The 57,007-nt window shown below is 73.0% G+C and carries 51 protein-coding genes (2 of these 51 only partly in view); 15 read left to right on the top strand and 36 right to left on the bottom strand.

From position 1 onward, the window contains the following. Positions 1-894, bottom strand: partial view of a methyltransferase gene (locus ACWCV9_RS31055; RefSeq protein ID WP_450791541.1) — the 5' portion only. Its footprint begins 246 nt before the window's first position; the window shows 894 of its 1,140 coding nt (coding positions 1-894); the start codon lies at positions 892-894; the stop codon falls past the left edge of the window. 126 nt (positions 895-1,020) lie between these two features. Continuing rightward, a complete protein-coding gene (locus tag ACWCV9_RS31050; protein WP_450791539.1) occupies positions 1,021-2,328 on the bottom strand; it encodes an MFS transporter in 1,308 nt (435 codons plus the stop codon). Between the two features lie 179 nt (positions 2,329-2,507). Between ACWCV9_RS31050 and ACWCV9_RS31045 the strand changes: the two genes are divergently transcribed. After that, positions 2,508-3,503, top strand: coding sequence for a GlxA family transcriptional regulator (locus tag ACWCV9_RS31045; protein ID WP_450791602.1), 996 nt, complete (start codon positions 2,508-2,510; stop codon positions 3,501-3,503). Here ACWCV9_RS31045 and ACWCV9_RS31040 read toward each other — a convergent pair. The 3 genes from ACWCV9_RS31040 to ACWCV9_RS31030 form a co-directional block, all read right to left on the bottom strand. Next, on the bottom strand, positions 3,493-4,545 hold the full coding sequence (locus ACWCV9_RS31040) for an alcohol dehydrogenase catalytic domain-containing protein (protein WP_450791538.1): 1,053 nt from the start codon (positions 4,543-4,545) through the stop codon (positions 3,493-3,495). The two genes, ACWCV9_RS31045 and ACWCV9_RS31040, sit on opposite strands and share 11 nt — an antisense overlap. After that, positions 4,545-5,693, bottom strand: coding sequence for an acyl-CoA dehydrogenase family protein (locus tag ACWCV9_RS31035; RefSeq protein WP_450791536.1), 1,149 nt, complete (start codon positions 5,691-5,693; stop codon positions 4,545-4,547). Before ACWCV9_RS31035 ends, ACWCV9_RS31040 begins: the two co-directional genes overlap by 1 nt. 123 nt (positions 5,694-5,816) lie before the next feature. After that, on the bottom strand, positions 5,817-6,731 hold the full coding sequence (locus ACWCV9_RS31030) for an SDR family NAD(P)-dependent oxidoreductase (protein ID WP_450791535.1): 915 nt from the start codon (positions 6,729-6,731) through the stop codon (positions 5,817-5,819). 85 nt (positions 6,732-6,816) lie between these two features. Here ACWCV9_RS31030 and ACWCV9_RS31025 point away from each other — a divergent pair, with 85 nt between their 5' ends. Then, on the top strand, positions 6,817-7,743 hold the full coding sequence (locus tag ACWCV9_RS31025; protein ID WP_450791534.1) for a cyclase family protein: 927 nt from the start codon (positions 6,817-6,819) through the stop codon (positions 7,741-7,743). 33 nt (positions 7,744-7,776) lie between these two features. On the opposite strand, the gene ACWCV9_RS31020 is transcribed toward ACWCV9_RS31025, so the two are convergent. The 4 genes from ACWCV9_RS31020 to ACWCV9_RS31005 form a co-directional block, all read right to left on the bottom strand. Next, entirely contained in the window at positions 7,777-8,250 is a 474-nt protein-coding gene (locus ACWCV9_RS31020; RefSeq protein WP_450791601.1) for an ATP-binding protein, read from the bottom strand. 553 nt (positions 8,251-8,803) lie between these two features. Next, positions 8,804-9,673, bottom strand: a complete 870-nt coding sequence (locus tag ACWCV9_RS31015; protein ID WP_450791533.1) for an acyl-CoA dehydrogenase family protein — start codon at positions 9,671-9,673, stop codon at positions 8,804-8,806. Positions 9,674-9,725: 52 nt separating this feature from the next. Then, on the bottom strand, positions 9,726-10,862 hold the full coding sequence (locus ACWCV9_RS31010; RefSeq protein ID WP_450791531.1) for an acyl-CoA dehydrogenase: 1,137 nt from the start codon (positions 10,860-10,862) through the stop codon (positions 9,726-9,728). Next, positions 10,859-12,055, bottom strand: coding sequence for an amidohydrolase family protein (locus ACWCV9_RS31005; protein ID WP_385842006.1), 1,197 nt, complete (start codon positions 12,053-12,055; stop codon positions 10,859-10,861). Before ACWCV9_RS31005 ends, ACWCV9_RS31010 begins: the two co-directional genes overlap by 4 nt. A gap of 104 nt (positions 12,056-12,159) precedes the next feature. Between ACWCV9_RS31005 and ACWCV9_RS31000 the strand changes: the two genes are divergently transcribed. Next, positions 12,160-13,674, top strand: a complete 1,515-nt coding sequence (locus ACWCV9_RS31000; RefSeq protein WP_450791529.1) for a class I adenylate-forming enzyme family protein — start codon at positions 12,160-12,162, stop codon at positions 13,672-13,674. Here ACWCV9_RS31000 and ACWCV9_RS30995 read toward each other — a convergent pair. Both ACWCV9_RS30995 and ACWCV9_RS30990 read right to left on the bottom strand, forming a co-directional pair. Next, positions 13,658-14,170, bottom strand: coding sequence for an EF-hand domain-containing protein (locus ACWCV9_RS30995; RefSeq protein WP_385842009.1), 513 nt, complete (start codon positions 14,168-14,170; stop codon positions 13,658-13,660). The genes ACWCV9_RS31000 and ACWCV9_RS30995 overlap by 17 nt on opposite strands. Before the next feature lie 175 nt (positions 14,171-14,345). After that, positions 14,346-14,720 carry an STAS domain-containing protein gene (locus ACWCV9_RS30990; protein WP_385842011.1) on the bottom strand — a complete coding sequence of 125 codons (375 nt, stop codon included), beginning with the start codon at positions 14,718-14,720 and terminating at the stop codon, positions 14,346-14,348. Between the two features lie 352 nt (positions 14,721-15,072). On the opposite strand from ACWCV9_RS30990, the gene ACWCV9_RS30985 reads away from it, so the two are divergent. From ACWCV9_RS30985 to ACWCV9_RS30975, 3 genes are all read left to right on the top strand, one after another. Continuing rightward, positions 15,073-15,645, top strand: coding sequence for an RNA polymerase sigma factor (locus ACWCV9_RS30985; protein WP_450791526.1), 573 nt, complete (start codon positions 15,073-15,075; stop codon positions 15,643-15,645). Then, the gene (locus ACWCV9_RS30980) at positions 15,642-16,973 is read left to right on the top strand and encodes a zf-HC2 domain-containing protein (protein ID WP_450791524.1); all 1,332 of its coding nucleotides are present in this window, start codon (positions 15,642-15,644) and stop codon (positions 16,971-16,973) included. The genes ACWCV9_RS30985 and ACWCV9_RS30980 overlap by 4 nt, the downstream gene beginning before the upstream one ends. A 116-nt stretch (positions 16,974-17,089) precedes the next feature. Then, positions 17,090-17,500 (top strand): VOC family protein, encoded by a 411-nt coding sequence (locus ACWCV9_RS30975; protein WP_450791522.1) that lies wholly within the window; start codon positions 17,090-17,092, stop codon positions 17,498-17,500. Here ACWCV9_RS30975 and purU read toward each other — a convergent pair. Continuing rightward, positions 17,497-18,378, bottom strand: a complete 882-nt coding sequence (purU, locus tag ACWCV9_RS30970) for a formyltetrahydrofolate deformylase (RefSeq protein ID WP_385842016.1) — start codon at positions 18,376-18,378, stop codon at positions 17,497-17,499. The genes ACWCV9_RS30975 and purU overlap by 4 nt on opposite strands. 86 nt (positions 18,379-18,464) lie before the next feature. Beyond that, positions 18,465-18,965 (bottom strand): SCO4402 family protein, encoded by a 501-nt coding sequence (locus ACWCV9_RS30965; RefSeq protein WP_385842017.1) that lies wholly within the window; start codon positions 18,963-18,965, stop codon positions 18,465-18,467. A gap of 117 nt (positions 18,966-19,082) precedes the next feature. Between ACWCV9_RS30965 and ACWCV9_RS30960 the strand changes: the two genes are divergently transcribed. Then, positions 19,083-20,444: an ABC transporter substrate-binding protein gene (locus tag ACWCV9_RS30960; protein WP_450791520.1), complete on the top strand. Its 1,362-nt coding sequence runs from the start codon at positions 19,083-19,085 to the stop codon at positions 20,442-20,444. A gap of 15 nt (positions 20,445-20,459) precedes the next feature. Here the strand turns inward: ACWCV9_RS30960 and ACWCV9_RS30955 are convergent, their stop codons facing one another. Both ACWCV9_RS30955 and ACWCV9_RS30950 read right to left on the bottom strand, forming a co-directional pair. Continuing rightward, positions 20,460-22,232: a hypothetical protein gene (locus ACWCV9_RS30955; protein ID WP_450791518.1), complete on the bottom strand. Its 1,773-nt coding sequence runs from the start codon at positions 22,230-22,232 to the stop codon at positions 20,460-20,462. Between the two features lie 200 nt (positions 22,233-22,432). After that, the gene (locus ACWCV9_RS30950) at positions 22,433-23,818 is read right to left on the bottom strand and encodes a tetratricopeptide repeat protein (protein WP_385842020.1); all 1,386 of its coding nucleotides are present in this window, start codon (positions 23,816-23,818) and stop codon (positions 22,433-22,435) included. A 278-nt stretch (positions 23,819-24,096) separates the two neighbouring features. Between ACWCV9_RS30950 and ACWCV9_RS30945 the strand changes: the two genes are divergently transcribed. Then, complete coding sequence (locus ACWCV9_RS30945; RefSeq protein WP_385842022.1) at positions 24,097-24,750, top strand: bifunctional DNA primase/polymerase; 654 nt, start codon at positions 24,097-24,099, stop codon at positions 24,748-24,750. Positions 24,751-24,799: 49 nt separating this feature from the next. On the opposite strand, the gene ACWCV9_RS30940 is transcribed toward ACWCV9_RS30945, so the two are convergent. Then, on the bottom strand, positions 24,800-25,663 hold the full coding sequence (locus ACWCV9_RS30940) for an alpha/beta fold hydrolase (RefSeq protein ID WP_450791516.1): 864 nt from the start codon (positions 25,661-25,663) through the stop codon (positions 24,800-24,802). 296 nt (positions 25,664-25,959) lie between these two features. Next, entirely contained in the window at positions 25,960-26,652 is a 693-nt protein-coding gene (locus ACWCV9_RS30935) for a metal-dependent transcriptional regulator (RefSeq protein WP_385842024.1), read from the bottom strand. Between the two features lie 196 nt (positions 26,653-26,848). Between ACWCV9_RS30935 and ACWCV9_RS30930 the strand changes: the two genes are divergently transcribed. Beyond that, complete coding sequence (locus ACWCV9_RS30930) at positions 26,849-27,604, top strand: SIS domain-containing protein (RefSeq protein WP_450791514.1); 756 nt, start codon at positions 26,849-26,851, stop codon at positions 27,602-27,604. Between the two features lie 22 nt (positions 27,605-27,626). Here the strand turns inward: ACWCV9_RS30930 and ACWCV9_RS30925 are convergent, their stop codons facing one another. Both ACWCV9_RS30925 and pdxH read right to left on the bottom strand, forming a co-directional pair. After that, a complete protein-coding gene (locus ACWCV9_RS30925) occupies positions 27,627-29,036 on the bottom strand; it encodes a PAS domain-containing protein (protein WP_450791512.1) in 1,410 nt (469 codons plus the stop codon). A 430-nt stretch (positions 29,037-29,466) separates the two neighbouring features. Next, a complete protein-coding gene (gene pdxH / locus ACWCV9_RS30920) occupies positions 29,467-30,153 on the bottom strand; it encodes a pyridoxamine 5'-phosphate oxidase (RefSeq protein WP_385842028.1) in 687 nt (228 codons plus the stop codon). A gap of 211 nt (positions 30,154-30,364) precedes the next feature. Between pdxH and ACWCV9_RS30915 the strand changes: the two genes are divergently transcribed. Next, positions 30,365-31,465 carry a citrate synthase 2 gene (locus ACWCV9_RS30915; protein ID WP_450791510.1) on the top strand — a complete coding sequence of 367 codons (1,101 nt, stop codon included), beginning with the start codon at positions 30,365-30,367 and terminating at the stop codon, positions 31,463-31,465. A gap of 44 nt (positions 31,466-31,509) precedes the next feature. On the opposite strand, the gene ACWCV9_RS30910 is transcribed toward ACWCV9_RS30915, so the two are convergent. The 11 genes from ACWCV9_RS30910 to ACWCV9_RS30860 all read right to left on the bottom strand — a co-directional run bounded on the left by ACWCV9_RS30910 (position 31,510) and on the right by ACWCV9_RS30860 (position 47,261). Beyond that, positions 31,510-32,535 carry an isopenicillin N synthase family dioxygenase gene (locus ACWCV9_RS30910; protein WP_450791508.1) on the bottom strand — a complete coding sequence of 342 codons (1,026 nt, stop codon included), beginning with the start codon at positions 32,533-32,535 and terminating at the stop codon, positions 31,510-31,512. A 299-nt stretch (positions 32,536-32,834) separates the two neighbouring features. Then, entirely contained in the window at positions 32,835-33,407 is a 573-nt protein-coding gene (locus ACWCV9_RS30905) for a TetR/AcrR family transcriptional regulator (protein WP_450791507.1), read from the bottom strand. 31 nt (positions 33,408-33,438) lie between these two features. Continuing rightward, the gene (locus ACWCV9_RS30900) at positions 33,439-34,173 is read right to left on the bottom strand and encodes an enoyl-CoA hydratase family protein (RefSeq protein ID WP_450791505.1); all 735 of its coding nucleotides are present in this window, start codon (positions 34,171-34,173) and stop codon (positions 33,439-33,441) included. Beyond that, positions 34,170-35,741 carry a 4-coumarate--CoA ligase family protein gene (locus tag ACWCV9_RS30895; protein WP_450791504.1) on the bottom strand — a complete coding sequence of 524 codons (1,572 nt, stop codon included), beginning with the start codon at positions 35,739-35,741 and terminating at the stop codon, positions 34,170-34,172. Before ACWCV9_RS30895 ends, ACWCV9_RS30900 begins: the two co-directional genes overlap by 4 nt. Positions 35,742-35,768: 27 nt before the next feature. Next, positions 35,769-36,929 carry an acyl-CoA dehydrogenase family protein gene (locus ACWCV9_RS30890; RefSeq protein ID WP_450791502.1) on the bottom strand — a complete coding sequence of 387 codons (1,161 nt, stop codon included), beginning with the start codon at positions 36,927-36,929 and terminating at the stop codon, positions 35,769-35,771. Positions 36,930-36,936: 7 nt separating this feature from the next. Beyond that, positions 36,937-38,784, bottom strand: coding sequence for an acetyl/propionyl/methylcrotonyl-CoA carboxylase subunit alpha (locus ACWCV9_RS30885; RefSeq protein WP_450791500.1), 1,848 nt, complete (start codon positions 38,782-38,784; stop codon positions 36,937-36,939). Between the two features lie 8 nt (positions 38,785-38,792). Continuing rightward, on the bottom strand, positions 38,793-40,391 hold the full coding sequence (locus ACWCV9_RS30880; RefSeq protein WP_450791498.1) for an acyl-CoA carboxylase subunit beta: 1,599 nt from the start codon (positions 40,389-40,391) through the stop codon (positions 38,793-38,795). Further along, positions 40,388-42,103: an acyclic terpene utilization AtuA family protein gene (locus ACWCV9_RS30875; protein ID WP_450791497.1), complete on the bottom strand. Its 1,716-nt coding sequence runs from the start codon at positions 42,101-42,103 to the stop codon at positions 40,388-40,390. The genes ACWCV9_RS30880 and ACWCV9_RS30875 overlap by 4 nt, the downstream gene beginning before the upstream one ends. Further along, on the bottom strand, positions 42,100-42,894 hold the full coding sequence (locus ACWCV9_RS30870) for a TIGR03084 family metal-binding protein (protein ID WP_450791495.1): 795 nt from the start codon (positions 42,892-42,894) through the stop codon (positions 42,100-42,102). Before ACWCV9_RS30870 ends, ACWCV9_RS30875 begins: the two co-directional genes overlap by 4 nt. A 282-nt stretch (positions 42,895-43,176) precedes the next feature. After that, positions 43,177-44,103 (bottom strand): EamA family transporter, encoded by a 927-nt coding sequence (locus ACWCV9_RS30865; protein WP_450791493.1) that lies wholly within the window; start codon positions 44,101-44,103, stop codon positions 43,177-43,179. A gap of 167 nt (positions 44,104-44,270) precedes the next feature. After that, complete coding sequence (locus ACWCV9_RS30860; RefSeq protein WP_450791491.1) at positions 44,271-47,261, bottom strand: FAD-binding and (Fe-S)-binding domain-containing protein; 2,991 nt, start codon at positions 47,259-47,261, stop codon at positions 44,271-44,273. Positions 47,262-47,417: 156 nt separating this feature from the next. Here ACWCV9_RS30860 and serC point away from each other — a divergent pair, with 156 nt between their 5' ends. Next, complete coding sequence (serC, locus tag ACWCV9_RS30855; protein WP_450791489.1) at positions 47,418-48,536, top strand: phosphoserine transaminase; 1,119 nt, start codon at positions 47,418-47,420, stop codon at positions 48,534-48,536. Positions 48,537-48,573: 37 nt separating this feature from the next. Here the strand turns inward: serC and ACWCV9_RS30850 are convergent, their stop codons facing one another. From ACWCV9_RS30850 to ACWCV9_RS30830, 5 genes are all read right to left on the bottom strand, one after another. Next, a complete protein-coding gene (locus ACWCV9_RS30850; RefSeq protein WP_450791487.1) occupies positions 48,574-49,488 on the bottom strand; it encodes a hypothetical protein in 915 nt (304 codons plus the stop codon). 53 nt (positions 49,489-49,541) lie between these two features. Continuing rightward, positions 49,542-49,760 (bottom strand): hypothetical protein, encoded by a 219-nt coding sequence (locus ACWCV9_RS30845; protein ID WP_450791486.1) that lies wholly within the window; start codon positions 49,758-49,760, stop codon positions 49,542-49,544. Between the two features lie 100 nt (positions 49,761-49,860). Next, positions 49,861-50,658 carry a VOC family protein gene (locus tag ACWCV9_RS30840; protein WP_450791485.1) on the bottom strand — a complete coding sequence of 266 codons (798 nt, stop codon included), beginning with the start codon at positions 50,656-50,658 and terminating at the stop codon, positions 49,861-49,863. Positions 50,659-50,836: 178 nt separating this feature from the next. Next, a complete protein-coding gene (locus tag ACWCV9_RS30835; RefSeq protein ID WP_450791483.1) occupies positions 50,837-52,363 on the bottom strand; it encodes a cellulase family glycosylhydrolase in 1,527 nt (508 codons plus the stop codon). A gap of 134 nt (positions 52,364-52,497) precedes the next feature. Next, positions 52,498-53,514, bottom strand: coding sequence for a WD40 repeat domain-containing protein (locus ACWCV9_RS30830; RefSeq protein WP_450791481.1), 1,017 nt, complete (start codon positions 53,512-53,514; stop codon positions 52,498-52,500). Positions 53,515-53,693: 179 nt separating this feature from the next. Here ACWCV9_RS30830 and ACWCV9_RS30825 point away from each other — a divergent pair, with 179 nt between their 5' ends. The 3 genes from ACWCV9_RS30825 (at position 53,694) to ACWCV9_RS30815 (ending at position 56,096) form a co-directional block, all read left to right on the top strand. Next, positions 53,694-54,377, top strand: coding sequence for an SGNH/GDSL hydrolase family protein (locus ACWCV9_RS30825; RefSeq protein WP_450791480.1), 684 nt, complete (start codon positions 53,694-53,696; stop codon positions 54,375-54,377). An 87-nt stretch (positions 54,378-54,464) separates the two neighbouring features. Further along, a complete protein-coding gene (locus tag ACWCV9_RS30820; protein WP_450791478.1) occupies positions 54,465-55,052 on the top strand; it encodes a Uma2 family endonuclease in 588 nt (195 codons plus the stop codon). Positions 55,053-55,100: 48 nt separating this feature from the next. Then, a complete protein-coding gene (locus tag ACWCV9_RS30815) occupies positions 55,101-56,096 on the top strand; it encodes an aldo/keto reductase (protein ID WP_450791476.1) in 996 nt (331 codons plus the stop codon). 157 nt (positions 56,097-56,253) lie between these two features. On the opposite strand, the gene thpR is transcribed toward ACWCV9_RS30815, so the two are convergent. Then, entirely contained in the window at positions 56,254-56,826 is a 573-nt protein-coding gene (gene thpR, locus ACWCV9_RS30810) for an RNA 2',3'-cyclic phosphodiesterase (RefSeq protein WP_450791475.1), read from the bottom strand. A 63-nt stretch (positions 56,827-56,889) separates the two neighbouring features. Here thpR and ACWCV9_RS30805 point away from each other — a divergent pair, with 63 nt between their 5' ends. Next, positions 56,890-57,007 carry the 5' portion of a GNAT family N-acetyltransferase gene (locus ACWCV9_RS30805; protein WP_450791473.1) on the top strand. The gene runs 398 nt beyond the window's last position, so 118 of the gene's 516 nt are visible here — the first part of the coding sequence; its start codon is at positions 56,890-56,892; its stop codon lies beyond the right edge, outside the window.

Raw genomic sequence — 57,007 nt, 5'->3', positions numbered from 1 at the left:
GAAGGCGTGCAGCATGGTGCCGCCGGGGTCGTACACCCCCTGTTCCAGGGTGGAGGTGGGGCGCGCCGGGAGCCAGGGCGGGTTGCAGACGATCAGGTCGGCCCGGCCCGGCGGATACAGCTCGGGGCCGGTCACTGTGACCCGCCCGGACAGCCCCAGCCGCTCCAGGTTGGCGCGGGCGCAGGCGCGGGCCCGGGGGCTGAGGTCGGTCGCGGTCAGCCGGGGCACCCCGCGCCGGGCCAGGACGGCGGCCAGCACACCGGTGCCGGTGCCCAGGTCGAAGGCGGTGCCGCCGCCCGGGGCCAGGGCGCCGGGCGGCAGCGGTGCCTCGGCGACGAGGTCGACGTACTCACCGCGGACCGGGGCGAAGACGCCGTAGTGCGGATGGATGCGGGCGCCCAGGGCGGGCACCTCGACACCCCGCTCGCGCCACTGCCGGGCGCCGAGGACGCCGAGGAGTTCGCGGAGCGGGACCAGGGTGGGCCCGGTCGGCGGACCGTAGGCGTCGGCGCAGGCGCGCCGGGTGTCGGGGGCGCGGCGCAGGGCGAGGCTGTGGTCCGCCTCCAGCAGGACCAGCAGCCGGCCCAGGGTGCGGGCCCGGTGGGCGCGGAAGCGGCGCTGGAGGTGGAAGTCCTCGGCCGGCGTGGCCGCCGGACCCGGTGCCTTGCGGTCGATACGGCGCTCCAGCGCGCGCAGCAGCTGGCGGGCGCCCTGGTAGTCGCCCCGCCACAGCAGCGCGGTGCCCTCGCAGACGAGGCGGTGGGCGGTCGCGGCGCGGATGCGGTCGTCGGCGACGACCAGGCGGCGGGGGTGCGGAAGCCGGCTCTCAGAGTGCCAGCGGGCGGAAAGGGGTGTGGCCTCCTCGGTCCAGCGGACCGTGGGCGTGGCGGACACGGAATGCTCCTCGGGGTCGCGGTCGGTCGTGGGCGGGCGCGCGCAGGGCGTCGCCCAGGACCAGGCCGGGGACCAGTGGGAGGGGCATTCCGGATGTCATCAACTCACCTTTCAGTACGGCTGCGTTCAGGATACGGCCGGCAGTGCCTGCGGTGCCGGGACGCGGCGGATCACCAGCGCCATCAGCGCCGCCGCCGCGCACAGCGTGCCGGCCGCGTACCACACCACGTCGTAGGAGCCGAAGACGTCGCGGGCGACGCCGCCGAGGTAGGCGACGAGGGCCGCGCCGACCTGGTGGGAGGCGAGGACCCAGCCGAAGACGATGGCGCTGTCCTCGCCGAACTGCTCGCGGCAGAGCGCCAGGGTCGGCGGGACGGTGGCCACCCAGTCGAGGCCGTAGAAGACGATGAAGAAGATCATCGGCGGGTGGACGGACGGGCCCAGCAGCATGGGCAGGAAGAGCAGGGAGAGGCCGCGCAGGGCGTAGTAGACGGCGAGCAGCCGGCGCGGTTCGAAGCGGTCCGTGAACCAGCCGGAGGCGACCGTGCCGACGACGTCGAACACGCCGACGACCGCGAGCAGCGAGGCCGCCGTGGTCACCGGCATGCCGTGGTCGTGCTCGGCGGGCACGAAGTGGGTCTGCACCAGGCCGTTGGTGGAGGCACCGCAGATCGCGAAGGTGCCGGCGAGCAGCCAGAAGGTGCCCGTCCGGACGGCGCCGGACAGGACCGAGAGGGTGCGCCGGGCGGCACCGGTGACCGGGGGCGGCTTGGGTATGAACTCCTGGGCGCCGTATGGCTTTTCGCCGACGTCGGCCGGGTGGTCGCGGAGCAGCAGCCAGACGAAGGGCACGACGGCGAGCGCGGCCAGGGCGACCGTCACGGCGGCGGGCCGCCAGTCGTGGTGCTCCACGATCCAGGACAGCAGCGGCAGGAAGATCAGCTGGCCGGAGGCGGAGGCGGCGGTGAGGATGCCGCTGACCAGGCCGCGCCGCTCGGCGAACCAGCGGTTGGTGACCGTCGCGGCGAACGCGAGGGCCATCGAGCCGGAGCCGAGGCCCACCAGCAGTCCCCAGCAGAGCCACAGTTGCCAGGCCGCCGTCATCCACACGGTCAGTCCGGAGCCGAGCGCGATCACGGTGAGCGCGACGGCGACCACCCGGCGGATGCCGAAGCGGTCCATGAGGGCGGCGGCGAACGGCGCGGTGAGGCCGTACAGCGCGAGGTTGAGGGAGACGGCCGCACCGATCGTGCCGCGCGACCAGCCGAACTCCTGGTGCAGGGGGTCGATGAGCAGACCGGGCAGGGAGCGGAAGGCGGCCGCGCCGATGATCGTGACGAAGGTGACGGCGGCGACGAACCACGCCCGGTGCACTCGGCGGCGCCGGGCGGGCGGGGCCTGGACGGGGGCTGCGGCTGGGCTTGTCTGGGTCACGTCACCGATCTTCCCCGGCCGGTTCCCTTCCATCGAGTGGCCCGAGGGACAGTGTTCGCTAGGATCGGGCCATGACGGAAGCAGGCGATCGGGCCATGACGGAAGCAGGCGATCGGGTCAGGGCGGAAGCAGGCGACCGGGCCGTGGCGGATGTGGCCGATGCGGACGACCGGCGGGCCATGGCCGCCCCCGGCGCCTTCCGTCCGCACCGGGTCGCCGTCCTCGCCCTGGACGGCCTGCTCCCCTTCGAACTCGGCATCCCGCACCGCATCTTCGGCCGCCCCCGGGACGCCCGGAAGCGGCACCTGTACGAGGTCGTGACCTGCTCGGTACGGCCTCCCGGCCCGGTCGAGACGGACGCCGACTTCGCCATCCACGTCGCCCACGGCCCCGAGGCCCTGGCGGCGGCCGACACGGTGATCGTCCCGGCGTCGTACGAGATGGGACCCGTCTACGAGGAGGGCCGGCTCACCGCGGAACTGGCCGCCGCGCTCGCCCGCGTCCGCCCCGGCACCCGGCTCGCCTCCATCTGCACCGGCGCCTACGTCCTCGCCGCCGCCGGCTTCCTCGACGGCCGCCCGGCGACCACCCACTGGGCCGATGCCGAGCGCTTCCAGCGGATGTTCCCGCGGGTCAGGGTGGACCCCGAGGTGCTGTTCATCGACGACGGGGACGTGCTGACCTCGGCCGGGGTGGCCGCCGGGATCGACCTGTGCCTGCACATGGTCCGCAGCGACTTCGGCACGGCCGTCGCCAACGACGTGGCGCGGCGCACGGTCGTACCGCCGCACCGCGACGGCGGGCAGGCCCAGTACATCGAACGGCCGGTCCCCGACCCTCAGTTGGCGACCACGACCGCCGCCCGCGCCTGGGCACTGGGCCGTCTGCACGAGCCGATCCAGCTGCGGGACATGGCCGAGCAGCAGGCCATGTCGGTGCGCACCTTCACCCGCCGCTTCCGCGAGGAGGTCGGCGTCAGCCCCGGCCAGTGGCTCACCCAGCAGCGCGTGGAACGGGCCCGGCACCTGCTGGAGTCCACCGGCCTGTCCATCGACCAGGTGGCCCGCGAGGCCGGTTTCGGCACCGCCCAGTCGATGCGGCAGCACCTCCAGCAGGCGCTCGGGGTGACCCCGACCGCCTACCGCAGGACGTTCCGGACCGGCGTCAGAACGTGAGCACCGCTCGCGCCACCCGCCCCGCCTCCGCGTCCGCCCGCGCCTTCTCGAAGTCCTCCACCGGATGGACGGCCGTCACCAGCTCGTCGAGCAGCAGACGGCCCTGCCGGTACAGCTCGGCATACCGGGCGATGTCCCGCTGCGGGCGCGAGGAGCCGTAGCGGCAGCCGAGGACGGACTTGTCCAGATAGAGCGAGGAGACCAGGAAGGAGGCCTCGGCGCCGGCCGGGGGCACGCCGAGCAGGACGGCCTGGCCGTGCCGGTCGAGCAGGTCGATCGCCGCCCGGATCAGCTCCACCCGCCCCACGCACTCGAAGACGTGGTCCGCTCCGGCGGGCAGCAGCTCCCGCACCTGTCCGGCCGAGGTGCAAAAGTCGGTGGCGCCGAACCGCCGGGCCGCCGCCTCCTTGTCCGGGTTGGTGTCCACGGCCACGATCCGGCCCGCCCCCGCGAGCCGGGCCCCCTGGAGCACGTTCAGCCCGATCCCGCCCGTGCCGATGACGACGACGCTCTCCCCGAGCCCCACCCGGGCCCGGTTGAGCACCGCCCCCACACCCGTCAGCACCCCGCACCCGATCAGCGCGGCGGACGGGAAGGGGATGTCGTCGGGGATCCGCACCGCCTGCACCGCCTTGACGACCGTACGCTCGGCGAAGGCCGAGTTGGCGGCGAACTGGTACACCGCCCCCGCCCCGCCCCGGGTGAACGGCCGCGCCGGACGCCCGATCGCCTGCCGGCACATCGTCGGCCGCCCCCGGTCGCACTCCGGGCAGGTCCCGCAGTTGGCGAGCGTGGACAGCGCCACATGGTCGCCGGGCGCGACATGGGTGACGCCCGCGCCGACCGCCGCCACCACCCCGGCGCCCTCATGACCCAGGACCACCGGCACGGGGAACGGGATGGTGCCGTCCACCACCGACAGATCGCTGTGGCACAGCCCGGCCGCCGCGATGTCGACCAGCACCTCCCCCGGCCCCGGTTCCCGTACGGCGAGATCGTCCACCACCCGGACCCGTTCGCCGTCGAACACCACACCCCGCATCACCCGGCCCCCTTCGGCTCCCTGGGCAGACCGAGCACCCGCTCGGCGACGATTCCGCGCTGGATCTGGTCCGTGCCGCCGTACAGGGTGTCGGCCCGGGAGAACAGGAACAGGTGCTGGGCCGCGTCGATGCGGTACGGCGCCGAGGGCGACCAGTCCGCCGGCCCCACGGTGGCCGCCGCGCCCCTGACCTGCACGGCCAGCTCGCCCAGCCGCTGGTGCCAGCCGGCCCACAGCAGCTTGGCCACGCTGGGCGCGCCCGGGTCGGCCGAACCGCCCAGGGTGCGCAGGGCGTTCCAGCGCAGCACCCGCAGCTCGGCCCACTGCCGTACCAGCCACTCGCGCAGCACGGGGTCGTGGACGGCGCCGGTCTCCCGGGCCACCCGGACCACCTCGGCCAGCTCCGCGGCGAACCCGATCTGCTGGGCGAGCGTCGACACGCCCCGCTCGAAGCCGAGCAGGCTCATCGCCACCCGCCAGCCGTCGCCCTCCGCGCCGACGCGGTGCGCCACGCGTGCGCGTGCGCCGTCGAAGAAGACCTCGTTGAACTCGCTGGTCCCGGTCATCTGCCGGATCGGCCGCACCTCGACGCGCCCGGGCTGGTCCATGGGCACGAGGAGGAAGCTCAGCCCGTGGTGGCGGCGGGAGCCCGGGTCGGTCCGGGCCAGCACGAAGCACCAGTCGGCCTCGTGGGCGAGCGATGTCCAGATCTTCTGCCCGGTCACCCGGTAGTACGACCCCGCGCGCACCGCCGCCGTGCGCACCCCGGCGAGGTCGGAGCCCGCGTCCGGCTCGCTGTAGCCCTGGCACCACAGCTCCTCGCCGGCCGCGACGGCGGGCAGGAAGCGGGCCTTCTGCTCGTCGTCGCCGTGGGCGAGGAGGGTGGGGGCGAGCAGGTTCTCCCCGATGTGCCCGGAGCGGGGCGGCGCCGCGGACCGCGCGTACTCCTCGGCCCACGCGACCTGCTGGGTGAGGGTCGCGCTGCGGTTGCCGTACCCCTCCTCACCCCACCCGAGCCCGATCCACCCGGCCTTGCCGAGGGTGCGTTCCCAGGTACGGCGATCCGCACAGGCCCCGCCGTGAGCCGCAAGCCACTCCCGCGCCTCCCTCCGGAACACCCGGTCTTCCTCACTGAACCCGAAGTCCATGAAGCCCCCTTAGGCTGAGCGCCCCTTCAGGGGCGCGGGGAACCTGCCTGATATGCGGCTCCGCCGCGTGGGCGCGACAAGCCACCACGCACCCGCAGCCGCCACACCACAACGCGCCCCGAGCTATGAGGCGTTAGGCCGGCCCCCGCCACGGGCAGCCTCTTCCATCGCCCCCAGCTGGGACAGCATCGGCATCGGATCCACCCCCACCGCCCCCGGCAGCACCTCCGCGATCCGCTCCGGCGTCCACGCCGCCTCCCCGTACACCGAGCGGATTTCCCTCGGCTGCGCCCACACCGCGATCCTGGGCCCGGCGACCGTGTACACCTGCCCGGTGACGCCCTGCGCGGCAGCCCGCTCGGACAGCAGGTACACCACCAGCGCGGCCACGTCCTCCGGCTCGCCGATCTCCGCCAGTTCCATCGGCACGTTCGCCGACATCCGGGTCCGTGCCACCGGCGCCACCGCGTTCGCCGTCACCCCGTACTTGTGCAGGCCCAGCGCGGCGCTGCGGACCAGCGAGATGATCCCGCCCTTCGCCGCGCTGTAGTTGGCCTGGGAGACCGAGCCCTGGTGGTTGCCGCTGGTGAACCCGATGAGCGTGCCCGAGCGCTGGGTGCGCATCACCGCCGAGGCCGCCCGGAAGACGGTGAAGGTGCCCTTGAGATGGGTGGCGACGACGGGGTCCCACTCCTCCTCGGTCATGTTGAACAGCATCCGCTCCCGCAGGATCCCGGCCACGCACACCGCCCCGTCGAGCCGGCCGTACGCGGCGAGCGCGGTGTCCACCACCCGCTGCCCGCCGGCCATGGTGGAGATGTCGTCGGCGACCGCCACCGCCTGTCCGCCCGCCGCCTCGATCTCCTTGACGACGGCCTCGGCGACCTCGCTGGTGGGCGAGGCGCCGGCGACGGAGACGCCGTAGTCGTTGACGACGACCTTCGCCCCCTCGGCGGCGGCCGCCCGCGCGACCGCCCGTCCGATCCCGCGCCCGGCGCCGGTCACGGCGACGACCTTTCCGGCCAAGAAGTTCTCCACGCCCGGCCCCTTCCCGCAGTTTCTGACGGTCCGTTAGATTTTATGGCCCGTCGGACGCGCGGACACAAGCCCCGGGAGGCACCGGATGGCACTGCCGAAGGAGTTCCACGAGATCGCCGAGCGGGTGAACAACTGGGGGCGCTGGGGCGCCGACGACGAGATCGGCACGCTCAACCTGGTCACGGACGAGGTCGTGCGTGCCGCCGCCGCCGAGGTCCGCACCGGCCGCCGTGTCCCGCTGGCCCTGCCGCTCCGGCAGGACGGGGTGCAGACCGGGGTGATCCCGGGCCGGGTCAATCCGCTGCACGCGATGGTGCAGATCAACCAGGAGGTGTTCGGGCCGGGCACGGTGGCATGCAGCGACGACACGGTGACCATGGGGCTCCAGTCCGGCACCCACTGGGACGCGCTCAGCCATGTCTCGCACTCGGGCCGGCTCTACAACGGGCGCCCCGCGGCCACCGTCACCGCGCACGGCGGGGCGGAGTTCGGCGGGATCGACAAGGCGCGGCACATCGTCTCGCGCGGGGTGCTGCTGGACGTGGCACGCGCGCGGGGCGTGGACCGGCTCGCGGGCGGGCACGCGGTCACGCCGGAGGATCTGGCGGCGGCGGAGGAGTTCGGCCGGGTGCGGGTGCGGTCCGGGGACATCGTGCTGGTCCGCACCGGACAGATGCAGGTGTACCTCGCCGGAGACAGACACGGTTACGGCTATCCGTCGCCGGGGCTGTCGATCCGGGCGCCGGAGTGGTTCCACGCGCGCGATGTGGCCGCCGTGGCGAACGACACGCTCACGTTCGAGATATTTCCGCCGGAGATCGAGGATCTGTGGCTGCCGGTGCACGCGCTGGACCTGGTGGAGATGGGGATGGTCCAGGGCCAGAACTGGAATCTCGAAGAGTTGTCCACAGCCTGTGGAGAGGCCGGGCGCTACGCGTTCCTGCTCGCGGCGACGCCGGAGCCGTTCGCGGGCGCGACGGGAACACCGGTGGCGCCGGTGGCCGTCCTCTGAGGAACCTCACCTGCCGCAGGCCGAGGGCCGCCCTCAGACCACCTCGAAGGCCAGCTGCTCGTACGCGGACAGTGCGTCCCCGCAGACCGCCGCCCCGCTCTTCGCGGACTCGGCACACCGGTCCAGCTCGCACCAGATGTTCTTGCCCTCCGACTCCGGGCTCCAGCCCCAGCGGTCGGCGAGACAGTCCACGAGCGCCAGGCCCCGGCCCCCGGTGGCGTCGCCGTCCGCGCAGCGGGGCACGGGCGCGCGGGAGCTGGTGTCGGCCACCTCCACGCGGACCGTGACCGACGCGTCGTCCGCGGCCGCCGGAGCCGGCAGACACAGCCGCAGCACGGCCGGACGGCCGGTGTGCACCACGGCGTTGGTCACCAGCTCGGAGACGAGCAGGATCAGCGTCTCGGCCAGCGGCTCGTCGGCCGCTATCCCGGACCCGGAGAGCCGCGAGCGGGCCCATCTCCTGGCCCGCCCCACCTCCGCGGGGTCGGGCCGGATCTCCAGCTGCACTTGAAGCACCTGCACCGCTCACACCATCCGAACCGGCGGACTCATGACCCCACGCCATCCGGACGCCACGGCACGGACCGCGACGACGATCACGACGAGGGCCACGATCGTAGCCATTTTCTGCATGGCCAGAACAACGGCCAGAGCAAGGGTCACGGAACGTGATTCCCTTACGAGACAGCATGGTTGACGTACAGTCACCCCAACAAGCGCTTCGGGCATATTCCCGCGCGAAGGAGTACGCGTGAGGCATACTGTGCGACGCTCGTGCCGGGGAGTCGAACAGGCGGGGACGAGGGTTCCGACCGCCTCGTGAGCAGCGGCGCGCACCGCGCGACCCGGCAGCATCCCTGGGACGCCGTCGGCCCGGCCCGTGCTCGCAGCCACTCGCATCCCACACAAGGTACCGGAGCGGACCGTCGACTCCGGGCCGTGACGAGCCCCGCGCAGGACACAACCCGGTATCGACGCTGAGTGATTCCGGAGCGCCACGATCCGCGACATCTTGGGCCAAAGCTTGGCCGTCGGTGCAGCCCAGCGGGGTACCGCCCGATCAGCGCACCAGCCCCTCGGCGAGCAGCTCCTCACTCTCCGTGCCGCCACCGCCACGCTGGGACCGCACCCATGCCCGCTTCAGGTACAGATGCACGTCCGCCTCCCAGGTGAACCCCATGCCGCCGTGCACCTGGAGGCAGTCCCGGGCACCGCGCACGGCGGCCTCGTCGGCGAGCAGCCGGGCGGCGGCGATGTCGGCGGGGTCGGCGGTGACGGCCGCCGCGTAGACGGCGGCGCGGACGGTCTCGGTGCGCACCAGCATCTCCGCGCACAGGTGTTTGACCGCCTGGAAGGCGCCGATGGGCTGCCCGAACTGCACCCGCGTCCGGGCGTGTTGCACGGCCAGCTCCCCCACCCGGGCCGCGGTGCCCAGCTGCTCCGCGGCGGTGAGCAGCGAGGCCTCGGGCGCCGGGCCGCCGTCCGCCGCGGGCACCCGGTGCAGCGGGGTGAGCGGGTCCACGGACCGCAGCGGCACCGCCCCGGACACCTCCCCCTCCACCACGTCCGCCGCGTCCAGCCACTCCACCAGCCGCCCGTGTACGGCGGCCACAACCGTCTCCCCGGTGGCCGCGCCCGGCACCCTCCCGGCGGCGAGCTGCGTGGCGACGAGCGGCCCGGGCAGCAGCGCCCGCCCCGCCTCCTCGCAGGCCAGCACCGCCTCCGGCAGCCCGAGCCCCGCACCGCCCGCCGCCTCGGGCACCCGCAGCGCGAAGAACCCCGCCTCCCCGAGCGCCCGCCACAGCCCCCGGTCGAGCCGCCCCGCCTCCGCCACGGCCGCCCGCAGCGCCTCCCGCCCGAACCACCGCCCCATCAACCCCCGCGCCCACTCCTGCAACGCCATTTGCTCAGAGCTCAGTTGAAACCGCACACTCCCTCTCCTCTCCGTCAACCCCCCGCCACCCCGTCCCCCAGCGACCCCCTCATCTCCCCTTCGGCAGGCCCAGGATGCGCTCGGCCACGATGTTCCGCTGGATCTGGGAGGTGCCGGCGGCGATGGTGTAGGAGAGGGAGGACAGGCGGTCGAGGACCCAGGGGTGCTCCAGGTCGAGGGAGTCGGGGCCGAGGACGTCGGCTGCGGTGTCGTACAGCTCCTGGCGGGCGTGCGAGTAGCGGAGTTTGAAGACCGAGCCCCCGGTCCCGGGCACTCCGCCGCGCGCCTCCGCCTCGCTCACGTTCCACTGGGTCAGCCGCCACAGCGCCCGGAATTCCGCCTCCAGCCGCCCGAGCCGGCGGCGCAGCGCGGGGTCGTCCCAGCGGCCGTTCTCCCGGGCCGTGGCGGCGAGCCGGCGCAGCTCCCGGCGGCAGGCGACGACCTCGCCGACGAACGCCGTGCCCCGCTCGAAGGAGAGGGTCACCATGGTCACGCGCCAGCCGTCGTGCTCGGCGCCGACCCGGTTGGCGGCCGGCACCCGCACCTCGTCCAGGAACACCTCGGCGAACTCCGCCGACCCGGCGAGGGTGCGCAGCGGCCGTACGGTGATGCCGGCGGCGTCCATCGGCAGCGCGAGCCAGGTGATGCCCCGGTGCCTCGGCGCGTCCGGGTCGGTGCGGACGAGGAGTTCGCACCAGTCGGCGACCTCGGCGTGCGAGGTCCAGATCTTGGAACCGCTCACCACATAGTCGTCTCCGTCGCGCCACGCGCGTGTGCGGAGCGCGGCCAGGTCGGAACCGGCCTCCGGTTCGCTGAACCCCTGGCACCACACCTGCTCGCCGCGCAGGATCGGCGGCAGCCAGCGCGCCCGCTGCTCCGGCGTGCCCTCGGCGGCGATCGTCGGCCCCGCGTGCAGCAGCCCCACGAAGTTGGCCCCCACATAGGGCGCGCCGGCCTTCTCCGTCTCCTCCAGGAAGATCAGCCGGGTGGTCGGGGAGGCGTCCCAGTGCACGCCGGCGTACCCGGCGTCGTACAGCATCCGCTGCCAGCCGAGGTCGTAGGCGCGGCGGCCGGGCCAGTCGTCCGGGGAGGGCGGGGCCGGGAGGGTGGGCAGCACCGCGCCGAGCCACTCCCGCAGCCGGGCCCGGAACTCCTCCTCCTCGGGGGTGTACGACAGGTCCGTCACCGGTCGAGGTCCAGGCCCAGCATGCGGATGGCGTTGCCCCGCATCAGCTTGTACACGGTCTCCTCGTCCAGGCCCTTCACATGCTCGAGGGCGACCTCCTTGGTGTGCGGGAACGTCGAGTCGACGTGCGGGTAGTCGGTCTCGAAGGTGGCGTTGTCCCGGCCGACGGCGTCCAGCGAGGCGACGCCGTGCCGGTCGCGGAAGAAGCAGCAGAAGATCTGCCGGTAGTAGTAGGTCGAGGGCGGCTCGGGGACCAGGTCCCGCACCCCGCCCCAGGCGCGGTGCTCCGCCCAGACGTCGTCCGCCCGCTCCAGGGCGTACGGGATCCAGCCCATCTGCCCCTCGGAATAGGCCAGTCTGAGTCGCGGGAAGCGCACCAGCACCCCGCTGAACAGGTAGTCCATCATCGAGGCCATCGCGTTGTTGAAGCTGAGCGAGGCCTGGACGGCGGGCGGGGCGTCCGGCGAGGCGGCGGGCATCTGCGAGCTGCTGCCGATGTGCATGTTGACGACCGTCCCGGTCTCCTGGCACACCGCGAAGAACGGGTCCCAGTAGCCGGAGTGGATGGAGGGCAGTCCGAGGTGGGTGGGGATCTCGGAGAAGGTGACGGCCCGCACCCCGCGCCCGGCGTTGCGCCGGATCTCGGCGACGGCCAGCTCCACGTCCCACAGCGGGACGAGGCACAGCGGGATCAGCCGCCCCCCGCTGTCCCCGCACCACTCCTCCACCATCCAGTCGTTGTAGGCCCGTACGCAGGCGAGGGCGACCTCCTTGTCGTGCGCCTCGGCGAAGGTCTGCCCGCAGAAGCGGGGGAAGGTGGGGAAGCAGAGCGAGGCCTCCACATGGTTGAGGTCCATGTCCGCGAGCCGGGCCACGGGGTCCCAGCAGCCGCGCCGCATCTGCTCCCGGGTGATCCCCTCCAGGGTCATCTCGTCCCGGTCGAAGCCGACGGCGGCGATGTTGCGCTTGTACGGGAACTTCAGGTCCTCGTAGATCCACCAGTCCGTCGGCGGCCCGTCCGGGTCCATGGTGATCTGGTAGCTGCCGCCGACGTAGGCGAGCCGGCCGATCCCGGCGGTGAGCGGCTGCGGACCGCGGTCCCGGTACCGGGCCGGCAGCCAGGTCTCGAAGAGGTGCGCGGGCTCGATCACATGGTCGTCGACGCTGATGATGCGGGGCAGTTCGCTGGTCATGGCCTCTCCCCTCCACCGGACCGCACGCCGGACCGGCGTCATCTGATGGTCCGTCAGATAGCATGTCAGCTGACGAGTCGTCAGCCAAGCAGGGGGCAGCCGCCGTGAACGAGACCCCGCACTCCCTGAGTTCCGCACCGACGCTGTGGCAGCTGGTGGAGCGCCGCGCCCGGCTCACCCCCGACCGCCCGGTGCTGCTCCAGCAGGACCGGGTCCTCACCTTCGAAGGGCTGCGGGCTCGCTCCGAGCGCGCCGCGGCGGGCCTGTACGGCATGGGCGTACGCCCCGGCACCGTCGTCGCCTGGCAGCTGCCCACCCGGATCGAGACAGTCGTGCTCAGCCTCGCGCTGGCCCGCCTGGGCGCCGTCCAGTCCCCGCTGATCCCCTCCTACCGCGACCGCGAGGTCGGCTTCGCGCTCCGGGAGTCGAAGGCCCGCTTCTTCGCCGTACCGGGTGTCTGGCGCGGCCACGACCACACGGAGACGGCCCGCCGGGTCGGCGCGCGGGGGATCTTCGAGGCGTACGACACCCTTCCGGACGGCGACCCCGAGGCGCTGCCCGCCCCGCCCGGCGACGGCACCCCGGTGCGCTGGATCTACTGGACCTCGGGCACCACCTCCGAGCCCAAGGGCGTCCTGCACACCGACCGCTCCCTGATCGCGGGCGGCTCCTGCCTGGCCCACGCGCTGCGCCTTTCCCCCGACGACGTCGGCTCCATGGCCTTCCCGTACGCCCACATAGGCGGCCCGGACTATCTGGTGATGCTGCTGCTGTACGGCTTCCCGGCGGTGCTGTTCGAGCACTTCGCGCTGCCCGGGGCGCTGGCGGAGTACCGGCGGCACGGGGTGACGGTGGCGGGCGGCTCCACGGCGTTCTACTCGATGTTCCTGGCCGAGCAGCGCGGACGGCCCGGCGAGCGGCTGATCCCCACGCTCCGTCTGCTGGCGGGCGGCGGCGCCCCCAAGCCGCCGGAGCTGTACCACGCGGTGGTCCGCGAGATGGGCGTCCGGCTCACCCACGGGTACGGCATGACCGAGGCCCCGATGATCACCATGGGGGACCCCGAGGACACCCCGGAGAACCTGGCCACGACCGAGGGCCGCCCGCCGGCCGGCATGGAGATCCGGATCGTCGACGGCGAGATACGACTGCGCGGAGAGGCCGTCTGCCGGGGCTATCTCGACCCCGCGCACACCGCGGCGGCCTTCGACCCCGAGGGCTTTCTGCGCACCGGCGACCTGGGCCGGATCACCGGCTCCGGGCATCTGGTGCTCACCGGCCGGGCCAAGGACCTGATCATCCGCAAGGGGGAGAACATCTCCGCGAAGGAGATCGAGGACCTGCTGGCCGCGCATCCCTCGGTGTCCGACACCGCCGTGATCGGCCTGCCGGACGCCGAGCGCGGCGAGCTGGTCTGCGCGGTCCTCGAACAGCGCCCCGGCACACCAGCCGTGACCCTCCCGGAACTCGTCTCCTACCTCCGCGGGAAGGGCCTCGCCGTGCACAAGCTCCCGGAGCGCCTGGAGGTGGTGGACGCCCTGCCCCGCAACGACACCCTGCGCAAAGTCCTCAAGTACCAGCTCAGAGAGCGGTTCGCCGCGGCTACACGGGGACGCTGAAGTACCGGGCCAGGGCCGGGACCAGCTCCGGCTCGCCCACCAGGCCGTCGCCGTCGGTGTCCAGTGCCGCGGCGGCCGTCCGGGCGGTCTCCTCCGGCACCCCGAACACCCGCAGCGCCCGCACGGTGTCGGCGACCGTCACCCGGCCGTCCCCGTCGCCGTCCGCCACGGCCAGGGCCGCGTGCAGAAAGGGGCGGGCGATCTCGGCGAAGCGCTCGGGGCTGTCGTGCAGCCGCCGGACCGCGCCGGTGACGAACTCCTCCCGGGTGATGCGCTGGTCGCCGTCGCGGTCGGCGATCCCGGCCATGCCCTGCCAGAACGCCTCCGCACCGGCGTACAGCGACTGCCCCGCGGCGGAACGGGCGGCGACAGTGAACTCGGCCAGCAGCGCCTTGGCCGCCGCACAGAAGTCCTGCCGGTCGATCCAGCCGTTGCCGTCCTGGTCGAACGTGGTGAACCGGGCGGCGATCCTGCGCTCGTACTCGATGCTGACCATGCCTGTTCGGCCGCCTTACGTGTGAAGCCTGCGGATGCGCTGGCGGCGAGCGTACGACGCGGATGGCGGAAAACAGGCGGTGAACCGACGGGAAACCAGCGATTGTGCGGGGACCGGGGGAATTCCGCCGCAGTGGTGTGACCTTGTCGCGGAGGTGACGGCTGTCGGGGGGGGGTCAGGCGGAGAGGGGGTCGGCGTCTTCCGTCGTTGCGGAGGTGAGGTCGGGGCGGACGTCGAAGAGGCGGCGGACGCCGAGTGCGCCGAGGACCCGGTTGACGTGTGAGCCGTCGTCCGCGCCCCGGTCGGGCAGGATCAGCCGTAGCCGGCCCTGGCAGGAGCGGATGAGGCGGCGGGCGGCGACCAGCACGCCGACGCCGCTGGAGTCGCAGAAGAAGACGTCGGAGAGGTCGACGACGAGACTGTGGTGGCCCTCGGCCACGACGTCGTGCACACGTTGGCGCAATACCGGCGAGGTCATCAGGTCCAGTTCCCCGGACACCCGGAGCACGGCCCACTCGCCCTCTTCGACGCCGGTCACGTTGAATGCCACGGCCTAGCCCCTCCGCTCGCCGGAACCCACCGGAACCGCCCAGAACCGGAAGCAGTTCCTACGCTTCTTTCCGCGCGGCTGCCCAGCGGCCGTTCCCTGAAACTTCCGCTGGCAAACCACGGATGATCATCAAAGGGCTTGTTCCGGTCACTATCGATCCTGTTCGATCGGACTTGGAACGGAGTTGTACCCGGCTCGTGTGAAGGTTATGTGAAGAGGGCACTATCACCTGCGGTGCTTCGGGGGCGCGCGTGGACACAAAGGGGCGTGCGCTGTCAGAGGTGCCGACTACATTCGGGATGACGGTGCAGACACGCTGGACGGGCCGGACACGGGCGAGGGGAGGGACCGCATGGCCGGGAAGGACGTACCGCCCCGCTGGGACCGCAAGATGCAGCAGCGGCTGGCCCGCGGCGAGGCGGCCGCCCTGGGCGAGCTGTACGACCGCTTCGCCTCGCTCGTGCACGGCCTCGCGCACCGTGTCCTCGCCGACGAGTCCGCGGCCGACGCGGTCACCCGCGAGGTCTTCGCGCACGCCTGGGAGCACCCCGAGACCTACGACTCCCGACAGGGCCCGATGCGCACCTGGATGGCCGCCGTGACCCACCGGCTCGCCGTGCAACGCCTGCGGGACCGGCAGGAGCGGGAGCGGCCGGAGGGCGGGGAGCCGGACCACGAGGCGCTGGAGCGCACGGTGCGCCGCGCCTCGGTCGCCGCCCGCGCCGACTACATCGTCCACTCCATGCCCGCCCCGCTGCGCGCCGCCCTCGAACGGGCCTACTTCCAGCGCCGCGACTACCGCCAGACCGCCACCGACCTCGGCGTCACCGAGGACGAGGCCCGCCGCAGGCTCCGCCTCGGCCTGCAACTCCTCTCCACCGCCCACGACACCGGGACACCCCCGGGACACGGAGGTGCGGCGTGAGCGGCGCGGAAGGCTTCGGGGCGTACGACGGTGAGGGTCCGGAGGATCCGGAGGGGCAGCAGCCTTCCGGAGACGCCGGCCAGGTGCCGCCGGGAGACGGGCCCGGTCCGGACCGGGCGCCCCGCATACCGCTGCCCCGGGCCTCCGTCGAGGACGGCGGCCGGCCGCTGCCCGACCTCGCCGGCCAGGAGCCCGCGCCCGCCCCGCTCGACCTGCCGCACGGCGTGCTGAAGTCGCTGCTCGGCGCCTGGGCGCTGGCCGCCTGCTCGGCGGCGGAGACCGAGGCCGTGGAGGAGCACCTGGGCGGCTGCGGCGCTTGCGCCGACGAGGCCCGGCGGCTGCGCGAGGCGGTCGGCCTGCTGCACCAGCCGGAGAGCCTCGACCTCGACCCCGGCCTGCGCACCCGGGTCCTGGAGGGCTGCCTGGAGCGCCGCCCGCCGCGCATCCCGGTACCCGGCTGGGCGGCGCCGTACGACGCCGAGACCGCCCGCCTGGACGCCCTGCTCCAGGACATCGGGGACGCGGAGTGGCACGCCCCGGTGCGGCTGCGCTGGTTCGAGGCCGACCGACCGACGAGCCGTCGTACCACCGTCGCCGGGGTCATCGCCCATCTCCTCGCGGTCGACGGACTGGTCGCCGCCGCCCTCGGCCTGGCCGACCCGCTGGCCGAGCCGGCCGACGCCGGGACAAAGCCCCTGGGCCCGGCCGAGCGCACCGAGGCGTACTGGCGCGCCGCGCACTTCCCGCCGGGCCGCTCGGTGCGGGCGCCCTGGCGGGAGCAGAGCCACGCCCTGGTGCGCACGGTGGCCTTCACGGGCAGCCACTCCGGCGGCCTCGCGGTCTCCTACGACGACTTCGAACTCCCGCTGCACGACGCACTGCTGGACCGCGCCTTCGAGTGCTGGGTGCACGCGGAGGACATCGCGGAGGCGGTGGACTACCCCTACGAGCCGCCCGCGCCCCGCCATCTGCGCGCCATGATCGACCTCGCCGCCCGCACCCTGCCGGCGGCCCTCGCCGAGCGGCGCCGCGCGGGCCTGTCCGCGCCCGGACCGGTCCCCCATCTCGTGCCGGCGGGCGCGCCCGGGCGCAGCCTGCGCCTCGAGATCGAGGGCGCGGCGGGCGGCGAGTGGCTGATCCCGCTGGACTCGCCGGCGGCGGTGGGCTCCGCGGAGTTCGAGGTGGCCCATGTCGCCCTGGACGGCGTGGAGTTCTGCCGCCTGGCCGCCGGCCGCATCCCTCCGGAGGAGGCCGCGGCCGGCCAGCTCGGCGACCGGGAGGCGATCAGAGACGTCCTCTTCGCGACGGCCTCACTGAGCCGGATGTGACCAGCCCGCCCGGCAGGCCGTAAACAGGACCGATCCTGTCCTCTATGCCTCCTAGCTTGCTCTTGCTTGCTCTTGCTTGCGACGGGCACGCCGTCGGCACAGCCAAGGAGATACCCATGGACTTCGTCTCGATCCGCATCATCACCAGCGACGTCGCACGCCTCGTGGAGTTCTACGAGCGAGCCACCGGGGCGCGGGCGACGTGGGCCACCGAGGACTTCGCCGAACTCCGGACCGCGGGCGCCACCCTCGCGATCGCCGACACCCGCACGGTCCCGCTGTTCGCCCCGGGCTCCGCCCGCCCGGCGGCCAACCACAGCGTGATCACCGAGTTCCTCGTCGACGACGTGGACCGCGTGCACCGGAACCTGGCCGGCTTCGTCACCGATGTCGTCACCGAGCCCACCACGATGCCCTGGGGCAACCGGTCGCTGCTGTTCCGCGACCCCGACGGCAACCTCGTCAACTTCTTCACCCCCGTCACCCCGGCGGCGATCGAAAAGTTCGCCCGCCGGCGTGACGCCTAGGCGAAGACCACCGTCCGGCGGCCGTTGAGCAGGATGCGACGCTCCGCGTGCCACTTCACCGCGCGCGCCAGCGCCTGGCACTCCACGTCACGGCCGATCGCGACCAGCTGGTCGGGGGTGACGTCATGGCCGACCCGCTCGACCTCCTGCTCGATGATCGGGCCCTCGTCCAGGTCGGCGGTGACGTAGTGAGCGGTCGCACCGATCAGCTTCACGCCCCGGGCGTGCGCCTGGTGGTACGGCTTGGCGCCCTTGAAGCTCGGCAGGAAGGAGTGGTGGATGTTGATGATCCGGCCGCTCAGCTGCTTGCACAGGTCGTCCGAGAGGACCTGCATATAGCGGGCGAGGACGACCAGCTCGACGTTCTCCTCGCGCACCAGCTCCAGCAGCCTGGCCTCGGCCTCCGGCTTGTTCTCCCGCGTCACCGGGATGTGGTGGAAGGGGATGTTGTACGAGCCCACCAGCTCGGCGAAGTCGGTGTGGTTGGAGACCACGGCCGCGATCTCCACCGGCAGGGCGCCGATCCGCGCCCGGAAGAGCAGGTCGTTCAGGCAGTGGCCGAACTTGCTGACCATCAGGACGATGCGCATCTTCTCGTCGGCCCGGTTGATCTGCCAGTCCATGTGGAAGGAGTCACCGATCGCGGCGAAGCTCGCCCGCAGCTTCTCCACCGTCACCGGCGCGTCCGCCGAGAAGTGCACCCGCATGAAGAACAGACCCGTGTCGTGGTCGCCGAACTGCTGGCTGTCCTCGATGTTGCAGCCCGTCATGAACAGATAGCTGGACACCGCGTGCACGATGCCCTGCTTGTCCGGGCAGGAGAGGGTGAGGACGTACTGGTCGGCCGGGGCGGCGGCGGGCGAGGGCTGCTCGTTCATGCACTACAGGGTCCCACACCGCCGTACCGCCGTGGGCGGTCGTCCCGCAGGGCGGGACGGCCGCCCGCCTGCCGGGACCGGCCCGGCTACGCGGTCCGGGTCATGATCCGCAGTACTTCCAGCGTCTTCGGCGGCGCGTCCGGGTCCTCCCCGTCGCTCGCCGACATCCGCACATGCGCGTCCCGCGCCGCCCGCACCGCCTCCGGCCACCCGGCGTGCTCGAGATAGGCGGCGACCGGGGCGTCCGGGCCGACCTGGTGCATGATCCGCAGCACCCGCAGCACGGCGGTGTCGACCAGCGCCGCCTCCTGCGAGTCGCGGAAGATGGTGCCGACGTATTTCTCCGCGGACCAGTTGTCCAGCCAGGTGTCCTCCACCAGCCGGTACACGGCGTCGGTGACGTCGCCGTACCCGTCCACGCCGGCCAGCCAGACCTCCCGCTGGAACACCGGGTCGGAGAGCATGTGCAGCGCCGAGCGCACATTGCTGCGCCAGCGCCACCACGGCATGTCGTTCAGGGGCATGCCGCCCATGGTGGAGGAGCGACGGCCGCGACGGGAAGAGTTCTCCGAACCTTGCACGGTCACCGATCGTACGTTCTTCGCACCACCGGCCACACCGGCCCCCGTAATTCACCTCGGCGTCACCTTTCGTTGACCGAGGGTCACTCCCGGGTTACCGGTGTGGGGGAATGGTGTGGGGACATGACCGGCAGGCGACATACGCGCAGCACCTTCTTCCCCTTCCGATCCCGGCCCGTCCGGGCCTCCGCCCGCGCGGCGGCCACCCTGGCGCTGTGTACCTCTTTCGCCGCCGGGTGCGGGGTCGTCCCCGGTGCCACGGGGGGCTCCGGGGACGACCCGGTCAAGGTGATGACCTGGGCGCCGGAGAACACGGACGCCACCAACAAGCCGGGCATGCCCGCGATGGCCCGCGCCTACGCCAAGTGGATCAATGCCCACGGCGGGATCGCGGGGCACCAGCTCGAGGTCCTGACCTGCAACGACCACAACGACTCCGTCGGTGCGGCGAAGTGCGCCCGGCGCGCGGCCGACGAGGACGTGGTCGCGGTCGTCGGCTCCTACAGCCAGTTCGGCGACTCCTACCTCGCCCCGCTGGAGGGCGCCGGCATCCCCTACATCGGCGGCTACGGCGTCACCAACGACGAGTTCACCGGCCCGATGTCGTACCCGGTCAACGGCGGCCAGCCCGCCCTGCTCGCCGGTCTCGGCAAGGCCCTCTCGGCCGTCTGCGGGCAGGTCTCCCTGGTCCGCCCCGACAGCATCGCCGGCGACGAACTGCCCACGCTGCTGAACTCCGGCCTGAAGGCGGGCGGGCACCGCGACGCCGTCGACCAGCTCGCGCCCGAGGACGCCACCGAGTACGGCGACCAGGCCGCGCAGGCACTGCGCTCCGCGACGAAGGACACGGCCACCACGATTGCCACGGGGACGACCGGCCTGGCGAAGAAGGGCTGTGTGGTGCCCGCGCTCGGGGACCGCACGGACACCTTCATGGACTCCTTCCGGCGCAGCCGCGAGAACTTCCCCGAGGTACGGACCGCGACCGTGCTCGGCAGCGTCGACCAGACGGTGATCGACGCCACGGGCGGGGCGGGCGGGCCGTACGAGGGGGCGTACATCACCGGCTGGTACCCGCCGGCGTCCGACGCCCGCTGGGCCACCATGAAGAAGGTGATCAACGAGGAGGCCTTCGGCGACAACCGCATCGACCCCGCGGACGCCGGAGTGCAGACCACCTGGATCGCCTACACCGTGCTCAAGGCCGTCCTGGAGCGGATCGGCTCCGGCGAGGTCAGCGCCGACACCGTGCGCCACACCCTCGACGGCGGCCTGCGGGTGTCCACCGGCGGCCTCACCCCGGCCCTGCACTGGCCCTACCAGGGCCAGCTCGCCTCGGTCGGCTTCCCGCGCCTGGTCAACGCCGACGTGACCCTCCAGGTGGTCCGGGACGGCCGGCTGGTCGCGGCCCGGGGCGCCCTCGGCGGCACCGGCAGCGGCACCGCCGACGTGACCCGGATCCTGGCGGACGCGGACATCCAGTGACGCCCGCGCCCGGCGTCAGAGCTGGGTGGGCTGGCGCTGGGTCAGGCCGTACTTCCGGGCGATCGCGTTCCACAGCGCCGCCGCCTTCGTCTTCTGCACGCTGGCGGTGCCGCTCTCCTTGTTGGCCGCCTGGGTCTGCCCGGTGACCCGGGCATGGCCCTTGTGGCAGCCCTTGTGGCCCTTCGCCTGGTCGGCCCAGGCCGCGTAGTGGTCGTCGGCCGCCGCCGACGCCTGCCAGGCCTTGGTCAGCGCGTCGGTGAGCTGGCCGTTCGCCGGCAGCTTGTCCACGGACAGCTTGCCGAGCCGGGTGACCAGCCCGGTGCGCTGCTTGGCCGCGTCCCGCAGGTCGGAGGCGGCCTGGTCCAGGTTGTCGCAGCGGCGGACGTCGGCCACCGCCTGGATCACCGAGGCGCGGCTGCTGCCGCTGTCGGCGAGCAGCTTGTCCAGCTCGACCGCCTGGGCCCGGGCCGGGTCGGCGGACGGCGAGGCGGATCCCTGGGTGGCCGGGGAGGCGGCGGCGACGGTCTTGTCGTCGTTGCCCTGGCTCTTGTCGCCCCCGCCGCCGCTCAGCAGCGCACCGGCGCCCACACCGACCACGACGAGGCCGACCCCGATCGCCGCGATCAGCGGCACCCGCGACCGCCCGCGCGGCCGGTCGTCCCTGTCGTGCGCCGCGTCGTACGACGGCTGCGCCGGGCTGTACGACGAAGGGCCCGGGTTGTACGACGACGGGGCCGGGCCGGGGTAGGCGTCCGGCTGCTGGACGAGCGGGAGCTGCTGGGTGGAGCCCGCCGGACCGTCACCGCCGCCCGGGCCGCTGCGGAAGAGGCTGTCGAACTCGGCCGGCGGCTGCCGGTCCCCGTCGGCCTGCGCCGCCGCGGCGAACGGCGGGATGTACTGGGTGGCCTCCGCGTCCGACGACCCGGGAGCGGGCGCCGACTGCGGGATCGTGCGCCCCAGGTACCGGGTCTCCTCGGCACCCGACTCGGCCGGCAGCGCGCCCGAGGCGGCCGGCGGGACCGGCGGTATGTACTGGGTGGCGCCCTCGTCGGCCGGCGCCGGAGCGGCCGGGATCGGCGGCAGGTACTGGGTGGCGGCCTCGCCCCCGGGCACACCGGGCACGCCCGGAATGCCAGGCAGGCCGGCGCCCGCCGGGCCGCCCGGGACGGGCGGCAGGTACTGGGTGGCCGCGTCGGCGGCGGGCGGCAGCGGGGCGCCCGCGCCCGGATGGGCGGGCGGCAGCGGCCCGGCCGACCCCTGCGTCGCCGGGTGGGGCTGCCCGCCCTGCTGGTACGGGTCCTGCTGCTGGCCCTGCTGGTACGCGTCCTGCTGCCCGCCCTGCTGGTACGAGCCCTGCTGGTACGAGCCCTGCTGCTGGCCCTGCTGGTAGGGGTCCTGCTGCGGGTACTGGCTCTGCTGGCCGTACGGACCGGTCCCAGTGCCGTATCCGGCGTCCTGGCCGCCGTACGAGTACCCCTGGCCGCCGTACGACGGTGCCGGGGCGCCCTCGGGCGGCAGCGGGCCGGGGTGGGCGGCGGCCGGCGGCTGCTCGGGGCCGGCCGGGGCCTCCCACTGCTGGTCGGCCGCCGGGGGCCAGCCCTCGCCCGGCTGCGGCGTCTGCTGCCCGGGGCCCCACTGCCCGCTCCAGGCCTGCCCGCCGGCCGGTGCCGTCGGGGCGGGTGCGCCGGCCATGCCCGGCAGCAACGGCTCGCCTCCGTCGGAGGGCAGCACGATGCCTTCGCGCGCTTGCCGCGCCGAGGGCTCCTCGCCCTGTCCACTCTGCGTCACCGGGACTCCTACCAATGGGGGACCTTGTGAATCGTCGGCTCACGCTACCGGGTCCCCCGAGCCGGGTGCTACGCAGCTCAGGGCGCAACCTTGGGGCCTGTGACGGCCGCAACACCACCGCCCCGCGATCCCGCTCCCGGGCACCGCACGCGCACCCGGGCGGTGTTCGCCGTGCGTTCACGCAATCGCGGGGCGGGTGTTCACGCTGCCTGCTGGAGGTCGAGGCGCGCCCCGAACTCCCGTACCACCGCCTCTTCCCGGAACGGGGCCAGCCGCTGCTGAAGGTCGTCCAGATACTCCGCGCCCCGGGTGGAGCGGAGGTTCTCCAGCAGTTCCACCGCCTTCAGCCCGGTCGCGCAGGCCTGTTCGACCTCGCGCTGCTGCACCTGGGCCGTGGCGAGCAGCACATAGCCGATGGCGCGCCGGCGGGCCCGGGACTCGGGGTGCCCGGCCAGCGACTGCTCGGCGTACCGGGCGGCCTGCTCGGGCTGGCCGAGGTCACGGTGGCAATGCGCCAACTCGTCGGCGAGGTAGGCCTCGTCGAAGTGCCGGATCCACACCGGGTCGTCCCCCGAGTCGGGGTCCACCCGCTCCATCGCCGCGACCGCGCGCCCGGTGCACGCCTGCGCCGCGCGCGCGTCACCCAGCAGCGCGTGCCCGCGTGCCTCGGCGGCGTGGAACATCGCCTCCGCGCGCGGGGTCACCTGCCCGCGCGCCCCTTCCTGCGCGGCCCGCGCCAACTGGGCGATCTCGCGCGGGTTCCCGAGCTGTGCGGCGAGATGGCTCATGGAGGCGGCCAGCACGTACCCGCCGTAGCCGCGGTCACCGGCGGCCTGGGCGAGCCGCAGCGACTGGATGTAGTACCGCTGGGCCAGGCCGGGTTGCCCGGTGTCGACGGCCATGTACCCGGCCAGCTCCGTCAACCGGGCCACGGCGGCGAAGAGTTCCCGCCCGACCGCCTCCCGGTAGGAGCCCGCGAGCAGCCCGGAGACGACACTGTTGAGGTAGTGCACGACCACCGGGCGCACATGCCCGCTGCCGAACTGGTGGTCCAGGTCGGTCAGCGCCTGGGTCATGGACCGTACGGCCGCCACGTCGGCCTGGCCCACGCGCGGGCCCGCCTGCCGGGCCACCTGGGCGTCCGGTGCCGAGATCAGCCAGTCCCGGCTGGGTTCGACCAGCGCCGAGGCGGCGACGGAGGAGCCGGACAGGAAGTCCCGCCGGCCCACGTCGCTGCGCCACAGCTCACAGACCTGCTCGATGGCCCCCAGCACCGTCGGCGAGAACTGGAGACCGACTCCCGAGGCGAGGTTCTTGCCGTTGGCCATGCCGATCTCGTCGATCGTGACCGTACGGCCGAGCTTGCGCCCGAGCGCCTCCGCGATGATCGCCGGCGCCCGGCCCCGCGGCTGCTGTCCGCGCAGCCAGCGGGCCACGGACGTCTTGTCGTAGCGCAGATCGAGCCCGTGCTCGGCGCCGCACATGTTCACCCGCCGGGCCAGGCCGGCGTTGGAGCACCCCGCTTCCTGGATGAGAGCTTGCAGCCGTTCGTTCGGCTGCCTCGCCACGAGAGGCCTTGCGGCCATGTGCTACCCCCTGCGTTGGGAACCCTGGAGCGTGACGATCAGGCCGGTGATCCGGTTGCAAAGATCACTGCCCAGCTGACATACCGTCAATGCGTGACATATGCGGTTTGCCGGGGTAAAGGCGGACGCCCACCCCACCCCTGGCTACCCACCGCACGCCCCGCCTCCTCCTGCGCGCCCCCGTCCATGCACCCATGCGCCCCGGCTGCGGAATCGATGCTCCTCCCCCGCGCGCGCTACGGCCGTAACTCCAGGTGAGTGCGGGAGTTGAGAGGGGCGTGGAAGAGACGATCGCCGGCCCCGAAGCCGCCCAGATTCCGCAGCAGCGCGGGGAATCGCTGCTGGAAACCGCCGTACGCTACGCCGAGGAGCGGCACTGGGACGTGTTCCCGGGCACCTGGCTGGAAGCCGTCGACGGGATGCAGCGCTGCTCGTGCGACGACGCCTCCTGCCCTGCGCCGGGTGCGCACCCCGCGCGCCCCGACTGGGCGACCCAGGCGACCGGCAGTGCGACCGTCGCCCGCCGGATGTGGCAGAAGCAGCCGACGGCGTCGATCCTGCTGCCGACGGGGCGGACCTTCGACGCGCTGTCCGTCCCGGAGAGTGCGGGGTTTCTCGCGCTGGCCCGCATGGAGCGGATGGAGCTGACGCTCGGCCCGGTGACGCTCACCCCGGACCGGCGGATGAACTTCTTCGTGCTGCCGGGGGCCTCGGGCAAGGTCGCCGAGCTGGTGCGCAAGCTGGGGTGGTCGCTCTCCTCGCTGGACCTGGTGGCGCTGGGCGAGGGGGCGTACGTCGCCGCTCCCCCCACCCGCTTCGGCTCCCGTGGCGCCGTGCAGTGGGCTCGCCGGCCGACTCCGGCGAACCGCTGGCTACCGGACGCGGAGGAGCTGATCTCTCCGCTGGCGTATGCGTGCGGCCGGGACCGCTAGGGCCTCTCTTTCGGATCTTGCCGGCGTCGCGGGCCCTCGCCGGGGGCGCTCAGTCCGCGAGCAGCCGGTCCAGGAAGGGTGTGACGGCCGAGCGCCAGGCCTCCGGCGTCTCGTAGTGCGCGAGGTGCCCGGCGTCGGCGACCTCCGCGTACTCCCCGTGCGGCAGCACCCGCACCATCTCCTGGGCCTCCGCCCGCCCCAGCTCCCCGTCCAGTCCGCGCACCACCAGCGTGGGGCAGCGGACCTGGGTCAGCTCGTCCCAGTGCGCGTCGTACACCCAGGTCTCGCGCGAGGCGAGCATGTGCTCGGGGTCGAAGACGGGCCGCCAGCCGTCCTCGCCCTCCTGCATGACCTCGGCGTAGAAGGCACCGCGCGCGGGGTTCGGCCGCTCCACCCAGGGATCGTCCTCGCCGAACCACGTGCGGACGTCGGCGAGCGTGGCGAAGGGGGCGGGCCAGGAGCGGAACCAGTCGGCCCACTCGCGCTGCGAGGCCGCGCCGAGCGCGGAGGCCCGCATGTCGCAGATGACCAGGCCGCGCACCAGGTCGGGGCGCTTGGCGGCCAGCTGCCAGGCGGTGAGCGCGCCCATGGCATGGCCGATGAGGACGACGGGGGCGAGGCCGAGCTGTTCCACGGCGGCCTCGGCGTCCTCGACGTACGCCTCGCGGGTGTAGCCGGCCCGTGCGGGCCTGTCGCTGCGGCCGTGGCCGCGCTGGTCGAGGGCGACCGCGCGGTGGCGGGCGGACAGCCAGCGGGCGGTGGACGCCCAGTGCGAAGCACGGCCCATCAGGCCGTGGAGTAACAGCACTCCGGGAGCGCTGCCGGTGTCGGGGCCGCCCTTGGGAGGATCGGCGAACTCCCATGCGGCCAGGCGCACCCCGCCCGCTCCCGTCACCTCGATACGCCGCGCCATGGACCTGGCACCCCCCAGCTCCGCCTGCTCGATCGGTGGTTTACCGCCGCACACTATCGAATGCGTATTCGAAAATGCTGTCCCTGCGGACAACACCCCTCATTCGAGTGACACCCCTCAAGGAATGATCGCCGCCGCCGAGGGGATCTCTTCTGGCGGGAGGCGGACCGCTCGGGGAAACCGGTCCGAGGGGAATGACCCTGAGAGCTCGGGGCTCCGGGTCAGCAAAGGGGAGGACAGGCCCCGGCACCCACAGGGTGCCGGGGCCCTCTCCTGTCCGTGACGCGCTCGGGAGGTCAGCGCTTGGCGACGAACACGTGCGAGGCGACGTCCGCCTCCAGCTCGGCCGCCTCGCCGCCGCTGCCCACCAGCACCCCGCCCGGCGACTCGGTCACGCTCACCACCGAACCCGGCTGCACACCGGCCCGCCGCAGTGTGTACATCAGCTGCGCGTCCGTCTGGATCGGCTCGCCGATCCGGCGGACGACGACCGTCTTGCCGTCCGTGCCCGGGTCGAGGTCGGCCAGCGACACCATGCCCGCGTCCAGGAACGGATCGGCGCCGTCCTTCTCGCCCAGCTCCTCCAGGCCCGGGATCGGGTTGCCGTACGGCGACTCGGTGGGGTGCCGCAGCAGCTCCAGCACCCGGCGCTCCACGGCCTCGCTCATCACGTGCTCCCAGCGGCACGCCTCCGCGTGGACCTGCTCCCACTCCAGGCCGATCACATCGACCAGCAGACACTCCGCGAGGCGGTGCTTGCGCATCACGCGCGTGGCGAGCCTCCTGCCCTCGTCGGTCAGCTCCAGGTGGCGGTCGCTGGCCACGGAGACCAGCCCGTCGCGCTCCATCCGCGCCACCGTCTGGCTCACCGTCGGACCGCTCTGGTCCAGCCGCTCCGCGATGCGCGCGCGCATGGGGACGACGCCTTCCTCTTCCAGCTCGAGGATGGTGCGGAGATACATCTCCGTGGTGTCGATCAGTCCGGACATACGTGCCCCTCGATTACCTCTGCCGGAAGGTCACCCGGCGCGTGCGCTGGCCCTGACCCCAATTCTGCCGGATCCCACTGACATCCGGGGGGTGCCGGGGAAACCGGGTGCCGGCGGTGACCTGCGGCCGTATTGACACCGCACTGGTCCAGACCGCACGGTGATCCGCGACACAGACGCTGCGAAGGGGCACCGCATGAGCGACGGCACGCCTGCCGACCTGTTCTTCGACGCCGCCATCGGCCTGCTGCACCGGGTGCGCGAGGAGGAGGCCGGAGCGATCGCCGCGGCCGGGACCCTGCTCGCCGACACCGTCGCCGCCGGCGGCCGCCTCTTCGCCTTCGGCGCCGGGCACTCCTCGCTGGCCGCCCAGGACGTCGTCTACCGCGCCGGCGGCCTCGCCCTGATGAACCTGCTCGCCGTCCCCGGCGTCGTCGGCGTCGACGTCACCCCGGCCACCCTCGGCTCCGCCCTCGAACGCGTCGACGGCCTGGCCGGCGCCGTCCTCGACACCTCGCCGGTCCGCGCCGGCGACGCCCTCGTGATCATCTCCCTGTCCGGCCGCAACGCCCTCCCCGTCGAGATGGCCCAGAGCGCCCGCGCGCGAGGGGTGAAGGTCATCGGCGTCACCTCGGTCGCCTACGCCGCCGAGACGACGTCCCGGCACGCCTCCGGCACCTTCCTGAAGGACCACTGCGACGTCGTCCTCGACTCCAAGATCGCCGTCGGCGACGCGGAACTCACCCTCGACACCATCCCGGCGCCCTTCGCCCCCGCCTCCACGGTCGTCACCAGCGCCCTGATGCAGGCCGTCATGGCGACCACCGCCGCCACCCTCGCCGACCGCGGCCTCGAACCCCCGCTGCTGCGCTCCGGCAACGTCGACGGCGGCCACGAGTGGAACGGCCGGGTGATGAAGGAGTACGCCGACCGCATCTTCTACCGCCACTGAACCGCGTCCCGGGACAGCACAGCTAGGGCTTCTCCCGCGTCGACTCCGCCAGGTCCAGGGAGGTCGCGATGCGGACCGCGACGTCCTCGGCGTAGGCCGTGTCGGAGCGTTCGAAGCGGCTGCGGCCGGGCCCGCGCAGGAAGGTCACCACGCCCAGGGTGCGGCCCCGGCTGCGCAGCACCGCGCACAGCGCGTGCACCGCGTCGCCGGGCCACTGCCGCTCCAGCGCCCACTCCCGCGCCCGCTCGGCCGGCACCGCCCCGGCGTCCGCCCGCACGGTCCCGGCCCGCGCCACGCACTGGAGCGCCGGATGGCCCTCCGGGTAGCGCACGGGCAGCCCGGCCGCGCCCGTCAGCAGACTCGGCCCCGGCGCACCGGCGGGCGTGGCGGCGAGCCGTACCAGCCGTACGACGCTCTCCTCGGTCCCGTCCTCCGCGCGCGCGGAGGCCGGCGCCACCCGGTCGATCAGCGCGTGGTCGGCGAAACCGGCGAGGGCGAAGTCCAGATGGACGGTGGCGGCCTCGGCCGGGTCCTCGCACTCGGCGGCGGCCCGCGCCGCGCGGTGCAGCTGGTTGGTGCGGAACCGCAGCAGGGCCGCCTCCTGCTCGGTCTGCTTGGCCTCGGTGACGTCCATGAAGAACCAGCCCACGCCGAGCGGCACCGGCTCCTCGGCCAGCGGTGAGGCCAGCCGCAGGAAGCCGTTGCGCCAGCACCGCCGCTTCTCGCCCTCGGCGGTGCGCAGCGTCACCCACATCTCGGCCGGTGCCGGGGGCGCGCCCTCGGACAGCACGTGCGTCAGGGCGGCCTCCAGCTCCTCCACGCCCTGCGCGAGCAGCTCGCCGAGCGGCCGCCCCAGCGCGGAGGTGCGGCCGGTGCCCAGCGCGCGGGCCGCGTACGCGTTCACCACGGCCGGCCGCAGATCGGCGTCGATCAGGACGACCCCCCAGGCCGCGTCCTCGAACAGCGCCTCGCTCAGCGCGATGGACCGCTCCAGGTCGATCTGCGCGTGCACCTCGCTGAACGCGCAGTACAGCCCGGCGGGCTTGCCGTCCGGCCCGCGCACGGCCGCGGCCTGGGTCCGCACCAGCACCCGCCCGCCGTCCTTGGTGACGAGCGCGAACTCGTGCACCTGGCGTCCGGGCGCGTGCATCGCGGACATCAGCCGCGACTGGACCTCCTCGGCGTCGGCGCTGCGCACCGCCCATCCGGCGAAGCCGTGCCGCCCGACCGCCTCGGCCGCCGTCCAGCCGAGGATCCGCTCGGCCTCGCGGTTCCAGTGGGTGACGACCCCGTCGGCGTCGAAGGCGCACAGGGCGGCGTCCATGCCGTCCAGCAGCGCGGCGAGCAGATCGGACCCCCCGTGCTCACCGGACTCGCCGGGGTCTTCCGGCCCCAGCTCGTCGGTGGTCCCACTCCGCCGGGAAGCACTCACCCTGGACCCCCTGAAGCCGCGTCCACACGCCCTGACGGCGCGTTCGCTCACTGCCTTCATTCAACTCGAACGTGACACACCCCACACCCTGTTCCCACAAGAAGTTCCCTCAAGAAGTTCCGCGCGAAGTTCCCTCGAGAAGTTCCCGCGAAAAAACAGTTGAGGCGGTCCCCGGGCGCTTCTTAGTGTGTCGGTACACGAGAAGGGAGGTGGTTCGGCAGATGTATGAATACCGGACGCGTGAGGTGGCTGCGGGCTAGCGGCCCGTCACCACACACTGTGCGGTGCCGGACCAGCACGTGAGAGACACGTGCAGCCGGCCCCATTCCCAAGCAGTCACCCGACCCGCGGGCTGCCGGTACGTCCGGCCGGCTCCTCCTCGGAGGAACCCAGCCCGCGGGTCGTCTGCGTTCTCCGGGGCCGAGGGTCCTCAGGGGCTGAGGCGCTCGGTCGTCCAGGTGCCGTCGGGCCGGGCGACGTACCGGAACCGGTCGTGCAGGCGGTTCTCCCGGCCCTGCCAGAACTCGACCGTCTCCGGGGTGACGCGGTAGCCGCCCCAGTGCGGGGGCACCGGGACCTGCTCGCCCTCCGGATAGCGGGCCTCCAGATCGGCGTAGGCGGCATCCAGTTCGGCGCGGGAGGCGATCACCGCGGACTGCACACTGGCCCAGGCGCCCAGCTGGGAGCCGTGCGGGCGGGTGCGGAAGTACGCGGCGGTCTCGTCCCGGCCGGTGCGGCGGGCGGTGCCGGTGACGACGACCTGGCGGGCCAGCGGGTGCCAGGGGAAGAGCAGGGAGACCTGGTCGTTCTCGGCGAGGTCGCGGCCCTTGCGGGAGTCGTAGTTGGTGTAGAAGACGAAGCCCTCGGTGTCGTACTGCTTCATCAGGACCATGCGGGTGCTGGGCCGGCCGGCGGCGTCCGCGGTGGCGACGACCATGGCGTTGGGTTCGTAGAGGGTGCCGTGGAGGGCGGCGCGGGCCGCCTCCTCGAACCAGCGGGCGAACTGGTCCATCGGGTGCGTGGCGAGGTCCCGCTCGTCGAGACCCTCGGCTCGGTACTGCTTGCGCATGGCCGCGGGGTCGAAGGCGGGGTCGAGGAGCGGGTTGCGGTCGGTCACGCGGCCATCCTGCCACCGGGCGTCCGCGCCGTACCGGGCGTCCGCGGCCTCATCGCACGCGCGCGTGTGTGGCACTCAGTGTCTTATGGGCTGCCCATGTATGGCACTGGGGGATATCGTGCTGGTCCCTTCGCGGTTTGGGTGACCACCGGCCCGTCGGGGCATCACCGGGGTGACCGCCGCCGCCACATCACGCACGAGGAGCCGCCTCATGTCCGAGTTCGTACCCGGGCTCGAAGGAGTCGTCGCGTTCGAGACGGAGATCGCCGAACCCGACAAGGAAGGCGGGGCCCTGCGCTACCGGGGCGTCGACATCGAGGATCTCGTCGGCCATGTCTCCTTCGGGAACGTCTGGGGGCTGCTGGTCGACGGCGCCTTCAACCCGGGGCTGCCGCCCGCCGAGCCGTTCCCGATCCCCGTCCACTCCGGCGACATCCGGGTGGACGTGCAGTCGGCGCTGGCGATGCTGGCCCCGGTGTGGGGGCTGAAGCCGCTGCTGGACATCGACGAGGGCCAGGCGCGGGAGGATCTGGCGCGGGCCGCCGTCATGGCGCTGTCGTACGTCGCCCAGTCCGCGCGCGGGCAGGGGCTGCCGATGGTGCCGCAGCGGGAGATCGACAAGGCGAACTCGGTGGTCGAGCGGTTCATGATCCGCTGGCGCGGGGAGCCCGACCCGAAGCATGTCGCCGCCGTGGACGCGTACTGGACCTCCGCGGCCGAGCACGGGATGAACGCCTCCACCTTCACCGCGCGCGTGATCGCGTCCACGGGCGCGGACGTCGCCGCCGCGCTGTCGGGTGCGGTGGGCGCGATGTCCGGGCCGCTGCACGGCGGTGCGCCCTCGCGGGTGCTCGGGATGATCGAGGAGATCGAGCGCACCGGGGACGCGGAAGGCTACGTCAAGCAGGCCCTGGACCGCGGTGAGCGGCTCATGGGCTTCGGGCACCGGGTGTACCGGGCGGAGGACCCGCGCGCCCGGGTGCTGCGGCGTACGGCGCGGGAGCTGGGGGCGCCGCGGTTCGAGATCGCGGAGGCGCTGGAGAAGGCCGCGCTGGAGGAGCTGCACAACCGGCGGCCGGACCGGGTGCTGGCCACCAACGTGGAGTTCTGGGCCGCGATCATGCTCGACTTCGCCGAGGTTCCGGCCCACATGTTCACGTCCATGTTCACGTGTGCCCGCACCGCGGGGTGGTCGGCGCACATTCTGGAGCAGAAGCGGACGGGGCGGCTGGTGCGGCCGTCGGCCCGGTATGTCGGTCCCGGGCCGCGCCGCCCGGAGGACGTGGCGGGGTTCGCGGACATCGCCCACTGAAGGGGTGCCCGAGGGGCGCTTCCGCGCCCCTCGGGACCGGCCGCTCAGGCCGGTGTCAGAAGGCCTGTGTGGTGCCGCTCGGCCACCAGCGGGTGGGCCCGCAGCTTGCCCTTCAGCTCGTTGTAGCCGTACTCGGCGAACAGCGGGTTGGACGGGTCGGTGGTGATGCCGGGGGCCCGGGACGCGTGCGGGAAGGGCAGCGGCTCGATCCGCGCGTCCAGGCGGGGGTTGTAGAAGAAGGGCACCGAGAAGCGTTCGGTGGCGCCGGGCGGGCTGACCACGCGGTGGTTGGTGGCCAGCAGGTAGCCGTTGGTGGCCACCTCCAGGAGTTCGCCGAGGTTGACCACGAAGGCGCCCTCGATGGGCGGTACGTCGTGGAAGCGGCCGTCCTCGCGCTGGACCTGGAGGCCGCCGACCGTGTCCTGGAGCAGGAGGGTCAGGAAGCCGTAGTCCTTGTGCGCGCCGACGCCCTGGTCGGTGCCGTCGCCCGCGCTGCCCGGGTAGCGGACCAGCTTGAGGTGCGGGTGGGCGTGGTCGCCGAAGACCGGGGCGTAGAAGTCGGCGGGGGCACCGATCGCCGTGAGCAGCTCGCGCAGCAGCCGGTCCGCGACCGCGCTCAGCTTGTCGATCCAGGCCAGGGCGGCGGTGCGCAGCTCGGGGAGGGCGGCCGGCCACTGGTTGGGGCCCTGGAGCCACCAGTACGGCGGCTCGTCGGGGCCGGGGACGCGGGCGGGGCGTTCGGCGCCTATGTCGAGCTGGTCGCGCCAGTCGCGGGCGCCGCCGGTCCGCTCGTCGCCGGTGCGGGTGTAGCCGCGGAAGTGCGGGGAGTTGACGTTGTCGAGGGCGAGCCGGTCGGCCTCGGGGAGGGCGAAGAAGGCGCGCATGGCGGTGAGCAGCGCGTCGGTCTCGGCCGCCGTCACTCCGTGGCCGACGAGCTGGAAGAAGCCCACGTCGTGGGCTGCGCTGTGCAGCTGGGCGTGGAGCAGGTCGCGGGCCTGGGGGCCGCGGTCGGCGGCCGACAGGTCGATGATGGGGAGCTGGTCGTACGACGTCGCTCTGTGCGTGGTCATGGTGCGTCCGCGGGGTGTACGGGGCACGGGTGGCCGCCGAGGGGTGAGGGCGGCCCCCGGTGCCGAGATCCGGTTCCGGAAAAGGAAAAGAAGAAGAGGGGGCTGGGTCAGGCGGAGAAGCGCCGACAGCCCATGCTCGTGACGCGCACGTAGTCCACGTGGCGGCGGCGGACGAGCATCGGAAGCATGCGGCAAGGGTACTGCCCCTGGCCGGATACCGATGTGACCCGGATCACCCGTGCGCGGACCGGCTCACCCCGCGGCCTGCAAAGACCGTGACCGGCGCCCCTGACGGCGGCTCAGTCCAGGGCGTGGGCCAGCAGATCGGTCCACTGGGCGACGACTCGTTCGCGGCGGGCGGTGTCGTCGGTGAGGAGGTTGGCGAGGCCGAGGCCGCGGGCCATGTCCAGGAAGCCCTGGACGGTCTCGCGGGCGCCGGGGCGGGACTCGTCGGCGCCGAGGAGTTCCACGGCGATGCGGTGGGTCTCGCGGCCGACGCGGGCCTCCAGCTCGGTCACGCGCGGGCGCAGCTGTTCCTCGTTGGAGGCGGCGACCCACAGGTGCAGGGCGGCGCGGAAGAGCGGGCCGGTGTAGAGGTCGACCAGGGCGGAGACGACGGCCCGGCGGTCGGCGGCGCCCTCGGGGAAGAGGTCGCGCAGGGCGGTGGAGCGCTGCTCGGCGACGTACTCGACGGCCGCGGTGAACAGGTCCTCGCGGGTCGGGAAGTGGTGCTGGGCGGCGCCGCGGGAGACGCCGGCGCGTTCGGCGACGACGGCGACCGTGGAGCCCGCCCAGCCGTGTTCGGCGAGGCAGGCCACGGCGGCTTCGAGGAGCCGCTGCCGGGTGGCCCGGCTGCGGTCCTGTTTGGGCACGCGCTCACGTTCCGCCGTCGGTCTCACGCGGTCACACCACCCATGCCGGGTCCCGTCTCTCCAGGAAGGCCGTCATCCCCTCCCTGGCCTGGTCGGAGGCGAACAGCCGGGCCGAGAGCGCGGTCAGGGCGGCCGCGTCCCGGTCGAATGCCTCCAGCACCCTAGCCGTGAGCAGCCGCTTGGTCTCGGCCAGGGCCTCGGGTGAGGAGCGGCGCAGGCCGTCGAGGACGGGGGCCAGGGCCGCGTCCACGTCGTCGGCGGCGGCGGTCAGCAGGCCCACGCGCACGGCCTCCTCGGGGGTGAGGCGTTCCCCGGTGAGGCAGTAGCGGGCGACGGCCCGCGGGTCGGTGCGCGGGAGCACCGGCAGGGAGATCACCGCGGGCGCGACGCCGATGCGGACCTCGGTGAAGGCGAAGGTGGCCGCCGTCGACGCGGCCGCGATGTCGCACGCGGCGAGCAGGCCGAGGCCGCCCGCGCGGACGTGTCCGGTGACGCGGGCGACGACCGGGCGGGGCAGTTCGACGATCTGCCGGAGCAGCGCCACCAGCGCGTCCGGGCGGGGCGGGTCGCGCAGGTCGGCGCCGGCGCAGAAGGTGGTGCCGGTGTGGGTGAGGACGACGGCCCGGACGCCCGGGTCGGCGGCGCAGTCGGCGAGGGCGGCGGCGAGGCCGGAGACCAGGGCCGTGGACAGGGCGTTGCGGGTGTCGGTGGCGTCCAGGCTGAGGGTTTCGACGCCCCGCGCGCGGGTGCGGCCGATCGGGGTCACGGCAGCTCCCTCAGTTCGCGGCGCAGGATCTTGCCGGAGGCGGCGCGCGGGACGGTGTCGAGGAAGGTGACGGCGCGGACGCGCTTGTAGGGCGCGACGCGTGCGGAGACGTAAGCCATGATCTCGTTCTCGGTGAGGTCGTCGGCGGTGCCGGTGCGGCGGACCACGAAGGCGTGCGGGATCTCGTTGCCGTCGGGGTCGTGGGTGCCGATGACGGCGGCGTCGGCGATGCCGGGGTGGGTGAGCAGCAGGGCCTCCAGTTCGGCGGGGGCCACCTGGTAGCCCTTGTACTTGATGAGTTCCTTGACCCGGTCGACGATGTACAGCCAGCCGGCTTCATCCACCCGCCCGACGTCTCCCGTGTGCAGCCAGCCGTCGCTGTCGATCAGGGCGGCGGTGGCGTCGGGGCGGCCGAGGTAGCCCTTCATCACCTGCGGGCCGCGGATGAGGATCTCCCCCGCCTCCCCAGGGCCGAGGTCCCTGCCGGGCTCGTCCAGGGAGACGATCCGCATCTCGGTGCCGGCGACGAGTCTGCCGACCGTGCCGGCGGGTGCCTCGTGCAGCCGGTCGAGCGGCACGACATGGCTGCCGGGGGAGAGTTCCGTCATGCCGTAGGCCTGGCCGAGCGGGGGCACGCCGAGGCGTTCGGCGCACGCGCGCGCGAGGTGGGCGTCGAGCGGGGCGGCGGCGCTCATGACGTACTGCACCGAGGAGAGGTCGTAGCGGCCGACCGCGGGGTGCCGGGCGAGGGCGAGGACGATCGGCGGGGCGACGTAGAGGGCGGTGATGCGGTGCTTCTCGATCGCCGCGAGGAAGGTCTCCAGGTCGAAGCGGGGCAGCACGACGACGGTGGCGCCCCTGCGCAGGGGGCCGTTCATCAGGGCGGTGAGGCCGTAGATGTGGAACAGCGGCAGTACGGCGAGGATGCGGTCGCCGGGGCCGAGCGGGACGGCCGGTTCCAGCTGGGCGAGGTTGGTGGCGATCTGCCGGTGGGTGAGCATGACGCCCTTGGGGACGCCGGTGGTGCCGGAGGAGTACGGCAGCGCGGCGAGGTCCTCGGCCGGGTCGAAGGCGAGCCGTGGCTCGGGGGCGGTGGTGGCCGCCATGTCGCCGAGCGAGCGGTGCCCCGAGGCTTTGTCGCACACGAAGATCTCCCGTACCCCGCCCGCGAGTTCGGCGGCCCGGCGGGCGATGTCGAGCAGCGGGGAGACGGTGACGATCCAGCGGGCCGCGCTGTCGCGCAGCTGCCGGGCGAACTCCTCGGCGGTGGCGAGCGGGTGCACCGTGGTGACGGCGGCACCCGCGCGTGTGGCCGCGTAGAAGGCGGTCGGGTAGGCGATCGTGTTGGGGCTGTGCAGGGCGAGGACGTCGCCCTTGCGGACGCCGGCGTCGGCGAGGGCGGCGGCGAGCCGCCGGTGGAACCGGTCCACCTGCGCGTAGCCGAGGGTGGTGCCGTCCGTGCCGTCGATCAGGGCGGGCAGGTCGCCGAAGGCGGCGGCGCCGCCGAGGACGGCCTCGTGGATGGGGAGGTCTACGGGCGGGACGTCTGCGTACTCGCTGCGGAACACGGTTCCTCCTCGCACGGCCGGGTGCGATCAGTACGACTTGGGCAGGCCCAGGGTCTGGTGGGAGACGTAGTTGAGAATCATCTCCCTGCTGACCGGTGCAATACGAGCCACGCGCGCGGCCGTTATCAGCGAGGCGAGACCGAACTCGCGGGTGAGCCCGTTGCCGCCGAGGGTGTGCACGGCCTGGTCGACGGCCTTCACACAGGCCTCTCCGGCCGCGTACTTGGCCATGTTGGCCGCCTCGCCCGCGCCGGTGTCGTCGCCCGCGTCGTAGAGGCGGGCCGCCTTCTGCATCATCAGCCGGGCCAGCTCCAGGTCGATGTGGGCCTGCGCCAGGGGGTGCGCGATGGCCTGGTGGGCGCCGATGGGGGCCTGCCAGACGGTGCGGTCGCGGGCGTACTCGACCGCCCGGGACAGCGCGTAGCGGCCCATGCCGATCGCGAACGCGGCCGTCATGATCCGCTCCGGGTTGAGGCCGGCGAACAGCTGGAGCAGACCGGCGTCCTCGTCGCCGACGAGCGCCTCGGCGGGCAGCCGTACGTCGTCCAGGACCAGCTCGAACTGCTTCTCGGCCGCCTTCAGTTCCATGTCGATGGGCCGCTTCTGAAGGCCCTCGGCGTCTGTCGGCACGATGAACAGGCAGGGCTTGAGGCGTCCGGTGCGGGCGTCCTCGGTGCGGCCGACGATCAGGACGGCGTCGGCCAGGTCGACGCCGGAGATGAAGACCTTGCGGCCGGTGAGCAGCCAGTCGGTGCCGTCGCGGCGGGCGGTGGTGGTGATGCGGTGGGAGTTGGAACCGGCGTCGGGTTCGGTGATGCCGAAGGCCATCAGGCGGCTGCCGTCGGCGAGTCCGGGGAGCCAGGCCCGCGCTTGCGCCTCGGTGCCGAAGCGGGAGATCACCGTGCCGCAGATGGCCGGTGAGACGACGAGCATGAGCAGCGGGGAGCCGGCGGCGCCCAGCTCCTCAAGGACGACGGAGAGTTCGCTGATGCCGCCGCCTCCGCCGCCGTACGCCTCGGGCAGGTTGACGCCGAGGTAGCCGAGCTTGCCGGCCTCGGTCCACAGCTCGGTGGGCGGCTTGCCCTCGGCGACGGTCCGGGTGATGTAGTCGCGGCCGTAGCGCCTGCCGAGGGCGGCCACGGCGGCACGGAGGGCCTTGTGCTCTTCGGATTCGATGACGGGGGTCATGGGGCTCCTAGGAAGAGGGTTGCTGGACGACCGCCAGCAGAGTCCCGGGCTCCACCTGCTGTCCCGGCTCGGCGTGCAGTGCGGTCAGCGTTCCGGTGACCGGTGCCGAGATCTGGTGCTGCATCTTCATCGCCTCCAGCCAGACCAGCGGCTGGCCCGCCGTCACGGCCGCCCCCTCGGCGAGGCCCTCCGCGACGCGTACGACCGTGCCGGGCATCGGGGCGAGCAGGGAGCCGGGGGCGAGCTGGGCGACCGGGTCGGGGAAGCGGGGCAGGGCGGTGAGGCGGGTGGCGTTGACATGGATCTGGTCGCCGTAGCGGGCGATGTCGAACCTGCGCTGCACGCCGTCCACTTCGAGGACGACCAGGTGCGCGTCGGTGTGCACGACGCGCACCCCCTCGGCCACGGGCCCCTGCCGGGTGTGGCGGTAGCGGACCTCGTACTCCTCCCCCGCCATCGCGTACCGCTTCACCTGCGGCTGCGCGGGAACGTTCCGCCAGCCACCGAAGCGGGACCGGCCGGGGGCGTCGGCGAGGGCGGCGGCCAGCGGGGCGTACGGGTCGGGGGCGGGCTCGGTGAGGGCGGCGAGGTGGCGGTCGTAGAAGCCGGTGTCCATACGGGCCCGGACGAACTCCTCGTGCCGCAGGGAACGGACGAGGAGGTCGCGGTTGGTGACCGGGCCGTGCACCGCCGCCTGCTCCAGGGCTCCCGCCAGCCTGCGGATCGCCTCCGCGCGCGTGGGCGCGTGGGCGACGACCTTGGCGAGCATCGGGTCGTAGTGCACGCCGATGGTGTCGCCGTCGGTGTAGCCGGTGTCCAGGCGGACGCCGGGGGGTACGGCGAGCCGGTGCAGGGTGCCGGTCTGCGGGGCCCAGTCCCGGGCGGGGTCCTCCGCGTACAGGCGGGCCTCGATCGCGTGCCCCCGCGCGCGTGGGGGGTCCTTTTCGAGGGCGCGGCCCTCCGCGACGCGGATCTGTTCCGCGACCAGGTCGATGCCGAACACCGCTTCCGTGACGGGGTGTTCGACCTGGAGGCGGGTGTTCATCTCCAGGAAGTGGGCGCGCCCGTCGGCGACGAGGAACTCGACGGTGCCGGCGCCGACGTACGAGACGGCGCGCGCGGCGCGCACGGCCAGGGTGCGCAGCTCGGCCGCGAGCCCCTCGGTGAGTCCGGGCGCCGGGGCCTCCTCGATCACCTTCTGGTGGCGGCGCTGGAGGGAGCAGTCGCGGGTGCCGAGCGGCCAGACCGTGCCGTGGGTGTCGGCGAGGATCTGCACCTCGACATGGCGGCCGTGCTCCAGATACGGCTCCACGAACACCTCGCCGTCACCGAAGGCGCTCGCCGCCTCGGCGCGCGCGCCCTCCAGCGCGGCGGGCAGCTCCTCCAGACGGCGCACGATCCGCATCCCGCGCCCCCCGCCGCCGGCGGCCGCCTTCACCAGGACCGGCAGATCGGCCTCGGTGACCTCGGTCAGCGGCGCCAGCCCCATCAGCCGCTTCGCCCGGGTCTTGGACGCCATCGCCTCGATGGCCTGCGGCGGCGGCCCGATCCAGGTCAGTCCGGCGGCGTGGACGGCACGGGCGAAGTCGGGGCTCTCCGAGAGGAAGCCGTACCCGGGGTGCACGGCGTCCGCGCCGGCGGACAGGGCCGCCTTCACCAGCAGGTCGCCACGGAGATACGTCTCGGCGGGCGCCGCCCCCGGCAGCCGTACCGCCAGATCGGCCACGCGCGCGTGCAGCGCGTCCGCGTCGGCGTCCGAGTGCACGGCGACCGTCCGGATCCCCAACTCGCGGCAGGTCCGGACGATCCGGCAGGCGATCTCGCCGCGGTTGGCCACAAGGAGTGTCGAAATCACGTGATGCCTCACATCCGGAAGACGCCGAAGCCGCCCCGCGCACCCTCGTAGCGGGCGGTGTGGATCGCGGACAGGCACAGGCCGAGGACGGTGCGGGTGTCGCGCGGGTCGATGACGCCGTCGTCGTACAGCCGCCCGGACAGGAACATCGGCAGCGACTCGGACTCGATCTGCTGCTCCACCATGGCGCGCAGGGCGGCGTCCGCGTCCTCGTCGTACGGCTGCCCCTTCGCCGCCGCCGACTGCCGGGCGACGATCGACAGCACGCCCGCGAGCTGCTGCGGGCCCATGACGGCCGACTTGGCGCTGGGCCAGGCGAACAGGAACCGCGGGTCGTAGGCGCGGCCGCACATGCCGTAGTGCCCGGCGCCGTAGGAGGCACCCATGAGCACCGACAGGTGCGGGACGCGGGAGTTGGACACCGCGTTGATCATCATTGCGCCGTGCTTGATGATCCCGCCCTGCTCGTACTCCCTGCCGACCATGTAGCCGGTGGTGTTGTGCAGGAACAGCAGCGGGATGTCGCGCTGGTTGGCCAGCTGGATGAACTGGGCGGCCTTCTGCGACTCCGCGCTGAAGAGGATGCCCTGCGCGTTGGCCAGGACGCCGACCGGGTAGCCGTGCAGGCTCGCCCAGCCGGTGGTCAGGCTGGTGCCGTAGAGCGGCTTGAACTCGTCGAAGTCGGAGCCGTCGACGATCCGGGCGATGACCTCGCGGGGATCGAACGGGGTCCTGAGATCGCCGGGGACGATACCGAGCAGCTCCTCCTCGGCGTACTTGGGCGGCTCGGCCGGGCCGGGGTCCGGGTACGCCTTGCGGTGGTTGAGGCGGGCGACCACCCGGCGCGCCTGCCGCAGGGCGTCCCGCTCGTCCACGGCGAAGTGGTCGGCGAGCCCGGACACGCGCGCGTGCATCTCCGCGCCGCCCAGGGACTCGTCGTCGCTCTCCTCACCGGTGGCCATCTTCACCAGCGGCGGCCCGCCGAGGAACACCTTCGCCCGCTCCTTGACCATGATCACGTGGTCGGACATGCCGGGGACGTAGGCGCCGCCCGCGGTGGAGTTGCCGAAGACCACGGCGACGGTCGGGATACCGGCGGCGGACAGGCGGGTGAGGTCCCGGAAGATGGCGCCGCCGGGGATGAAGATCTCCTTCTGGGAGGGCAGATCGGCGCCGCCCGACTCCACCAGGCTGATGCAGGGCAGCCGGTTGGCGAGCGCGATGTCATTGGCGCGCAGGGCCTTCTTCAGGCTCCAGGGGTTGCTGGCGCCGCCGCGGACGGTCGGGTCGTTGGCGGTGATCAGGCATTCCACGCCCTCCACCACGCCGATGCCGGTGACCAGCGAGGCACCGACGGTGTAGTCGCTGCCCCAGGCGGCCAGCGGGGACAGCTCCAGGAACGGGGTGTCCGGGTCGAGCAGCAGCTCGATGCGCTCCCGGGCGAGCAGCTTGCCGCGCGCGCGGTGCCGGGCGACGTACTTCTCGCCGCCGCCCGCGAGCGCCTTGGCGTGCTCCGCCTCCAGGTCGGCGAGCTTGGCCAGCATGGCCTCGCGGGCCGCGCGATAGGCGGCGCTCGCGGGGTCCAGGGAGGTGCTGAGAACCGTCACAGGAGGGCCTCCGGAATGTCCAGGTGGCGGGAGCGCAGCCATTCGCCGAGGGCCTTGGCCTGCGGGTCGAAACGGGCCTGTGCGGCGACACCGGCGCCGAGGATGCCCTGCACCACGAAGTTCAGGGCGCGCAGGTTCGGCAGCACATGCCGGGTGACGGGCAGCTCCCGGCTCTCGGGGATCAGCTGCCGGAACCTTTCGGCGGTCAGCTCGTGCGCGAGCCACCGCCAGGCGTCGTCGGTGCGCGCCCACACCCCGACGTTGGCGTCGCCGCCCTTGTCGCCGCTGCGCGCCCCGGCGACCAGGCCGAGCGGGGCGCGGCGGGTGGGCCCGGGCGGCAGCGGGTCCGGCAGCGGCGGGGCCGGTACGTCCGTCAGGGGCAGGGTGTCCTGGGGCGGCGGCACAGGGATACGGCGGCCGTCGTCGAGGACGGCCACATGGTCCACGACACCATGGGGGACGGCCACATCCTCGAAGACCCCATAGGGCGCGCCCTTCCCGGGTGGCGCCAGCACATGGAAGCCCGGGTAGCTGGCCAGCGCCAGCTCCACCGCGGCCCCGCTCAGCGCCCGCCCCACCACCTGCTGGTCCGGGTCCCGTACGAGGAGCCGCAGCAGGGCGCTGGCCGTCTCCTCGGTGCCGGCGTCGGCCCGGTCGGTGCGGACCAGCTCCCAGCGGACCTCGGCGGGCGGCGCCTTCGCCAGGGCCTCGCCGAGCTGCTCCCGCACCAGTCGGGCCTTGGCCTCGATGTCGAGACCGGTGAGCACGAAGACGACCTCGTTGCGGAAGCCGCCCAGCCGGTTGAGCCCGGCTTTCAGGGTGGGCGGCGGGGCCTCGCCGCGCACTCCCTCGATCCGTACCCGGTCCGGCCCGTCCTGGGCGAGCCGTACGGTGTCCAGCCGGGCGGTGACGTCCGGCCCGGCGTACCGGCCGCCGCCCGTCTCGTACAGCAGCTGCGCGGTGACCGTGCCGACGTCGACCAGGCCGCCGGTGCCGGGGTGCTTGGTGATCACGCTGCTGCCGTCGGCGTGGATCTCGGCCAGCGGGAAGCCGGGGCGGCGCACGTCCGCCTCCTGGAAGAAGGCGTAGTTGCCGCCGGTGGCCTGGGTGCCGCACTCCAGCACATGTCCGGCGACGACGGCGCCCGCGAGCCGGTCGTACTCCCCGGGGCCCCAGCCGAAGTGCGCGGCCGCCGGCCCGGTGACCAGGGCCGCGTCCGTCACCCGCCCGGTGACCACGACGTCCGCGCCCGCCCGCAGGCACGCGGCGATGCCGAACCCGCCGAGGTAGGCGTGGGCGGCGAGGGCGTCGGAGGCGGTCCCCCCTGGCCGAGCGGGGCCGAGCGCCTGCGGGAGGGCGCCGGTCAGGTCGTCGCCCTCGACGTGCGCGACGCGCAGCGGAATGCCGAGCCGGGCGGCCGACGTCCGGACGGCGTCGGCGAGGCCCGCCGGGTTGAGCCCGCCCGCGTTGGTGACGATCCGCACCCCGCGCTCCCGGACCAGGCCGAGGCACTCCTCCAGCTGGCGCGGAAAGGTGCGGGCGTATCCGGCCGAGGGGTCCTTCAGCCGGTCCCGGGCGAGGATGAGCATGGTGAGTTCGGCGAGGTAGTCGCCGGTGAGGACGTCGACCTCGCCGCCGGTGAGCATCTCGCGCAGCGCTGCGAAGCGGTCGCCGTAGAAGCCGGAGAAGTTGCCGACGCGCAGGACCGTCACGCCTGGCCCCCCTTCGCCGGGCGGCCGCTGCCGGGCGGACCGGCGAAGGCCTGGGCGATGTCCAGCCAGCGGTCGGCGTCCGGGCCGGTGGCGGTCAGCGCGAGGTCCGCGCGGTGGGCCCGCTGGGTGACGAGCAGGCAGAAGTCCGGCGCGGGACCGGTGACGCGCTGCGGGGCGTCCGCGGGGCCGTAGCCCCAGGTCGCGCCGGACGGGGCGGTCAGCTCCACGCGGAAGGCGTCGGCGGGTGGGGTGAGTCCATGGACGGTGAAGGCGAAGTCCCGAGTGCGCACACCGAGTCGCGCCACATGCCGGAGCCGGTCGGTGGGTGGGCGCATCACACCCAGCGCGTCGGCGACGTCCAGCCCATGGGCCCAGGTCTCCATAAGACGGGCCGTGGCCATCGAGGCGACCGACATGGGCGGGCCGTACCACGGCAGACGCGCGTCGGGCGGGGCCGCCCGCAGCGCCCGGTCGAGGGCCTCGCGGCCCTCGCGCCAGGCCCGCAGCAGCTCGTCCGGCGGGCGCCGGGCGCCCTCCGCCGCGCCCTCGTCCACGAACGAGTCCGGGGCGGTGAGCGCCTTCTCGACCAGCGCCTGGAAGGCGGCGGGGTCGGTGGCGGCCAGCAGCGCCGAGTGGTCGGTCCAGGCGAGGTGGGCGATCTGGTGGGCGAGGGTCCAGCCGGGCGCGGGGGTGGGAAGCGCCCACTGCGCGGCGCTCAACTCGGCCACGAGCAGGTCGAGTTCCTCACTCTCCGCACGCAGGTCGTCGATGACGGGCGTCGGGTCGGCCATGAGGGGAGCATGGCAGTGGGGGTGGAAACAATCAAGCGTGCTTGCATGAATTTCTGGCCGATGTATGCGGCGAGGGGGTGGGCCCTTAGGCCATGGGCCCACGCCATGTGTGCGTACGACGTGTGCGCCCACGACATATGGGCCGGGCCTCGACGCGAGGGCCTACGGCATGTGGGTCGGCCCGCCGACGTGCGGGCCTACGACATATGGGTCGGCCCGCCGACGTGCGGGCCTACGACATATGGGTCGGCCCGCCGACGTGCGGGCCTACGACATGTGGACCTACGAGGTGTGGGCGCGCCCCACCTGGGTGCGTACCGCGCCGACGCTCGCCGCGATGACCAGGGCGATGGCCGCCACCTGGGCCGGGGAGAGGGTCTGGCCGAGGATCAGGAAGCCGGCCGTCGCCGCGAGGGCCGGTTCCAGACTCATCAGGATGGCGAAGGTGGAGGCGGGCAGGCGGCGCAGGGCCAGGAGTTCGAGGGTGTAGGGCAGGACCGAGGAAAGCAGGGCCACGGCCGCGCCGAGACCGGCGGTGGTGGGGTTCAGCAGACGGGTGCCGGCCGAGGCGATGCCCAGGGGGAGGAAGACAAGGGCCGCGACCCCCATGGCGAGGGCCAGGCCGTCGGCCTGGGGGAAGCGGCGGCCCGTGCGGGCGCTGAAGACGATGTAGGTGGCCCACATGGCTCCGGCGCCCAGGGCGAACCCCACGCCTACCGGATCGAGGTCGCTGAAGCCCCCGCCGCCCAGCAGGAAGACACCGGCCAGGGCCAGGGCCGCCCACACCGCGTTGATCGCGCGGCGGGAGGCCAGCACGGACAGCGTGAGCGGGCCGAGGACCTCCAGGGTGACCGCGGGACCGAGCGGGATGCGGGCCACCGCCTCGTAGAAGAGGCCGTTCATCGCACCCATGGCGAGGCCGAAGGCGACCACCGTGCCCCAGTCGGTACGGGAGTGGCCGCGCAGCCGGGGCCGGCAGACCAGGAGCAGGACGACCGCCGCCGCGACGAGTCGCAGGGTGACCACGCCCAGCGCTCCGGCCCGCGGCATCAGCGTCACCGCGAGCGCACCGCCGAACTGCACCGAGACACCGCCGGCCAGGACCAGTCCGACGGGGCCGAGCGAGCCGAGGCGCCGCGGTGCGCGAGCGGTGCCGGTGGCGGTGGCAGAGGCGGCCGGGGTCGGGGTGGCGGTACCGGAGGGGGTCACGGGCGGTCCAGGTGCTCGATCGGGCTCGTTCAGCGGGATGTACTACCTGGTCCAGGTTAGGGAACCCGGACAGGGGCGTGAACCCTTTATGTAACTGTCCCACATGCTGACATCGGATGCCCGGCCAGACCCCCCTCACCCCCACAGCGGTATGCACAGTTCGCCCGTTATGAGCCTGGATGATGCTCGTCCAGCGCCTCCGCCAGGACCTCCGCCAGGTGGCGGCCGCGCACTCCTGCCAGTTGCTCCAGTTGCGTACGGCAGGAGAAGCCGTCCGCGAGGACCACCGCCTGGCCCGGGGCGCTGCGCACGGACGGCAGGAGCTGTTCCTCCGCACAGGCCCGGGACACCTCGAAGTGGCCCTTCTCGAAGCCGAAGTTGCCGGCCAGGCCGCAGCAGCCCCCGGCGAGTTCGCCGCTGAGTCCGGCGGCCTCGCGCAGCCGGCGGTCGGCGGTGTCGCCGAGGACCGCGTGCTGATGGCAGTGGGTCTGTCCGGTGACCGGGCGGTCGACGGCGGGCGGGGTCCAGTGCGAGGCGTGGCGCTCCAGGGTCTCGGCGAAGGTGCGGACCGCGGAGGCGAGCCGGGCGGCGCGGGGGTCGTCGGGCAGCAGCTCGGGCAGGTCGGCGCGCAGGGCCGCCGCACAGCTGGGTTCGAGCACGACGACCGGGGCCCCGGCCCGCAGCACGGGTTCCATCAGGTCCAGGGTGCGGCGCAGCACCGCGCGGGCGCGGTCGAGCTGGCCGGTGGAGACATAGGTGAGCCCGCAGCAGACGCGGCCCCGGCGGGCGGCCAGCAGCGCGGTCGCCGAACGGGTCCGGCCGTCGCCGATCGCGCCCCGGCGCGGCAGCATCGTCGGCGGCAGGGCCACCCGCAGCCCGGCGGCCTCCAGGATGCGGACGGCGGCCCGCCCGACGGACGGGGACAGATGCTCGGTGAAGGTGTCCGGCCACAGCACCACCAGGTCCCCGGTGCCTCCGGCCGGTGCGCGCCGCCGCCACCAGCCGCTGAAGGTGCCGGTTGCCAGCCGGGGCAGGCCCCGCTCGGGGGTGATCCCGCCCAGGCGTTTCGCCACGGCCGCCACTGCCGGTACGGCGGCGAGCGCGTTGACAAGGGGGGCCGTGCGGGTGCGGGCGACGGCGCGCAGCCACTCGGGCAGCCGGCCCATGGTGTGGTGGGCGGCCGGGCGGCGGCGGCCGGCGTAGTGGTGGTGCAGGAACTCCGCCTTGTAGGTGGCCATGTCGACGCCGACCGGGCAGTCCGAGCGGCAGCCCTTGCAGGACAGGCAGAGGTCCAGGGCGTCCTTGACCTCCGGTGACCGCCAGCCGTCGGTGACCAGTTCGCCCGCGAGCATCTCGTGCAGCAGCCGGGCCCGGCCCCGGGTGGAGTGCCGCTCCTCGCCGGTGGCGCGGAAGGAGGGGCACATCACGGCGGGGCCGGAGACGGTCGTCGTACGGCACTTGGCGACGCCGACGCAGCGGCGGACGGCCGCGCGGAAGTCGCCGCCGTCGGCCGGGTAGCCGAAGGCCACCTCGACCGGCTCGCGGGGCAGCACCGAGAAGCGCAGGTTCTCGTCCAGCCGGGCCGGGCGGACCAGCATGCCGGGGTTGAGGAGGTCGTCGGGGTCCCAGACCGCCTTGGCCCGCTCGAAGAGCCGGACCGTCTCCTCGCCGTACATGCGGGGCAGCAGCTCGGCCCGTGCCTGGCCGTCGCCGTGCTCCCCGGACAGCGAGCCGCCGTGGCCGACGACCAGGTCGGCGAGTTCCTCGGAGAAGCGGCGGAAGCGGCCCACGCCCGCCTCGCTGAGGAGGTCGAAGTCGATCCGGACGTGGATGCAGCCGTCGCCGAAGTGGCCGTACGGCGTGCCGCGCAGGCCGTGGGCCGCCAGCAGGGCGCGGAAGTCGCGGAGGTAGGCGCCGAGCCGGGCGGGCGGCACCGCGCAGTCCTCCCAGCCGGGCCAGGCCTCCGCGCCGAGTCCGCGGCCGGGCGCGGGCAGGTCGGGGGTGTGCTGCCCCTCGGGAAGGGGCGGGAAGGAGGCGTCCCGCCCGTCGGGGACGGGCCGGCGGGGGGTGCCGGGGGGAATGCGGGTGGCGGTGCCGCTCGCGTCCTCGCGGATGCGCCACAGGGTGCGCTGGGCGGCCGGGTCAACCACCACCGACGCGTCCAACACGTCGGCCGCGCGGACGATTTCCTCCGCACGCGCGCGTGCCTCGGCCGGCGACTCCCCACCGGTCTCCACGAACAGCCAGGCACCGCCCCTGGGCAGCCCGGCCGGTGAGCGCACCAGGTCGGCCGCCATGCCCTCCACGGTCAGCGGCCCGAGGGGCAGCAGCCCGGCCGCGGCCTCGGCGGCGGCGCTCTCGTCGCCGTACCCCAGCACGGCCAGGGCGCGGGCGCGGGGTGCCGCCACCAGCCGTACGACCGCCTCGGTGAGGATGCCGAGGGTGCCCTCGGAGCCGCAGAAGGAGCGGGCGACGTCGGCGCCCTTCTCGGGCAGCAGCGCGTCCAGCGCATACCCCGAGATACGGCGGGGCAGGTCCGGGAAGCCCGTGCGCAGCCGGGCCAGCTCGCCCTCCGCCAGCTCCCGCAGCCCCTCCGGCGCCCCGGCCCAGCCCTGCCCGAGCCGCAGCCGCCGCCCCCGCGCGGTGAGGACGGACAGCTCCCGCACGCTGTCCGCGGTGGTGCCCCAGGCGACCGAGTGCGAGCCGCAGGAGTTGTTGCCGATCATCCCGCCGAGCGTGCAGCGGCTGTGGGTGGACGGGTCCGGGCCGAAGCGCAGGCCGTGCGGGGCGGCGGCCTCCTGGAGCCGGTCCAGCACCAGACCGGGCTGTACGACGGCGGTCCGCGCCTCCGGGTCCAGCTCCAGCAGCCGGTTCATGTGCCGGGTGAAGTCCAGCACCACCCCGGTGCCGGTCGCCTGCCCGGCGATCGAGGTGCCCCCGCCGCGCGCCACCACCGGCACGCCGCGCGCCCGGCACACCTCCAGCACGGCCGCGACGTCGTCCGCGTCGCGGGGGGCGACGACGCCCAGCGGGACCCGCCGGTAGTTGGACGCGTCCATCGTCACGAGCGCCCGGGTGGTGACATCGAACCCGACCTCGCCCCGAACGGCGCCGCGCAGCTCTGCTTCGAGACCCGTGAGATCCGTGAGATCCGTCATGCGTCCAGGATGCGCCCGATCACGCTCCGTCACCGAAACTTTTCCACAGGGTCGCCCATATCGTCGTACAAATTCACAAGTCCACGAACCGTCGATCTCGTCTCATCGGACGGACACCGTTCCATCCGGTTTCACCCAGCCGATACCCTCCGACTCGTGGCCGACATCCAGATCCCCGCTGACATCAAGCCCGCCGACGGACGCTTCGGTGCGGGCCCCTCCAAGGTGCGGACCGAGGCGCTGGACGCCCTCGCCGCCACCGGTACGTCCCTCATGGGCACCTCCCACCGCCAGGCGCCCGTCAAGAACCTGGTGGGCCAGGTCCGCGAGGGCATCAGCTCCCTGTTCTCCCTGCCCGAGGGGTACGAGGTCGTCCTCGGCAACGGCGGCTCCACCGCCTTCTGGGACATCGCCACCCACGGACTGATCGAGAACAAGTCCCAGCACCTCACCTTCGGCGAGTTCTCCTCGAAGTTCGCCAAGGCCGCCAAGCTCGCCCCCTGGCTGGCCGAGCCGACCGTCATCGCCGGCGACCCGGGCACCCACCCGGAGGCGCGGGCCGAGGCCGGCGTCGACGTCTACGCCTTCACCCACAACGAGACCTCGACCGGCGTCGCCATGCCGATCAAGCGGGTCGAGGGTGCCGACGAAGGCGCGCTGGTCCTGGTGGACGCCACCTCCGGCGCCGGCGGTCTCCCGGTGGACGTGTCCGAGACCGACGTCTACTACTTCGCCCCGCAGAAGTCCTTCGCCTCCGACGGCGGCCTGTGGATCGGTGTCTTCTCCCCGGCCGCGATCGAGCGCGCCGAGCGCGTCCACGCGTCCGGCCGCCACATCCCGGAGTTCTTCAGCCTGCCGACGGCGATCGACAACTCCCGCAAGAACCAGACGTACAACACCCCGGCGCTCGCCACCCTCTTCCTGCTGAACCAGCAGCTGGAGTGGCTCAACGGCCACGGCGGTCTCGCCTGGTCCGCGGCCCGCACCAAGGACTCCTCGACCCGCCTGTACACCTGGGCGGAGGAGTCCAAGTACGCCACCCCGTTCGTCACCGAGCCGGCCAAGCGCTCCCAGGTCATCGGCACGATCGACTTCTCCGACGAGGTCGACGCGGCCGCCGTCGCCAAGGTGCTGCGCGCCAACGGCATCGTGGACACCGAGCCCTACCGCAAGCTCGGCCGCAACCAGCTGCGCATCGCGATGTTCCCGGCGGTCGACCCGGCGGACGTCGAGGCGCTGACGCACTGCATCGACTACGTCATCGAGAAGCTCTGACCTCTCGGCACGTACGACGAAGGGCGCCCGGTGATCGTCACCGGGCGCCCTTCGCGGCTACGGAACCCTGCTCTCCCTCTCCGGCGAACAGCTCTTCGGCGACCGTCGCGGTCAGGGAGCGGTCGAGCCAGGCTTCCAGCACGTCGAGCTCGGTGCAGGCCATGACCCGCTCGCGGACGGCGTCGGAGACCTCGATGCCCCGCGCATCAAGAACCCGAAGAACGGCCTTCGCCTCGCCCTTCGCCTCCCCGTAGGCGACGACCTTCCGCCAAGCCTCCTCCATCACGGTGCCCGCGCCAGGGAAGACCGGGGTGTACACGTCCATCAGCTTCCTCCAGTGGTCACGGGCCGGGCCGTCACCCAGACCCATCTCGATGATTTCTGCCCACTCCTGATGGGGCCCCACCACCGGCCCGACCTCGTCCAGTATGGCAAGCACACCCGGATCTTTGGCGTGGGCGAGCACGGAGAACACGGTGGCGGGAAGGTCCTTCGCCGCCTCGTCCGGGTCGGTGATGACCGGCAGGTTCTTCGGTCCCAGCACCAGCGGGAAGACCTGCATGCTGGTGTGGAAGTCGCTACCGATGCGAATGGGCTCCGCAGCCCAGGACGCCGTTTTCTTATCCTGGCACACGACCAACAGGATGGGCGGCAGCCGGTACTTGGCGTACAGATGCGCCATGTAGTACGTCCAGCTGTTGTGCTTGTCGCGGTCCGGCTTGCCCTGCGACTCGACGGCGAGCAGAAAACCGCCCTCGCTCCCGGCCGTCCGGACCCGGAAGAGGCTGTCGACCCTCCGCTCCAACGGCCTGATCTCGGTGAGGTCGGTGTCCAGCGGCTCGATCGAGTGGTACTCGGGGAACTCCATACCCGCCCGCGGCAGGAGCCGGGCGAGCAGATCCGGCTCCTTGCGGAAGATGTGGTGCATGGTGTCATGCGGTGAGCTGACCATGCGACGGAACGTAGCCACGGGAGCCCGATCAGCCGGGGTGTACGGCGGAAGGGTCAGTCGGATGAGTGAATACGCCTTTGGAATATGCAGAACAGTCCTCCGACCTTGATGCTCCGGCGGACGCGGGCGATCACTTGCTGGGCCTCGGCGCCGAAAACGGCGGACTCGGCGAAGGTGTCCCAGACGCGGCGGCCCAAAGCGATCGTTTCGGCGTCGTCGAGCCAGAGTTCGGCGTGCCAGTCCTCGACCACGGCCAGGCGATCGTCCAGCACGACGAACGAGTTGCCGAGGGGCCCTCGGGGACCGCCTCCGACGCCCTCGCCCTGGTGACCTGTTCGCCGAACCGAGGGCGCCGCGAGCTGGGCTGTCCGCTCAGCCCCCCATCGACGGGTCCGGCGTCAGCAGGGCGAAGGCCGCTCCCGTCGGGTCCAGGAGCATGGCCAGGCGGCCCACTCCCTCGACGTCCATCGCCGGGATGAGCACCGTGGCGCCGGCCTCCGTCGCCGTGGCCACCGTGGCGTCGCAGTCGGCCACCGCGAAGTAGGGGTGCCACTCCGGGGTGGTACCGGCGTCCAGGTGCTGCTGTTGCAGCTGCATGATGCCGCCCTGGCCCGCCTCCTGGCCGCCCCCGGCCGGGGACACCACCGTGTAGGCGAGGTCCGGGTCCAGGGGCCAGTCCTGGAACTGCCAGGAGAACACCGCGCCGTAGAAGGCCCGGGCCGCCGCCGTGTCGGTGGTGTACAGCTCGGTCCAGCACAGGGCTCCCGGCACCCCGACGGTCTCGAAACCGGTTGTCTCGCCCGGCTGCCATACGGCGAAGTCCGCACCGGTGGAGTCGGTGAACTGGGCCATGCGCCCCGCGGAGAAGACGTCGGCGGGGGCGACGCGCACCCTGCCGCCCGCCCGCTTCACGGCCTCGGCGGTGGCGTCCGCGTCGGGGGTGTGGAAGTAGACCGTCCAGGAGGACGCGGCCCCCTCCTCGGTCAGCGGGCCGATCCCGCCGACCACCTTGCCGTCGAGCCTGAAGAACCCGTAGCCCCCGGCGTCGGGTCCGGCCGACTGGAGTTCCCAGCCGAACACCGTGCCGTAGAAGGCGGCGGCCGCAGCGGTGTCGGGCGTTCCCAGGTCGAGCCAGTTCGGCGCGCCCGGGACGAAGTCGGTCGAGAGCACGGCAGCGTCCTCCAGTGTGGTGGGTCATGGACCGGTGGACACTTTGCCGCATTGTCGGGCGAAAGCTGATATTTGGTTGCGCGTCGGGCTGGAAAGTCGTCAGCCGTGCGGCGAGGGCCCGCACCCCCCGGAGGAGATGCGGGCCCTCGCCGTGGTCAGGCCCGGTATCCGCCGCCCGTCAGGAGGCGGTGCAGCTCACGCTCGGTACGGCGGCGCCGCCCGGCGCCGCGCCGAAGCCGAAGCTCGCCGAACCGCCCGCCGGCACACTGCCGTTCTGCGGTGCGTTCACGGCCGTGACCGTCGAGCCGCTCTGCGTGTACGTCGCGTTCCACATATTGCTGATCCGCTGCGAGCCGCTCCACGTCCACGTCACCTTCCAGGACGACAGCGCGGTCGTGCCGGTGTTCCGCACCGTCACATCGGCGTTGAAGCCGCTCCCCCAGTCGCTGCTGACGGAGTAGGTCGCGCTGCAACTCGCCGAGGTGCCCCCGCCGCCACCGCCACCGCCACCGCCACCACCGCTTCCCGAGCTGCCGAACAGCGGTGCCTTGATGCTGGTCAGGTATCCGTCCTTGGCGGTGTCCACGGTCGCCCAGTCGTCCTTGAGGATGCCGCCCGTGTCCCCCGAGTCGGGGTTCCAGGACCAGAACGTCCACTGGAAGGCGTCGGCCCCGTACGTCGACGTCGGCCTCAGGTAACTCACCAGCGCCGCCAGCCACTTCTGGTCGACGGTCGACTGGAGCGTCGTACCGAATTCACCGACCCACACCGGGGCGATGTTCTGCCTGAAGATGTAGCCCCAGTACTTGTCCCAGATGCCCGGCATGTTGGCCGGGAAGGACGGATCGCTGAACCAGCTCTGCTGGGCGACGCTGGTGGCGTAGTCGTGGGCGGAGTACACCACCCGGTTGGGCACGCTGAGCCGCACCGGGTACTGGCCGACGCCCATCAGATTGCCGCCCCACCAGTACGAGGCGCCGTTGTACGACTGCACGCCCTCGACGAAGACCAGCAGATTCGGGTTGACGGACAGCACCGCGTTACCGGCCCGCTCGGCGGCCAGGCGCCAGTCGGTGGCCTGGTCGCCGCAGCCCCAACAGGCGGGATCGTGGGGCTCGTTGTGCAGGTCGATGCCGATGACCGTGTCCTGGTTGAGATAGCGGGTCGCCAGCGCCTTGAGGTCGGCGATCCACGTCGACTCGGGGACGGAGGAGGTGTACCAGAGCGCCGACTGGCCCGCGGAGTCCGGGCGGTGCCGGTCCAGAATGACCTTCAGGCCGTCCTGGCCAGCGTACGCCACGACCTTGTCCATGACCTGGAGCGAGGTCAGGCCCTGGAGGTCGGTGTTCTTCCCGCCGGAGAAGTCGATGCTGTCGGGCATCGCGCCCGGCTTGAAGATGTCGTCGCTGTAGGGCAGCCGGATGGTGTTGTAGCCGAGCGACCGCATCTGGTCGATCATGCTCTTGTAGTCCCGGGACCACAGGCCGTGGACCACCTTGTTGGTGGTCTCGAAGCCGAACCAGTTGACCCCGGCGATACGCACCGGATGACCGGCCGCGTCCAGGATCTGGCGGCCGCTGGTGTGCCAGTAACCGGCCCCGGGTGCGGTGTCCGCGTGGGCGGTCTGCGCCCCGGCCAGCCCCGCCAGGGGCAACAGGAGCGCCGCCCCGGCCGCGCACAGGGCTCTTCGCAAACTGCGGAACATGTGCCTGGTCTCCTCTCGGAGGTGCGGCCCCGGAACTATGGGAGCGCTCCCATAAACCGCTCGCCTCCAGCCAACCCGGAGACCATGCGCACGTCAAGATTTCGGTCGGGAACAGCGGGTGCCGCTCGGCCCCCTCACCCCCGTCGCCGCAGCCTGCGCAGCCCGAGCAGGGCGAGCGCGCCCACGGCGATGACGGCCGCGCCGACCCCGACGCCGGAGCCGCTCCCGAACCCGGTGAGACCCGAGCCGCCCCCGGAGGCCGCGCTCGCGCTGCCGCCCGGTTCGTCGTCGGAGGGGCGGCCGGGCGCGTCCTTCGCCTCCACCGCACTCTCCGCGCCCTCGCTGCCGTACAGCAGCTTCGTCCCGTCCGGGGAGTAGCTGAGACCCTCGCCCTGTCCCTGCAACGGCACGTCCAGCTGGCCCGCGCGTTTGATCCGGCCGCCGTTCCAGTCGTAGTAGATCCCGCCGAAGTAGCCGCGCACGGCGAGCTGCCGGCCGTCCGGGGAGAAGGCCGCGTCGGTGGCCCACAGGTCGACCGGGGCGACGGGCTTGAAGATGTTCGCGCCGGAGGTGGAGAGGGTGGCCGGGCCCTCGTAGAGATGCCCGCCGTCCTGCTTCTTGTCGATGATGTAGACGCGCCCGGTCTTCGGGTGGACGACCAGCGACTCGGCGTCCCGCGGACCGTCCTCGTACTTCACCACGTACTGCGTGGCGGTGACCGTCTGGTCCTTGAGGACCTTCGGCTCGGGCAGCCGGTAGATCCAGACGTACGGCCATCTGCCGCCGAAGTTGTCACCGATGTCGCCGACGTAGATCTCGTCGTGCGGGCCGACGGAGATCGCCTCCACATCGCGCGGGGAGCCGACACCGCGCAGGGTGATACGGGCGACCGTCTTCCCGGTCGCGCTGTCCACGGCGTAGATGTACGGCCCGTCGCCGCTGTCATTGTGCGTCCAGTAGATGCCGGGGTGCAGATGCGAGGCGGCGAGCCCGCTGGACTCGGCGATCCGGGGGTCCTTCAGGGTGAATCCCTGGTCACCGGCGCCGTCGGCCGGGGCGGCGGAGGCGGGGACCGCGGGCAGCGCGCAGACGCCGGCGAGCAGCGCTCCGGCGGACAGGGCTCGGGCGAGGCGGGCGGACGATCGACGCATCCCCCAAGCCTGCCATCCCCGCTCCGCGTTCACCGGCCGAGGCGGCCAGGTGGTGGCCCAGGGTCCCCACGGGTGGGGGCCCGGGGGTGGCCCAGGGGTGACCCAGGAGTGACCCGCGTGGCGGCCGGCGTGGCGGCCCTCACATCCCATGCGCACGCGTGATCGTCCATCATGAGCGGATGCTCAGGTTCATGCCCGTAGGCGACTCCATGACCATCGGAAGCGCGGGCGAACACACATGGCGTTACCGGCTGTGGCGGCATCTGTGCACGGCGTACGACGGTCCTTTCACCTTCGTCGGCCCGCGCGAGACGCTGTACGACAAGCAGACCGAGGCCCCGACCTCCCTCGCCTACGCCGAGCCCGACTTCCCCCGCGCCCACCTGGCCGGCTGGGGCGAGGGCTGGCTGCACATGGCCCCGCTGATCGGCCCGGCGGTGCGGGAGCACCGGGCGGATGTGCTGCTGGTCTCGCTCGGACTGATCGACCTGGGCTTCTACACCAACGCCGAGCAGACCGCGGAGAACGTACGGGCCTTCGTCACCGGCGCCCGGGCGGCGAACCCGCGCATCCGCACGGTGCTGCTGCCGGTCATACCGAACATACGGGCCGAGGCCGACGCGCCCTTCGCCGCGCAGGTCGACCTCTTCAACGACCTCCTCGCGAAAACGGCCGCCGACCTGGACGAGCCCCGCTCGCCCCTCCTGCTGGCCTCGCCGCCACGGCCGTACGACATCCACACCGACACCTACGACGGCACCCATCCCAACGCGAGCGGTGAGCACCGGATCGCGGAGGCGTTCGCCGGGGCGATGCGGGAGGCGTGGGGACTCGGACAGAGGTTCGTGGCCGGAACGGATTGACCTGACTGCGGCGTCTCCTCGTCACCGTGCATATCGTTGAACCGCGCGGCTGCACTCGTCCGTGGGCAGCCGCGGAGGAGCGCCACGATGACCGTCCTCGAAGACAGGATCGAGATGGCCGAGGAGAGCGGCGAGCTGACTCTGGACGTCATGTTCGAGTGGCTCGACAAGATGCCCATCCCCGAGGGAACGAAAGTCGAGATCGTCGGGGGGCACATCTTCATGTCGCCGCAGCGGGCCAACCACTGGGAGATCATTTTCCGCGTCCTGGATCAGTTGCGGAGCACGTATCCGATCGAGCGGCTGGCATCAGACGTACGCATCGACTTCCCGGGGCATCTGAACGGTTTCGCCTGTGATGTGGCAGCGCTGGCCAAGGGATCCGTAAAGGACGACAAAGGCCGCTTTCGTTATCAGGACGTCGAATTCGTCGCCGAAGTCATCTCCAGGGACACCGCGCGCAACGACTACGGCCCCAAGAAGACCGCCTACGCCACCGCCGAAGTCCCCGTCTACCTCATCGTCGACCCGTACCAGGGCAGGTGCCATCTGCACACCCAGCCCAAGGACGGCGAGTACCTCAGCGAGCTGACCGTCGTCTTCGGAGCGGACCTCGACATGACCACCACCCCCCTCGGCCTCACCCTCAAGACCGACGAGTTCCCCCGCGACTGACCAACTCCCCTTGCCTTGAGCGCACTCCAGGACGTTGGCTGGTGGACCATGAAGTACACGCAGCTTGGACGCACGGGGCTCAAGGTCAGCCGGCTCGTCCTCGGGACGATGAACTTCGGTCCACAGACCGAGGAGGCCGACAGCCACGCCATCATGGACGCGGCGCTGGACGCGGGCATCAACTTCTTCGACACCGCCAACGTCTACGGATGGGGCGAGAACAAGGGCCGGACCGAGAGCATCATCGGCAACTGGTTCGCCCAGGGCGGCGGACGGCGCGACAAGGTCGTGCTCGCCACCAAGGTGTACGCACACATGGGCGCGGACGGCGACGACGTCTGGCCCAACCACGACAAGCTCTCCGCCCTCAACATCCGGCGGGCCGTCGACGCCAGTCTGAAGCGGCTGCAGACCGACCACATCGACGTCTACCAGTTCCACCACATCGACCGGAACACCCCCTTCGACGAGATCTGGCAGGCCATCGACGTCCTGGTCCAGCAGGGCAAGATCCTCTACGCCGGCTCCTCCAACTTCCCCGGCTACAAGATCGCCCAGGCCAACGAGACCGCCGCCCGCCGCGGCGGCACCCTCGGCCTGGTCAGCGAGCAGTGCCTGTACAACCTCTACGAGCGGCGCGCCGAGATGGAGGTGCTCCCGGCCGCGCAGGAGTACGGCCTCGGGGTCATCCCCTGGTCCCCGCTGCACGGCGGCCTGCTCGGCGGGGTGATCAAGAAGGAGGGGCAGGGCGCGCGCCGGGCCTCCGGGCGGGCCGCCCAGGTCCTCGCCGACCCGGCCGCCCGCGCCCGGGTCCAGTCGTACGAGGATCTTCTCGACAAGCACGGTCTGGAGCCCGGCGAGGCCGCCCTGGCCTGGCTGCTCACCCGGCCCGCGGTGACCGGCCCGATCGTCGGCCCGCGCACCGCCGAGCAGCTGGAGTCCGCGCTGCGGGCGGTCGAGCTGGAGCTGAGCGAGGAGGTGCTGGCCGACCTGGACGAGATCTTCCCGGGGCCGGGACCGTCGCCGGAGGCCTTCGCCTGGTGACCGAGGGTGCACGGGGGCGCGGGGGCGCATGCGAGATGCGGCCCCGCAGGCCCCCGGGCGCTACCTGACGGCCGACGCCAAGGCGACGACCGCAAACATCAACACCAACACACCGGCCATGATCCGGTTTCGCGTCTTCGGGTCCACGCCATCGAGCCTAACCGGCCCCGCCCAGTGCCCAGCGGGCGACCGCCTCGTAGCGGGGCTGTTCCCCCGGCACTCCGGACCGGGGCAGGTTGCTGCGCACCAGGGCCAGGTCGGTCACGGTCCAGGTGTCTCCGGTGAACTCGCGCAGGAGCTGCACATACGGCCGTACGTCGACCGCCTCCCGGCTTCTGGCCAGCGTCAGGTGGGCCTTGTAGCGGCGGTGTTCGCCCATCGGCAGGCCCGCCTTGCGGGCCGCCGCCTCGGCGCGGTCGGCCAGCAGGCGCAGCGCCTCCACCTCGCCCGACGCGCCGGTCCACAGCGCCCGGCCCTGCCCGAACTGGCCCCCGCCGGAGAGGGCCAGCTCGAAGGGGTCCGTACGGTGGGCCGCGCGGGCCAGCCGGTCCGACAGGTCCGGTACGAGATCGTCGGCGACCTCGCCGTAGAAGGCGAGGGTGAAGTGCCAGCCGGGGCGTCCCGTCCAGCGCAGGCCGGCGGCGCCCGGCAGCTGCTTCAACCGGTCGACTTCGGCGGCGAGTTGGCGGGTGATGTCCTCCGGGGGCAGTACGGCGGCGAAGAGTCTCATGCCCTCACCATCCCAGACCGAAATGCCGTCGCCTCCCCATGACGGCGCGGGCAGGATGGGCCCATGACGATCAGCATCCGCACCGGTGGCCCCGACGACGCTCCCCTCATCCTCGGCATGCTCGACAGCGCCGTGGAGTGGCTCGTCTCACAGGGGCGGACCGGGCAGTGGGGGACCGAGC

It is taken from the genome of Streptomyces sp. NPDC001606, from assembly GCF_053596835.1.
This window is presented reverse-complemented; position numbering and strand designations above follow the sequence as displayed.

Bases quoted from the DNA above. Each gene is read 5' to 3' on its own strand.
- ACWCV9_RS31045 (WP_450791602.1), top strand. From the start codon at position 2,508: ATGGCCGCCCCCGGCGCCTTCCGTCCGCACCGGGTCGCCGTCCTCGCC.
- ACWCV9_RS31040 (WP_450791538.1), bottom strand. From the start codon at position 4,545: ATGCGGGGTGTGGTGTTCGACGGCGAACGGGTCCGGGTGGTGGACGAT.
- ACWCV9_RS31035 (WP_450791536.1), bottom strand. From the start codon at position 5,693: ATGGACTTCGGGTTCAGTGAGGAAGACCGGGTGTTCCGGAGGGAGGCG.
- ACWCV9_RS31025 (WP_450791534.1), top strand. From the start codon at position 6,817: ATGGCACTGCCGAAGGAGTTCCACGAGATCGCCGAGCGGGTGAACAAC.
- ACWCV9_RS31005 (WP_385842006.1), bottom strand. From the start codon at position 12,055: ATGACCAGCGAACTGCCCCGCATCATCAGCGTCGACGACCATGTGATC.
- ACWCV9_RS30995 (WP_385842009.1), bottom strand. From the start codon at position 14,170: ATGGTCAGCATCGAGTACGAGCGCAGGATCGCCGCCCGGTTCACCACG.
- ACWCV9_RS30985 (WP_450791526.1), top strand. From the start codon at position 15,073: ATGGCCGGGAAGGACGTACCGCCCCGCTGGGACCGCAAGATGCAGCAG.
- ACWCV9_RS30975 (WP_450791522.1), top strand. From the start codon at position 17,090: ATGGACTTCGTCTCGATCCGCATCATCACCAGCGACGTCGCACGCCTC.
- purU (WP_385842016.1), bottom strand. From the start codon at position 18,378: ATGAACGAGCAGCCCTCGCCCGCCGCCGCCCCGGCCGACCAGTACGTC.
- ACWCV9_RS30960 (WP_450791520.1), top strand. From the start codon at position 19,083: ATGACCGGCAGGCGACATACGCGCAGCACCTTCTTCCCCTTCCGATCC.
- ACWCV9_RS30950 (WP_385842020.1), bottom strand. From the start codon at position 23,818: ATGGCCGCAAGGCCTCTCGTGGCGAGGCAGCCGAACGAACGGCTGCAA.
- ACWCV9_RS30940 (WP_450791516.1), bottom strand. From the start codon at position 25,663: ATGGCGCGGCGTATCGAGGTGACGGGAGCGGGCGGGGTGCGCCTGGCC.
- ACWCV9_RS30935 (WP_385842024.1), bottom strand. From the start codon at position 26,652: ATGTCCGGACTGATCGACACCACGGAGATGTATCTCCGCACCATCCTC.
- ACWCV9_RS30930 (WP_450791514.1), top strand. From the start codon at position 26,849: ATGAGCGACGGCACGCCTGCCGACCTGTTCTTCGACGCCGCCATCGGC.
- ACWCV9_RS30915 (WP_450791510.1), top strand. From the start codon at position 30,365: ATGTCCGAGTTCGTACCCGGGCTCGAAGGAGTCGTCGCGTTCGAGACG.
- ACWCV9_RS30910 (WP_450791508.1), bottom strand. From the start codon at position 32,535: ATGACCACGCACAGAGCGACGTCGTACGACCAGCTCCCCATCATCGAC.
- ACWCV9_RS30890 (WP_450791502.1), bottom strand. From the start codon at position 36,929: ATGACCCCCGTCATCGAATCCGAAGAGCACAAGGCCCTCCGTGCCGCC.
- ACWCV9_RS30870 (WP_450791495.1), bottom strand. From the start codon at position 42,894: ATGGCCGACCCGACGCCCGTCATCGACGACCTGCGTGCGGAGAGTGAG.
- ACWCV9_RS30860 (WP_450791491.1), bottom strand. From the start codon at position 47,261: ATGACGGATCTCACGGATCTCACGGGTCTCGAAGCAGAGCTGCGCGGC.
- ACWCV9_RS30850 (WP_450791487.1), bottom strand. From the start codon at position 49,488: ATGGTCAGCTCACCGCATGACACCATGCACCACATCTTCCGCAAGGAG.
- ACWCV9_RS30835 (WP_450791483.1), bottom strand. From the start codon at position 52,363: ATGTTCCGCAGTTTGCGAAGAGCCCTGTGCGCGGCCGGGGCGGCGCTC.
- ACWCV9_RS30830 (WP_450791481.1), bottom strand. From the start codon at position 53,514: ATGCGTCGATCGTCCGCCCGCCTCGCCCGAGCCCTGTCCGCCGGAGCG.
- ACWCV9_RS30825 (WP_450791480.1), top strand. From the start codon at position 53,694: ATGCTCAGGTTCATGCCCGTAGGCGACTCCATGACCATCGGAAGCGCG.
- ACWCV9_RS30820 (WP_450791478.1), top strand. From the start codon at position 54,465: ATGACCGTCCTCGAAGACAGGATCGAGATGGCCGAGGAGAGCGGCGAG.
- ACWCV9_RS30815 (WP_450791476.1), top strand. From the start codon at position 55,101: ATGAAGTACACGCAGCTTGGACGCACGGGGCTCAAGGTCAGCCGGCTC.
- thpR (WP_450791475.1), bottom strand. From the start codon at position 56,826: ATGAGACTCTTCGCCGCCGTACTGCCCCCGGAGGACATCACCCGCCAA.